At 54.3% G+C, this 56,681-nt stretch carries 57 protein-coding genes, 5 tRNA genes and 2 pseudogenes (2 of these 64 running past the window's edge); 33 read left to right on the top strand and 31 right to left on the bottom strand.

Going from position 1 to position 56,681, the window contains the following annotated elements:
* A protein-coding gene (locus AC0XWG_RS12425; RefSeq protein WP_008502508.1) for a ParB/RepB/Spo0J family partition protein crosses the window boundary here: on the top strand, positions 1-468 show its 3' portion. It extends 429 nt beyond the left edge of the window; only the last 468 of its 897 coding nucleotides appear in the window; its start codon lies beyond the left edge, outside the window; it ends in the stop codon at positions 466-468.
* Positions 465-1,361 (top strand): ParB/RepB/Spo0J family partition protein, encoded by an 897-nt coding sequence (locus AC0XWG_RS12420; RefSeq protein ID WP_008502509.1) that lies wholly within the window; start codon positions 465-467, stop codon positions 1,359-1,361. The genes AC0XWG_RS12425 and AC0XWG_RS12420 overlap by 4 nt, the downstream gene beginning before the upstream one ends.
* Positions 1,362-1,434: 73 nt before the next feature.
* Here the strand turns inward: AC0XWG_RS12420 and AC0XWG_RS12415 are convergent.
* Positions 1,435-1,546: pseudogene (locus AC0XWG_RS12415) on the bottom strand (IS3 family transposase); the annotation flags it as partial.
* An 827-nt stretch (positions 1,547-2,373) separates the two neighbouring features.
* Here AC0XWG_RS12415 and AC0XWG_RS12410 point away from each other — a divergent pair.
* From AC0XWG_RS12410 to AC0XWG_RS12390, 5 genes are all read left to right on the top strand, one after another.
* Positions 2,374-3,342, top strand: a complete 969-nt coding sequence (locus tag AC0XWG_RS12410) for an IS5 family transposase (RefSeq protein WP_000654811.1) — start codon at positions 2,374-2,376, stop codon at positions 3,340-3,342.
* On the top strand, positions 3,335-3,994 hold the full coding sequence (locus AC0XWG_RS12405; protein WP_475680620.1) for a LysR substrate-binding domain-containing protein: 660 nt from the start codon (positions 3,335-3,337) through the stop codon (positions 3,992-3,994). The genes AC0XWG_RS12410 and AC0XWG_RS12405 overlap by 8 nt, the downstream gene beginning before the upstream one ends.
* Positions 3,995-4,031: 37 nt before the next feature.
* Entirely contained in the window at positions 4,032-4,331 is a 300-nt protein-coding gene (locus AC0XWG_RS12400; RefSeq protein WP_108091004.1) for an ArsR/SmtB family transcription factor, read from the top strand.
* A gap of 9 nt (positions 4,332-4,340) precedes the next feature.
* Entirely contained in the window at positions 4,341-4,862 is a 522-nt protein-coding gene (locus AC0XWG_RS12395; protein ID WP_108091005.1) for a rhodanese family protein, read from the top strand.
* A 79-nt stretch (positions 4,863-4,941) separates the two neighbouring features.
* Complete coding sequence (locus AC0XWG_RS12390; RefSeq protein WP_028016789.1) at positions 4,942-5,121, top strand: YodC family protein; 180 nt, start codon at positions 4,942-4,944, stop codon at positions 5,119-5,121.
* A gap of 38 nt (positions 5,122-5,159) precedes the next feature.
* Here the strand turns inward: AC0XWG_RS12390 and stpA are convergent, their stop codons facing one another.
* Positions 5,160-5,564, bottom strand: a complete 405-nt coding sequence (gene stpA, locus AC0XWG_RS12385; protein WP_028016790.1) for a DNA-binding protein StpA — start codon at positions 5,562-5,564, stop codon at positions 5,160-5,162.
* A 472-nt stretch (positions 5,565-6,036) separates the two neighbouring features.
* On the opposite strand from stpA, the gene alaE reads away from it, so the two are divergent.
* Positions 6,037-6,486, top strand: a complete 450-nt coding sequence (gene alaE / locus AC0XWG_RS12380) for an L-alanine exporter AlaE (protein ID WP_028016791.1) — start codon at positions 6,037-6,039, stop codon at positions 6,484-6,486.
* A 32-nt stretch (positions 6,487-6,518) separates the two neighbouring features.
* Here alaE and AC0XWG_RS12375 read toward each other — a convergent pair whose 3' ends face one another.
* Positions 6,519-6,863: a DUF2002 family protein gene (locus tag AC0XWG_RS12375; protein WP_006811693.1), complete on the bottom strand. Its 345-nt coding sequence runs from the start codon at positions 6,861-6,863 to the stop codon at positions 6,519-6,521.
* A 160-nt stretch (positions 6,864-7,023) separates the two neighbouring features.
* Here AC0XWG_RS12375 and AC0XWG_RS12370 point away from each other — a divergent pair, with 160 nt between their 5' ends.
* The 13 genes from AC0XWG_RS12370 (at position 7,024) to leuA (ending at position 21,652) form a co-directional block, all read left to right on the top strand.
* A complete protein-coding gene (locus tag AC0XWG_RS12370) occupies positions 7,024-7,350 on the top strand; it encodes an ElaB/YgaM/YqjD family protein (RefSeq protein ID WP_028016792.1) in 327 nt (108 codons plus the stop codon).
* 190 nt (positions 7,351-7,540) lie between these two features.
* On the top strand, positions 7,541-7,780 hold the full coding sequence (gene nrdH, locus AC0XWG_RS12365; protein WP_475680619.1) for a glutaredoxin-like protein NrdH: 240 nt from the start codon (positions 7,541-7,543) through the stop codon (positions 7,778-7,780).
* Positions 7,777-8,187, top strand: a complete 411-nt coding sequence (gene nrdI, locus AC0XWG_RS12360) for a class Ib ribonucleoside-diphosphate reductase assembly flavoprotein NrdI (RefSeq protein ID WP_128347353.1) — start codon at positions 7,777-7,779, stop codon at positions 8,185-8,187. Before nrdH ends, nrdI begins: the two co-directional genes overlap by 4 nt.
* Entirely contained in the window at positions 8,160-10,304 is a 2,145-nt protein-coding gene (gene nrdE / locus AC0XWG_RS12355; RefSeq protein WP_128347352.1) for a class 1b ribonucleoside-diphosphate reductase subunit alpha, read from the top strand. The genes nrdI and nrdE overlap by 28 nt, the downstream gene beginning before the upstream one ends.
* A gap of 9 nt (positions 10,305-10,313) precedes the next feature.
* Positions 10,314-11,273 carry a class 1b ribonucleoside-diphosphate reductase subunit beta gene (gene nrdF / locus AC0XWG_RS12350; protein ID WP_028016796.1) on the top strand — a complete coding sequence of 320 codons (960 nt, stop codon included), beginning with the start codon at positions 10,314-10,316 and terminating at the stop codon, positions 11,271-11,273.
* A 330-nt stretch (positions 11,274-11,603) separates the two neighbouring features.
* On the top strand, positions 11,604-12,806 hold the full coding sequence (gene proV / locus AC0XWG_RS12345) for a glycine betaine/L-proline ABC transporter ATP-binding protein ProV (protein WP_028016797.1): 1,203 nt from the start codon (positions 11,604-11,606) through the stop codon (positions 12,804-12,806).
* On the top strand, positions 12,799-13,863 hold the full coding sequence (proW, locus tag AC0XWG_RS12340; protein ID WP_028016798.1) for a glycine betaine/L-proline ABC transporter permease ProW: 1,065 nt from the start codon (positions 12,799-12,801) through the stop codon (positions 13,861-13,863). The genes proV and proW overlap by 8 nt, the downstream gene beginning before the upstream one ends.
* 9 nt (positions 13,864-13,872) lie before the next feature.
* On the top strand, positions 13,873-14,868 hold the full coding sequence (gene proX / locus AC0XWG_RS12335; RefSeq protein ID WP_128347351.1) for a glycine betaine/L-proline ABC transporter substrate-binding protein ProX: 996 nt from the start codon (positions 13,873-13,875) through the stop codon (positions 14,866-14,868).
* Between the two features lie 137 nt (positions 14,869-15,005).
* Positions 15,006-16,190, top strand: coding sequence for an MFS transporter (locus tag AC0XWG_RS12330; protein ID WP_028016800.1), 1,185 nt, complete (start codon positions 15,006-15,008; stop codon positions 16,188-16,190).
* A gap of 314 nt (positions 16,191-16,504) precedes the next feature.
* Entirely contained in the window at positions 16,505-17,035 is a 531-nt protein-coding gene (gene mprA, locus AC0XWG_RS12325; RefSeq protein ID WP_475680618.1) for a transcriptional repressor MprA, read from the top strand.
* Between the two features lie 128 nt (positions 17,036-17,163).
* Positions 17,164-18,336 (top strand): multidrug efflux MFS transporter periplasmic adaptor subunit EmrA, encoded by a 1,173-nt coding sequence (gene emrA, locus AC0XWG_RS12320; protein ID WP_028016802.1) that lies wholly within the window; start codon positions 17,164-17,166, stop codon positions 18,334-18,336.
* Between the two features lie 16 nt (positions 18,337-18,352).
* Positions 18,353-19,900, top strand: coding sequence for a multidrug efflux MFS transporter permease subunit EmrB (gene emrB, locus AC0XWG_RS12315; protein WP_128347350.1), 1,548 nt, complete (start codon positions 18,353-18,355; stop codon positions 19,898-19,900).
* 96 nt (positions 19,901-19,996) lie between these two features.
* Positions 19,997-21,652 carry a 2-isopropylmalate synthase gene (gene leuA, locus AC0XWG_RS12310; RefSeq protein WP_257247484.1) on the top strand — a complete coding sequence of 552 codons (1,656 nt, stop codon included), beginning with the start codon at positions 19,997-19,999 and terminating at the stop codon, positions 21,650-21,652.
* On the opposite strand, the gene AC0XWG_RS12305 is transcribed toward leuA, so the two are convergent.
* The 19 genes and pseudogenes from AC0XWG_RS12305 to mltB all read right to left on the bottom strand — a co-directional run bounded on the left by AC0XWG_RS12305 (position 21,639) and on the right by mltB (position 36,028).
* On the bottom strand, positions 21,639-22,403 hold the full coding sequence (locus AC0XWG_RS12305; RefSeq protein ID WP_108091010.1) for an AraC family transcriptional regulator: 765 nt from the start codon (positions 22,401-22,403) through the stop codon (positions 21,639-21,641). The genes leuA and AC0XWG_RS12305 overlap by 14 nt on opposite strands.
* 55 nt (positions 22,404-22,458) lie before the next feature.
* Positions 22,459-22,974 (bottom strand): S-ribosylhomocysteine lyase, encoded by a 516-nt coding sequence (gene luxS / locus AC0XWG_RS12300; protein WP_008499539.1) that lies wholly within the window; start codon positions 22,972-22,974, stop codon positions 22,459-22,461.
* A 153-nt stretch (positions 22,975-23,127) separates the two neighbouring features.
* Entirely contained in the window at positions 23,128-24,672 is a 1,545-nt protein-coding gene (gshA, locus tag AC0XWG_RS12295; RefSeq protein WP_475680617.1) for a glutamate--cysteine ligase, read from the bottom strand.
* Positions 24,673-24,755: 83 nt separating this feature from the next.
* On the bottom strand, positions 24,756-25,184 hold the full coding sequence (locus AC0XWG_RS12290; RefSeq protein ID WP_008499541.1) for a YqaA family protein: 429 nt from the start codon (positions 25,182-25,184) through the stop codon (positions 24,756-24,758).
* Positions 25,181-25,747, bottom strand: a complete 567-nt coding sequence (gene yqaB, locus AC0XWG_RS12285) for a fructose-1-phosphate/6-phosphogluconate phosphatase (protein ID WP_128347348.1) — start codon at positions 25,745-25,747, stop codon at positions 25,181-25,183. The genes AC0XWG_RS12290 and yqaB overlap by 4 nt, the downstream gene beginning before the upstream one ends.
* Positions 25,748-25,864: 117 nt before the next feature.
* Positions 25,865-25,941 (bottom strand) — tRNA-Arg (locus tag AC0XWG_RS12280).
* A gap of 29 nt (positions 25,942-25,970) precedes the next feature.
* Positions 25,971-26,047: transfer RNA gene (locus tag AC0XWG_RS12275), tRNA-Arg, on the bottom strand.
* Between the two features lie 29 nt (positions 26,048-26,076).
* A tRNA-Arg gene (locus AC0XWG_RS12270) sits at positions 26,077-26,153 on the bottom strand.
* 64 nt (positions 26,154-26,217) lie between these two features.
* Positions 26,218-26,294 (bottom strand) — tRNA-Arg (locus tag AC0XWG_RS12265).
* Between the two features lie 4 nt (positions 26,295-26,298).
* Positions 26,299-26,391 (bottom strand) — tRNA-Ser (locus tag AC0XWG_RS12260).
* Positions 26,392-26,733: 342 nt separating this feature from the next.
* The gene (gene csrA / locus AC0XWG_RS12255) at positions 26,734-26,919 is read right to left on the bottom strand and encodes a carbon storage regulator CsrA (RefSeq protein ID WP_000906486.1); all 186 of its coding nucleotides are present in this window, start codon (positions 26,917-26,919) and stop codon (positions 26,734-26,736) included.
* A gap of 241 nt (positions 26,920-27,160) precedes the next feature.
* Positions 27,161-29,788 carry an alanine--tRNA ligase gene (gene alaS / locus AC0XWG_RS12250; RefSeq protein WP_028016808.1) on the bottom strand — a complete coding sequence of 876 codons (2,628 nt, stop codon included), beginning with the start codon at positions 29,786-29,788 and terminating at the stop codon, positions 27,161-27,163.
* Positions 29,789-29,919: 131 nt separating this feature from the next.
* A complete protein-coding gene (gene recX, locus AC0XWG_RS12245) occupies positions 29,920-30,420 on the bottom strand; it encodes a recombination regulator RecX (protein ID WP_028016809.1) in 501 nt (166 codons plus the stop codon).
* A 67-nt stretch (positions 30,421-30,487) separates the two neighbouring features.
* Positions 30,488-31,546, bottom strand: a complete 1,059-nt coding sequence (gene recA / locus AC0XWG_RS12240) for a recombinase RecA (protein ID WP_028016810.1) — start codon at positions 31,544-31,546, stop codon at positions 30,488-30,490.
* A gap of 89 nt (positions 31,547-31,635) precedes the next feature.
* Complete coding sequence (gene pncC, locus AC0XWG_RS12235) at positions 31,636-32,133, bottom strand: nicotinamide-nucleotide amidase (RefSeq protein WP_049006085.1); 498 nt, start codon at positions 32,131-32,133, stop codon at positions 31,636-31,638.
* A gap of 131 nt (positions 32,134-32,264) precedes the next feature.
* Positions 32,265-33,143: pseudogene (locus AC0XWG_RS12230) on the bottom strand (metal ABC transporter substrate-binding protein).
* A 14-nt stretch (positions 33,144-33,157) separates the two neighbouring features.
* On the bottom strand, positions 33,158-34,018 hold the full coding sequence (locus AC0XWG_RS12225) for a metal ABC transporter permease (protein WP_028016813.1): 861 nt from the start codon (positions 34,016-34,018) through the stop codon (positions 33,158-33,160).
* Positions 34,015-34,668: a metal ABC transporter ATP-binding protein gene (locus AC0XWG_RS12220; RefSeq protein ID WP_028016814.1), complete on the bottom strand. Its 654-nt coding sequence runs from the start codon at positions 34,666-34,668 to the stop codon at positions 34,015-34,017. The genes AC0XWG_RS12225 and AC0XWG_RS12220 overlap by 4 nt, the downstream gene beginning before the upstream one ends.
* A gap of 259 nt (positions 34,669-34,927) precedes the next feature.
* Positions 34,928-36,028 (bottom strand): lytic murein transglycosylase B, encoded by a 1,101-nt coding sequence (gene mltB, locus AC0XWG_RS12215; RefSeq protein WP_176691090.1) that lies wholly within the window; start codon positions 36,026-36,028, stop codon positions 34,928-34,930.
* Positions 36,029-36,280: 252 nt separating this feature from the next.
* Between mltB and srlA the strand changes: the two genes are divergently transcribed.
* The 10 genes from srlA to AC0XWG_RS12165 all read left to right on the top strand — a co-directional run bounded on the left by srlA (position 36,281) and on the right by AC0XWG_RS12165 (position 45,096).
* Positions 36,281-36,844, top strand: coding sequence for a PTS glucitol/sorbitol transporter subunit IIC (gene srlA, locus AC0XWG_RS12210; RefSeq protein WP_028016816.1), 564 nt, complete (start codon positions 36,281-36,283; stop codon positions 36,842-36,844).
* Entirely contained in the window at positions 36,841-37,800 is a 960-nt protein-coding gene (srlE, locus tag AC0XWG_RS12205; RefSeq protein WP_028016817.1) for a PTS glucitol/sorbitol transporter subunit IIB, read from the top strand. The genes srlA and srlE overlap by 4 nt, the downstream gene beginning before the upstream one ends.
* Positions 37,801-37,812: 12 nt before the next feature.
* Entirely contained in the window at positions 37,813-38,175 is a 363-nt protein-coding gene (srlB, locus tag AC0XWG_RS12200; protein WP_028016818.1) for a PTS glucitol/sorbitol transporter subunit IIA, read from the top strand.
* A 14-nt stretch (positions 38,176-38,189) separates the two neighbouring features.
* A complete protein-coding gene (gene srlD / locus AC0XWG_RS12195; RefSeq protein WP_023294411.1) occupies positions 38,190-38,969 on the top strand; it encodes a sorbitol-6-phosphate dehydrogenase in 780 nt (259 codons plus the stop codon).
* A 67-nt stretch (positions 38,970-39,036) separates the two neighbouring features.
* The gene (gene gutM, locus AC0XWG_RS12190) at positions 39,037-39,396 is read left to right on the top strand and encodes a transcriptional regulator GutM (protein ID WP_028016819.1); all 360 of its coding nucleotides are present in this window, start codon (positions 39,037-39,039) and stop codon (positions 39,394-39,396) included.
* Between the two features lie 63 nt (positions 39,397-39,459).
* Positions 39,460-40,233 (top strand): glucitol operon DNA-binding transcriptional repressor SrlR, encoded by a 774-nt coding sequence (gene srlR / locus AC0XWG_RS12185; RefSeq protein WP_028016820.1) that lies wholly within the window; start codon positions 39,460-39,462, stop codon positions 40,231-40,233.
* Complete coding sequence (gene gutQ, locus AC0XWG_RS12180) at positions 40,226-41,191, top strand: arabinose-5-phosphate isomerase GutQ (RefSeq protein ID WP_128347345.1); 966 nt, start codon at positions 40,226-40,228, stop codon at positions 41,189-41,191. The genes srlR and gutQ overlap by 8 nt, the downstream gene beginning before the upstream one ends.
* Before the next feature lie 238 nt (positions 41,192-41,429).
* Complete coding sequence (locus tag AC0XWG_RS12175) at positions 41,430-41,588, top strand: hypothetical protein (protein WP_164881322.1); 159 nt, start codon at positions 41,430-41,432, stop codon at positions 41,586-41,588.
* Positions 41,589-41,809: 221 nt separating this feature from the next.
* The gene (gene nagE, locus AC0XWG_RS12170) at positions 41,810-43,300 is read left to right on the top strand and encodes an N-acetylglucosamine-specific PTS transporter subunit IIBC (protein WP_475680616.1); all 1,491 of its coding nucleotides are present in this window, start codon (positions 41,810-41,812) and stop codon (positions 43,298-43,300) included.
* Positions 43,301-43,431: 131 nt separating this feature from the next.
* Positions 43,432-45,096, top strand: coding sequence for an SgrR family transcriptional regulator (locus AC0XWG_RS12165; protein ID WP_475680615.1), 1,665 nt, complete (start codon positions 43,432-43,434; stop codon positions 45,094-45,096).
* Here AC0XWG_RS12165 and AC0XWG_RS12160 read toward each other — a convergent pair.
* From AC0XWG_RS12160 to AC0XWG_RS12145, 4 genes are all read right to left on the bottom strand, one after another.
* Complete coding sequence (locus tag AC0XWG_RS12160; protein ID WP_108091020.1) at positions 45,069-46,091, bottom strand: HoxN/HupN/NixA family nickel/cobalt transporter; 1,023 nt, start codon at positions 46,089-46,091, stop codon at positions 45,069-45,071. The genes AC0XWG_RS12165 and AC0XWG_RS12160 overlap by 28 nt on opposite strands.
* A 1-nt stretch (position 46,092) precedes the next feature.
* Complete coding sequence (gene hypF / locus AC0XWG_RS12155; protein WP_475680614.1) at positions 46,093-48,309, bottom strand: carbamoyltransferase HypF; 2,217 nt, start codon at positions 48,307-48,309, stop codon at positions 46,093-46,095.
* Between the two features lie 6 nt (positions 48,310-48,315).
* Positions 48,316-48,861 (bottom strand): electron transport protein HydN, encoded by a 546-nt coding sequence (gene hydN / locus AC0XWG_RS12150; protein ID WP_049006101.1) that lies wholly within the window; start codon positions 48,859-48,861, stop codon positions 48,316-48,318.
* 134 nt (positions 48,862-48,995) lie between these two features.
* A complete protein-coding gene (locus AC0XWG_RS12145) occupies positions 48,996-50,009 on the bottom strand; it encodes a LacI family DNA-binding transcriptional regulator (protein ID WP_134707857.1) in 1,014 nt (337 codons plus the stop codon).
* Positions 50,010-50,223: 214 nt separating this feature from the next.
* Between AC0XWG_RS12145 and ascF the strand changes: the two genes are divergently transcribed.
* Positions 50,224-51,675, top strand: a complete 1,452-nt coding sequence (ascF, locus tag AC0XWG_RS12140) for a PTS cellobiose/arbutin/salicin transporter subunit IIBC (protein ID WP_475680613.1) — start codon at positions 50,224-50,226, stop codon at positions 51,673-51,675.
* A gap of 18 nt (positions 51,676-51,693) precedes the next feature.
* Entirely contained in the window at positions 51,694-53,118 is a 1,425-nt protein-coding gene (locus tag AC0XWG_RS12135; RefSeq protein ID WP_475680612.1) for a 6-phospho-beta-glucosidase, read from the top strand.
* Positions 53,119-53,199: 81 nt separating this feature from the next.
* On the opposite strand, the gene hycI is transcribed toward AC0XWG_RS12135, so the two are convergent.
* The 5 genes in view from hycI to hycE are tightly spaced (at most 9 nt apart) and all read right to left on the bottom strand, a layout consistent with a single transcriptional unit that may run on beyond the window.
* Positions 53,200-53,655: a hydrogenase maturation peptidase HycI gene (gene hycI, locus AC0XWG_RS12130; protein WP_028016830.1), complete on the bottom strand. Its 456-nt coding sequence runs from the start codon at positions 53,653-53,655 to the stop codon at positions 53,200-53,202.
* On the bottom strand, positions 53,648-54,058 hold the full coding sequence (locus AC0XWG_RS12125; RefSeq protein ID WP_049006110.1) for a formate hydrogenlyase maturation HycH family protein: 411 nt from the start codon (positions 54,056-54,058) through the stop codon (positions 53,648-53,650). The genes hycI and AC0XWG_RS12125 overlap by 8 nt, the downstream gene beginning before the upstream one ends.
* The gene (locus AC0XWG_RS12120; RefSeq protein WP_475680611.1) at positions 54,055-54,822 is read right to left on the bottom strand and encodes an NADH-quinone oxidoreductase subunit B family protein; all 768 of its coding nucleotides are present in this window, start codon (positions 54,820-54,822) and stop codon (positions 54,055-54,057) included. The genes AC0XWG_RS12125 and AC0XWG_RS12120 overlap by 4 nt, the downstream gene beginning before the upstream one ends.
* Positions 54,822-55,364: a formate hydrogenlyase complex iron-sulfur subunit gene (locus AC0XWG_RS12115; RefSeq protein ID WP_049006115.1), complete on the bottom strand. Its 543-nt coding sequence runs from the start codon at positions 55,362-55,364 to the stop codon at positions 54,822-54,824. The genes AC0XWG_RS12120 and AC0XWG_RS12115 overlap by 1 nt, the downstream gene beginning before the upstream one ends.
* A 9-nt stretch (positions 55,365-55,373) precedes the next feature.
* On the bottom strand, positions 55,374-56,681 hold the 3' portion of the coding sequence (gene hycE / locus AC0XWG_RS12110; protein ID WP_028016834.1) for a formate hydrogenlyase subunit HycE. Its footprint extends 402 nt past the window's final position; only the last 1,308 of its 1,710 coding nucleotides appear in the window; the start codon falls outside the window, past its right edge; its stop codon occupies positions 55,374-55,376.

Raw genomic sequence — 56,681 nt, 5'->3', positions numbered from 1 at the left:
CTTCTTGATAAGGGAGAGCATAAACTTCTCTCAGCAGTCGAACGGGGTAATTTGCCTCTGTATCTCGCAGTGCAATTTGCAAGATGTGAAACTGAGGAAGCACAAGATATTCTTACCGAAGCATATGATAAAAAATTAATAAAAAGTCGGGACATTATAAAGATAAAATACATTCTAAATCAAAGAACAGTTGGGAATAAAGGTGCAAAAGCAGCCGGATTTTATTATCACAAACCATCAAAAAGGATGACTGCAGAGGAGTTGATTGAGCTTTATGAAAATAGTATCGCTGAACATAAATCTGTTTATAACAACTCGAAATTTATAAAAACCAATCTACTAATAGTAAATGAGATTTTTAACATCATAATGATGAATAAAAGCTTTCAAAATATACTTGAACAAGAGAATCTTTCAGAACTACCATCTCAGATATTAAACCCAGTAAACAAAGAGGTATCAAAATGATTCAGATACGTTTTGGTGAAAATTTTATTTACCTGGAAACTAATAAGTTAATTCCATCTAAGGAATTATTAGAAAACGTAAAGCGAAGCCATAAATATCATCAAATAGTTACCTCTATCGAAAGCTTGGGTATTATTGAACCAATAATAGTATTCTATGACAAAGATAAAGATGTCACTAAGATACTTGATGGCCATTTAAGGGTTGAGGCTTTAAAAGACTTAGGTATAGAAAAAGCTCCATGTATACTTTCGAGCATAGATGATGCTTTCACTCCTAACAAACAAGTGAATCATATAAATGTAGTTGAAGAACATAGAATGATAATTAAGTCTCTGGCAAAAGTATCAATTGAAAAACTTAGTGCTGCTTTGGGCATATCTGTTGATGCCATAAAAGATAAAGCTAATGTGATGAACGGCATAGATCCAAGTGTAATTGCGAAACTTTCTGATAAACCTATACCTAAGGCTACATTTGACGTTTTGAGGAAAATGAAGCCAATTCGTCAAATTGAAGCAGTCGGTACAATGATTAATTTTGATAATTATAGTAAAAAATTTGCAATGAGCATCTTGGATGCAACACCGTCATCGATGATAGTAAATAAAGGGAAAAACACTCCCTATAAAAAGGACATAAAAAAAACCATACTTCGTCTGGAACAAGAAATGGCAACAACTTCGGAAGAAACAAAAAAACTTCAAACCGAGTATGGTTCAGATATGTTGAAATTCGTTATAATCCAGTCATATATTAATAAATTACTTGGCAACTCTAAAGTTCTTCATTGGTTCTTAGAAAACGAGGTTGATTATCTTAATGAGTTAAAAAGAATTTCTAGAATAAATTCTTTGGATGATAAGACTCTTACTGAAAACAGCCAGTCATAGTCATGGTTTTATATAGCCTAAATAAACCAAGAAGTATACTTACACAACGACCTTCACGCCGAAGAAGCTGTCAGATACGCCAGCAACCAAAGCATTACGTTTAAGAGTCAGTCATTGATGCGAAGGGATAACTGCGTATCAGCAGCCGGATATTGAGTCGAATAAAGGCTGGTAGAGAGGGACAGTTCTGTGTCACCGGGAGATTAGTCAGAAACATCAGCGGCAGAACAGATGAACCAGCAATTAGTAGTGTACAGAAAACTCTCCAGTATTTAATTATTCAACTTAACACTAAAAAAAATCACATAGTTAATATCATAATTTTTCTTTGGTCTACTTATGCGAGAGATATTGTGGCTTTAACCTGGTATTAGGAGTCGTTTCAGATAAAAGATGTTCTTCGATTCGACTGGACTTGGTAATAGCAATAAGTAATCGTGAATATTGAAGGACGAAAGGCTACTTCAAAACAAAGTAACCTTTCCAATATTCCCATATATGGGACAAGTGGCACATTAACTGCACATAGTGCAGGATACCTATGACATAAAACTTTTTATTTATGGCATACATTAAAAATAACTTTTATTTTACGAATGTCAATAGGTTCTTGCTTAATACTTTTAAAATAATTAATTGATTTTTTATTATAGCTTCGCTTGTACAAGCGAAGATCCTATTGTTCTTGAATGAATAATGCCAATTATAAAAGAAGCAAGGGCTAACCCTGCGAAGCCGCTGCGCTTGCTTCTCCGGATTGCCCTTGCTTTTCTTCCCTTCGGTCAGAAAAGAAAAGCAGGCCCCGGTGCCTCATGCCTGTAATGCTGTTCATTCTGCTGATACGTTAATACTGTGCACGTTCCACTGCAGACTATATGGGATCAGCATCTAAGCTGATCCCACATTATTACATATTTCAAACCACCGTCTGAGACGCATGCCAAATCATAATCGATTCGAATACCAAACAGCTATCGATTGGCTTTGTTGAATAAATCGAACTTTTGCTGAGTTGAAGGATCAGATCACGCATCCTCCCGACAACACAGACCATTCCGTGGCAAAGCAAAAGTTCAGAATCACCAACTGGTCCACCTACAACAAAGCTCTCATCAACCGTGGCTCCCTCACTTTCTGGCTGGATGATGAGGCGATTCAGGCCTGGTATGAGTCGGCAACGCCTTCATCACGAGGAAGGCCCCAGCGCTATTCTGATCTCGCCATCACCACCGTTCTGGTGATTAAACGCGTATTCCGGCTGACCCTGCGGGCTGCGCAGGGTTTTATTGATTCCATTTTTGCCCTGATGAACGTTCCGTTGCGCTGCCCGGATTACACCAGTGTCAGTAAGCGGGCAAAGTCGGTTAATGTCAGTTTCAAAACGTCCACCCGGGGTGAAATCGCACACCTGGTGATTGATTCCACCGGGCTGAAGGTCTTTGGTGAAGGCGAATGGAAAGTCAGAAAGCACGGCAAAGAGCGCCGTCGTATCTGGCGAAAGTTGCATCTTGCTGTTGACAGCAACACACATGAAGTTGTCTGTGCAGACCTGTCGCTGAATAACGTCACGGACTCAGAAGCCTTCCCGGGCCTTATCCGGCAGACTCACAGAAAAATCAGGGCAGCCGCGGCAGACGGGGCTTACGATACCCGGCTCTGTCACGATGAACTGCGCCGCAAAAAAATCAGCGCGCTTATTCCTCCCCGAAAAGGAGCAGGTTACTGGCCCGGTGAGTACGCAGACCGCAACCGTGCCGTTGCTAATCAGCGGCTGAGCGGAAGCAATGCACGGTGGAAATGGACAACGGAATATAACCGTCGCTCGATAGCGGAAACGGCAATGTACAGAATGAAGCAGTTGTTGGGAGATTCACTGACGCTGCGTGACTACGATGGTCAGGTAGCGGAAGCTATGGCCATGGTGCGTGCGTTGAACAGGATGACAAAGGCTGGGATGCCAGAAAGCGTGCGTATTGCCTGAAAATCCAGCCAGCTACAGGGTCGTTCGCACGAAATCTTATTTATTCAACAAAGCCCTGCAGGTGTTGAAAAAGCAGTTTCCCACCTGCCAGATAACCGTGACGACCGAGGTGTATAACGGCGTCTGGGACTCCATCATCAACAACCAGGCCAATATTGCCATTGGCGCGCCGGACACGCTGCTCGACGGCGGTGGCATTGATTACACAGAGATTGGCGCTATCCGCTGGGTATTCGCCATCGCGCCGGAACATCCGCTGGCCTTCGTCCCGGAACCAATAGCAGAGAGCCAGCTACGCCTGTACCCCAACATCATGGTGGAAGATACCGCCCATACCATTAACAAAAAGGTCGGCTGGTTGCTGCACGGGCAGGAGGCGATTCTGGTGCCGGATTTCAACACCAAATGTCAGTGTCAGATCCTGGGGGAAGGGATCGGGTTCTTGCCCGAATATATGGCCCGTGAGGCGGTGGAAGAAGGGTTGTTGGTCACCCGACGCATTAATAATCCACGTCAGGACTCACGCATGCTGCTCGCCACGCAGCATGCGGCGACAGGCCAGGTCACACGCTGGATCAAACAACAATTTGGCCCTGCGGGGGTGCTGACCCACATCTATAGCGATCTCTTGTGGCGCGAAGCAATAAATTAGTTTAGCATTTGCTTAATTAAGTAAACTCTAAACTATAATGACCGAACTCGAACAACTTCAGGCCAGCGCTGAGCAGGCCGCAGGACTCTTAAAAGCGATGAGCAACCCGCGTCGGCTGCTGATCCTCTGCACGCTGTGCGGTGCACCCGGCACCAGCGCGGGGGAGCTGGCTCGCGCAACGGGACTTAGCCCCTCCGCCACGTCGCAGCATCTGGCGCGTATGCGTGAAGAAGGGCTTATCGACAGCAGCCGCGAAGCGCAGCGCATTCTCTATTTCATTAAAAACGATGCCGTGTATCAGCTTATCAGTACCCTGAAAACCCTTTATTGCCCGTAAGGAGCCGCCATGTCACTTCCTCTTCTATCACCGCAGCAGGCCAATGCGCGCGTTGCCGAAGGTGCAAAACTGATTGATATTCGTGATGCCGATGAGTATGCCCGCGAGCATATTCCGGCGGCACAGTCCATACCGCTGGACACCTTACCCGGCGGGCTTACCACACGGGCGGGTGAAACCGTAATTTTTCACTGTCAGTCCGGCGCCCGGACGTCCGGAAATGCTGACCGCCTTGCACAGGCTGCTGCCCCCGCTCAGGCATTTGTCGTCGAAGGTGGCATTCAGGGCTGGAAGCAGGCTGGACTGCTGACTGTCGAGGACAAATCGCAGCCGCTCCCGCTGATGCGTCAGGTGCAAATTGCCGCCGGGCTGTTGATTCTCTGTGGCGTGGTGCTGGGCTATAGCGTCTCAAGCAGCTTTTTCCTGCTCAGCGGTTTTGTGGGGGCCGGGCTGCTGTTCGCAGGTCTGACAGGTTTTTGCGGTATGGCACGACTGCTGAAAGTGATGCCATGGAACCGGCGTACCTCATAAGCAGTAATCCGTGAATTACACTGTACCCGGCAGCGCGCGTGGGCTAAGGTGAAGTTCACTAAAACGATGAGGAGGTAATATGTTTTCTGTCGGTGATTATGTGCAACCGCGTAAAGGCGGTCCGAAACTGAAAGTCATTGAAGTTGAGGGTGACAGCGTTGTAGCGGTACAGGCCAGCAATGAACAAGGCGAGAAATATACCCTGAAAGCCAGCGATCTGGCTCTGTATACCGAAGACGGTGATTTCGGCGTCTGCTGAACAGACAACCGGACGGAGTGATCCGTCCGGCTCACGGATTAGATCAGAAAATCATCCAGTGATTTACCGTTTGCCAGCGCACTGGCAATTGGCTTCGGCGTACGTCCCTGGCCAGTCCACGTTTTTTCTTCACCGTTCTGGTCAATAAAACGATATTTTGCTTCACGCGCTTTACGTTTTTTCGCCGTCTTTCCTGCCTGCGCCAGATCTGAACCCAACAGGTCAGTCGGTGAAATACCATCGGCTTTCATCCGTTCCAGCAGAGCGTTAATTTTTTCCTGCTGCTCAGTACGCTGCTGCTCTAATTCCGCCAGTTCACTACGTTTCTCTTCAGCAACGACCCTGACCTTTTCCAGCATTTCCTCAAGAACGTCCAGGGATAATTCACGCGCCATGGCGCGCAGAGTTCGGATATTATTAAGATTCTGTAACGTCAAAGACATATTATTTGGAAACCTTTTCTTTGGGGTAAATAGATAAATCACAGTCAGAATAATTCATTTCTGTCTAAATATCTACCCACAGGACTTTCCTGACAATAGTGTAAATATCTTTAAATATCGACAATAATAATATTCGCGCACAACCCCAGCACCGACAGAAATGGTCAACGTTAAGCCAAATTACAGCATACTGTTCCAAAAAAAGCCCCTCCTGGCACCACCCTTCAGACCAACAGAATCAACCATCTGATTTTTATAAAAAAACACCCCGAAAAGACACAATATAACGAACCGAACAAAAAACAATCAATTTTAGAGAATTTTGTGGACAAAACGCGACTAAATAAAAATTATTCACTAGTTGTTAGTTTAAACGCAGAGATATACGCTATACACGTCAAACAAACCAACCTAAAGCACTAATCGCTGCGGGAAAATCGTTTTTATTGTGTTCTTCTCAAGGAGTTCAGACATGTTCTCACCGCAATCACGCCTTCGCCATGCGGTAGCGGATACTTTCGCGATGGTTGTCTACTGTTCTGTCGTGAACATGCTGATTGAAATATTCCTCTCCGGAATGACCTTCGAGCAGTCACTTTCTTCTCGTCTGGTGGCAATCCCGGTCAACATTATTATTGCCTGGCCTTATGGATTATACCGTGATGCGGTCATGCGCCTCGCACGCCGTATCAGCCCCGCTGGCTGGGTCAAAAACCTGGCCGACGTTCTGGCGTATGTGACATTCCAGTCCCCGGTTTACGTAGCTATTCTGCTGACAGTCGGCGCAGACTGGCACCAGATCGTCGCGGCGGTCAGTTCGAATATTGTGATTTCAATGCTGATGGGTGCGGTGTACGGCTATTTTCTCGACTACTGTCGCCGCCTGTTCAAGGTCAGCCAGTACAATCAGGCCAAAGCGTAATGTGAGGCGACTGGCGCACGCCAGTCGCTGATTTACTGTACGTCGCCAAACAGTCCTTTCAAAAACCGCTCCAGTGCCATACGTGAACTGAAGCCATGCGGAATACCATAATGTTCATGCGTCTCGCCGCCTAAATAGAGCGGAAATTGCTGATAATGATCGCAGGTTTTAATATCCGAGGCTGGCTCAGCAAATGACAAACTTCTGTCTTTCAGTGTCGGGTGAATAATGAGCGCGGTACGTCCCATTCTGGCTTCACGATTAACGTAAACATAATTCTCACCACGGCGATATCCATACGCTTTTGATGTCACCTCATCCATGGTGAATCCCTCTTTTTCAAGAACGCGCGCCACCTCATCAGGTCGTAAATACATATCTTTTCCTCGTTATCTTTTCCTGCCCGGCAACCTTACAGTATTCAGCATTAGCAGGGCTTTCAGAATATTCCATAAACTGCCGGATAACGCGTGATGCACTTCAGATATTACATTTCTGAACTAAACTAAGCGGGAACACAAAATTACGGAGGATCGTATGTTTAACAGAACGAACCGAAACGATATTAACGACGACGCTCAGGATATTCGTAATGATGTCAGCCAATTAGCTGACTCACTGGAAGAGGTATTGAAATCCTGGGGAACTGACGCGAAGGACGAAGCGGATGCCGCAAAACGTAAGGCTCAGTCTCTGCTCCGTGAAACCCGTGCGCGGATGAACGGCCGTTCACGTACGACTCAGGCAGCCTGTGATGCCGTCAGCTGTGCAAGCACCTTTGTTCGCGAAAGACCGCTCTGTACGCTGGGCACAGTAGCCGCCGTCGGTATCTTTGTGGGTGCCCTGCTTAACTTGCGTAAGTAACCCGCCTGAAAAACCCGCACAGCCCACCCTGCCCCGTTGTGCTCATCATCGGGGCAAAATCAATCTAAATTTCCCATATCTTGTATGGTTGAAACTTAAAATAACTACATATAGTATCTCCTTTAGCAAGACACACAAATCTGACGCGTACATTCGCGCCGTGCTCTCATTTTAAATGGAAATACGAATCATGAGCATTATTATTTACGCACGTAACGATTGCGTTCAGTGCCATGCGACTAAACGTGCGATGGAAAGCCGCGGGGTGGCATTTGAGATGGTGAATATCGACCAGCAGCCAGAAGCAGCCGATATCCTGCGCGCGCAGGGTTTTCGCCAGCTCCCGGTGGTGGTTGCCGGGGAAACCAGTTGGTCAGGTTTCCGTCCGGATATGATCAACCGCCTCGCCGCTCAGGCCGCCAGGGCATGAGCGGACTGGTTTTCTTCTCCAGCAGCTCGGAAAACACGCTCCGCTTTATCGAGCGCCTCGGGCTGCCTGCGACCCGCATTCCGCTGAACGAGCGAGAGCGGATCCAGGTAGAGGAACCTTACATACTGGTGGTGCCCAGCTATGGCGGCGGCGGTACGGCGGGGTCAGTTCCCCGCCAGGTGATCCGCTTTCTTAACGATCCCCATAACCGACAGCGTATTCGCGGCGTGATCGCGGCGGGTAATCGCAATTTCGGTGACGCCTTTGGTCGCGCCGGGGATGTTATCTCTCAAAAATGCGGCGTGCCGTATCTCTATCGTTTCGAACTGATGGGGACACAGCAGGACGTAGAGAACGTGCGTAAAGGAGTGAAGGAATTTTGGCAACGACAACCGCAGAACGGGTAATTCAGGCAACACCGGATTACCACGCATTAAACGCGATGCTTAACCTCTATGACCGCGAGGGGCACATCCAGTTTGGCAAAGACCACGAGGCAGTGGACGCCTTTTTCACCGCCCATGTCCGCCCCAATAGCGTAACGTTTGAAAGCCAGAATGCGCGGCTCGACTATCTGGTCAATGAAGGCTATTACGAAGAACGCATCCTCACCCGTTATGATCGCGCCTTCGTGGTGAGGTTGTTCGAACGCGCACACGCCAGCGGTTTTCGTTTCCAGACCTTCCTCGGCGCGTGGAAGTATTACACCAGCTACACGCTGAAAACGTTCGAGGGTAAACGCTACCTCGAAAGTTTTGAAGACCGCGTGGTGATGGTGGCGCTGACGCTGGCCCAGGGTGATGAAGCACTGGCTGAACGGCTGATGGCGGAGATCCTCTCCGGCCGCTTCCAGCCCGCCACACCGACCTTCCTTAATTGTGGCAAAGCCCAGCGCGGCGAGCTGGTTTCCTGCTTCCTGCTGCGTATCGAAGACAATATGGAGTCGATTGGTCGAGCGGTGAATTCAGCGCTGCAACTTTCCAAACGCGGTGGCGGCGTGGCGTTTTTGCTCTCTAACCTGCGTGAAGCCGGAGCGCCAATTAAGCGCATCGAAAACCAGTCCTCCGGCGTGATCCCGGTGATGAAAATGCTGGAAGATGCCTTCTCCTATGCCAATCAGCTTGGCGCACGCCAGGGCGCAGGCGCGGTGTATCTGCACGCGCACCATCCGGATATTCTGCGTTTTCTCGACACCAAACGCGAAAACGCCGATGAAAAAATCCGCATCAAAACGCTGTCGCTCGGCGTGGTGATCCCGGATATCACCTTTGCCCTCGCCAAAGAGAATGCCGACATGGCGCTGTTCTCGCCTTACGATATTGAGCGTATCTACGGGAAAGCGTTCGGGGATGTCGCTATCAGTGCGCTGTACGACGACCTGGTAGCCGACGAGCGCATTCGTAAAACCTACATCAACGCCCGCGATTTCTTCCAGACGCTTGCCGAAATTCAGTTTGAGTCCGGCTATCCATACATCATGTATGAAGATACGGTGAATCGCGCCAACCCGATTGCCGGCCGCATTAACATGAGCAACCTGTGCTCGGAGATTTTGCAGGTCAACAGCGCGTCGACCTATGATGAAAACCTGGACTACGCGGACATCGGCAAAGATATCTCCTGCAACCTCGGGTCGCTGAATATTGCCCACACCATGGATTCCCCGGATTTTGGCCGCACGGTTGAAACCGCCATTCGCGGCCTGACGGCGGTGTCAGACATGAGCCACATCCGCAGCGTGCCTTCTGTTGAAGCGGGAAATACCGCGTCGCACGCCATCGGTCTTGGGCAGATGAACCTGCACGGTTATCTGGCGAGGGAAGGTATCGCCTACGGCAGCCCGGAAGGGCTGGATTTCACCAACCTCTATTTTTACACCATCACCTGGCATGCGCTGCATACCTCAATGATGCTGGCGCGCGAGCGCAACCAGCGCTTCGCCGGTTTTGAACAGTCGCGCTACGCCAGTGGCGAATATTTTAGCCAGTATCTGGAAGGCGACTGGCAGCCAAAAACCGGGAAAGTACGCCAGCTGTTTGATCGTTCCGGTATCATCCTGCCCACGCGCGCGATGTGGCAACAGCTGCGTGATGACGTAATGCGGCACGGCATTTACAACCAGAACCTGCAGGCGGTGCCACCGACCGGCTCGATCTCTTACATCAACCATGCCACGTCGAGTATTCATCCGATTGTGTCGAAAATAGAGATCCGCAAGGAAGGCAAAACCGGGCGCGTTTATTACCCTGCTCCGTTTATGACCAACGACAATCTGGCGCTGTATCAGGACGCCTATGAAATCGGGCCGGAAAAGATTATCGACACCTACGCCGAGGCAACAAAACACGTGGACCAGGGACTGTCGCTGACGCTCTTCTTCCCGGATACCGCCACCACCCGCGATATCAACAGGGCGCAGATTTATGCCTGGAAGAAAGGCATCAAGACGCTGTACTACATTCGCCTGCGTCAGCTTGCGCTGGAAGGCACCGAAATCGAAGGCTGCGTATCCTGCGCGCTGTAAGGAGAAAGGATGAAACTATCACGCGTGAGTGCCGTTAACTGGAATAAAATTCAGGACGATAAAGATCTGGAGGTGTGGAACCGGCTCACCAGCAACTTCTGGCTGCCGGAAAAGGTGCCGCTTTCAAACGATATCCCGGCCTGGCAAACGCTGAACCACGCCGAACAACAGCTGACAATCCGCGTCTTTACCGGACTCACGTTGCTGGACACCATCCAGAACACCGTGGGTGCGCCTGCCCTGATGACCGACGCGTTGACGCCACATGAAGAGGCGGTGATGTCAAACATCAGCTTTATGGAGGCGGTGCATGCTCGCTCCTACAGTTCGATTTTCTCCACACTGTGCCAGACCAAAGACGTGGATGCGGCATACACCTGGAGCGAAGAGAGCGAGTCATTACAGCGCAAGGCGAATCTGGTGCTGGCGCATTATCAGGCTGATGAGCCGCTGAAGAAGAAAATCGCCAGTGTGTTTCTGGAATCTTTTCTTTTCTATTCCGGCTTCTGGCTGCCGATGTACTGGTCCAGCCGGGGCAAATTGACCAACACTGCTGATTTGATTCGCCTGATCATTCGCGATGAGGCGGTGCATGGGTACTACATTGGCTATAAGTATCAGAAAGGACTGGAGAAAGTCAGCGAGCAAAAGCGCGAGGAACTCAAAGGCTTCGCGCTCGATTTACTGATGGATTTGTACGATAACGAGCTGAGCTATACCGAGGAACTGTATGCCGGAACCGGCTGGGAGGAAGACGTGAAGGCGTTCCTCTGCTACAACGCCAACAAAGCGCTGATGAATCTCGGTTACGACGCGTTATTCCCACCAGAGATGGCGGAAGTGAACCCGGCGATCCTGGCGGCGCTGTCACCCAACGCTGACGAGAACCACGATTTCTTTTCCGGATCGGGCTCCTCGTATGTAATGGGTAAAGCAGTAGAGACAGAAGATGAGGACTGGGATTTTTAATCACCACTAACGTTCGTTAATTTAATATAAATAGATATTTTTCTCGTCACTATTTGCATAGCAACTACACTGTAATGTCCATGCCATATTCGCCTGAATTGCTCCATTTCAGGCGAAATTCCCCGATACCGCAACAAAAAATTGAGAAAAATTCAAATCACGCTCAGCCCTTTGCTCATGGGAAATTCAGCCGTTTCGCTTATGGCAAAATTCATGCCATAAGCAAACCCAGGGTTGTCTCAGATTCTCAGTATGTTAGGGTTATGCCCGTTAACAATTTACCATGGTAATCATATCGGCATAAACAAATAACAGGACACTCTCTATTGCATGGCAATTAAATTAGAAGTGAAAAATCTTTATAAAGTATTTGGCGAGCACCCGCAGCGCGCATTCAAATATATTGAGAAAGGCCTTACGAAAGAGCAAATTCTGGAAAAAACCGGGCTATCGCTTGGCGTTAAAGACGCCAGTCTGGCCATTGAAGAAGGCGAGATTTTTGTCATCATGGGATTATCCGGTTCGGGTAAATCCACTATGGTTCGCCTTCTCAATCGCCTGATTGAACCCACCCGCGGACAGGTACTGATTGACGGCGTGGATATAGCCAGAATATCAGACGCCGAGCTTCGCGAGGTGCGCAGAAAGAAGATTGCAATGGTGTTCCAGTCATTCGCGCTGATGCCGCACATGACGGTGCTGGATAATACCGCTTTCGGCATGGAATTAGCCGGCACGCCGGCTCAGGAACGCCAGGAAAAAGCCCTTGATGCACTGCGTCAGGTAGGGCTGGAAAATTATGCTCATGCCTACCCGGATGAACTCTCCGGCGGTATGCGTCAGCGTGTGGGATTAGCCCGAGCATTAGCCATTAATCCAGACATATTATTAATGGATGAAGCCTTCTCAGCGCTCGATCCTTTAATTCGCACCGAGATGCAGGATGAGCTGGTAAAATTACAGGCCAAACATCAACGTACGATTGTCTTTATTTCCCACGATCTCGATGAAGCGATGCGTATTGGCGATCGTATTGCCATTATGCAAAATGGCGAAGTCGTACAGGTCGGTACGCCGGATGAAATTCTCAATAATCCGGCGAATGATTATGTGCGAACCTTCTTCCGCGGCGTGGATATTAGCCAGGTCTTTAGCGCCAAAGATATTGCCCGCCGTACACCGAACGGCATTATCCGTAAAACGCCTGGATTTGGCCCACGCTCCGCACTGAAGCTGTTGCAGGATGAAGACCGGGAATACGGTTATCTGGTTGAACGCGGCAATAAATTTGTCGGCGTGGTTTCCATCGACTCCCTGAAAACCGCCCTGAGCGAAAACCAGGGAATTGATGCGGCGGTAATCGACACTCCGCTTGCCGTCGATGCCGAAACGCCGCTCAGCGAGTTGCTCTCTCACGTGGGTCAGGCGCCGTGCGCCGTACCCGTCGTCAGTGAAGAACACCAGTACGTCGGCATCATCTCAAAACGCATGTTGCTGCAGGCTTTAGATCGCGAGGGGGCAAACAATGGCTGATCAATCAAACCCATGGGGCACCACTGAGGCCGCAGACAGCGCGGCACAATCTGCCGATGCGTGGGGTTCCACGCCAGCACCTGCCGATGGCGGCGGCGCGGCAGACTGGCTTAATAGCGCACCGGCACCGGCGCCAGAACACTTCAACATCATGGACCCGTTCCACAAGACGCTGATCCCGCTGGACAGCTGGGTGACGGAAGGGATCGACTGGGTAGTCACCCATTTCCGTCCGGTATTCCAGGGGATCCGCGTCCCGGTAGATTACATTCTCAACGGCTTCCAGCAGCTGATGCTGGGCATGCCCGCGCCGGTGGCGATTGTGCTGTTTTCCCTGATCGCCTGGCAGTTTGGTAGCGCTGGTATGGGGATCGCCACGCTGATCTCGTTGATTGCGATTGGAGCCATTGGCGCGTGGTCGCAGGCGATGATCACCCTGGCACTGGTGCTGACCGCCCTGCTCTTCTGCATTGTCATCGGTTTGCCGATGGGGATCTGGCTGGCACGCAGCCCACGGGCGGCGAAGATCATTCGTCCATTGCTGGATGCGATGCAGACGACACCTGCATTCGTCTACCTGGTGCCTATCGTGATGCTGTTCGGCATCGGTAACGTGCCGGGCGTGGTGGTGACAATTATCTTCGCCCTGCCGCCGATTATTCGTCTGACCATTCTGGGGATTAACCAGGTCCCTGCCGACCTTATCGAAGCGTCACGCTCTTTCGGCGCCAGCCCGCGCCAGATGCTGTTTAAGGTTCAGCTTCCGCTGGCGATGCCGACCATCATGGCAGGGGTCAACCAGACGCTGATGCTGGCCCTGTCAATGGTGGTGATCGCCTCGATGATCGCCGTTGGCGGTCTGGGGCAGATGGTCCTGCGCGGTATTGGCCGCCTCGATATGGGGCTGGCGACCGTCGGCGGTGTCGGGATTGTGATCCTCGCCATTATTCTTGACCGCCTGACTCAGGCTGTCGGTCGTGATTCACGCAGTCGCGGCAACCGTCGCTGGTATACCACCGGCCCTGTCGGGTTACTCACCCGCCCATTCATAAAATAAGGAACAACGATGCGACATAGCGTACTTTTTGCCACAGCGTTTGCCACCCTTGTCTCCACCGGCACCTATGCGGCCGACCTGCCGGGCAAAGGCATTACCGTGCAACCGGTTCAGAGCACCATTTCGGAAGAGTCCTTCCAGACCCAGATAGTCAGCCGTGCGCTGGAGAAACTGGGCTATACGGTGAATACCGCCAGCGAAGTGGATTACAACGTTGGCTACACCTCGATTGCATCCGGCGATGCCACCTTTACCGCCGTCAACTGGCAGCCACTGCATGACGATATGTATGCCGCCGCCGGGGGGGACAAGAAATTTTACCGCGAGGGCACCTTCGTGACCGGTGCGGCACAGGGTTATCTGATCGACAAGAAAACCGCCGATCAGTACCACATCACCAATATTGAACAGCTGAAAGATCCGAAGATCGCCAAACTGTTCGACACCAACGGTGACGGCAAAGCCGACATGATGGGCTGCTCACCGGGCTGGGGTTGTGAAGCGGTCATTAACCACCAGAACAAAGCCTATGATCTGGCAAAAACGGTCGATGTGAGCCACGGTAACTACTCGGCGATGATGGCCGACACCATTGCCCGTTTCAAAGAGGGCAAACCGGTTATCTACTACACCTGGACCCCGTACTGGGTCAGTGACGTGCTGAAACCGGGTAGAGACGTGGTGTGGCTGCAGGTACCGTTCTCCTCCCTGCCGGGTGAGCAGAAAGATATCGACACTAAACTGCCGAACGGTATGAACTACGGCTTCCCGGTAAACACCATGCATATCGTCGCCAACAAAGCCTGGACGGAGAAAAATCCGGCGGCAGCGAAGCTGTTCTCAGTGATGAAACTGCCGCTGGCCGACATCAACGCCCAGAATGCCATGATGCATGCAGGCAAATCGTCCGAGGCTGATATCAAAGGTCATGTGGATGGCTGGATAAAAGCCCACCAGCAGCAGTTCGACGGCTGGGTGAAAGAGGCGCTTGAGGCGCAGAAGTAATACTCCGAATTCCCTCTCCACCCGGAGAGGGAACCTAAACCGCACAATACAACACCCAACACTCCCCCAACTTTCACAATCATTGGGTATGATGGTTTCCGGAAAAATAATCACTCAACTAATGATTCCTGAAACCAATGACCAAAACAACGCAAGGGCTTAGCCCCGCACTCATCCTTTTAATGTCCGTGGCAACGGGTCTGGCTGTCGCCAGCAACTATTACGCACAACCTCTGCTTGATACCATCGCCCGCGCGTTCAATCTCTCCGCCAGTTCCGCAGGCTTTATCGTCACCGCTGCACAGCTCGGCTATGCCGCCGGGCTGCTGTTCCTGGTGCCGCTGGGGGATATGTTTGAGCGCCGAATGTTAATTGTCTCCATGACCCTGCTGGCCGCCGGCGGGATGCTGATCACTGCCAGCAGCCAGTCATTAACAATGATGATTATCGGCACCGCGCTCACAGGGCTGTTCTCTGTTGTGGCGCAAATTCTGGTCCCGCTCGCCGCCACTCTCGCCTCCCCCGAAAAGCGCGGTAAAGTGGTGGGCACCATCATGAGTGGCTTGCTGCTGGGGATTTTACTGGCTCGTACCGTTGCAGGGTTGCTGGCAAGCCTCGGTGGCTGGCGCACCGTTTACTGGGTGGCGAGCGTATTGATGGTCGTGATGGCGCTGGCCCTGTGGCGTGGCCTGCCGAAGGTGAAGCAGGAGAATCACCTGAACTATCCGCAGCTTCTGGCCTCCGTTTTCAGTCTGTTTACGCAGGATAAACTCCTGCGCACTCGTGCCCTGCTGGGGTGTTTCACCTTCGCCAATTTCAGTATTTTGTGGACGTCGATGGCTTTTCTGCTGGCCGCGCCACCGTTTAACTATTCTGAAGCGACGATTGGTCTGTTCGGTCTGGCTGGTGCCGCTGGTGCTCTGGGTGCGCGTCCCGCTGGCGGGCTTGCCGATAAGGGCAAATCCCATCTGACCACCTCCGCAGGGCTGATTTTACTTCTGCTCTCCTGGGCGGCGATTTGGTATGGGCACGTCTCGGTACTGGCGCTGATCGTCGGTATTCTGGTGCTCGACCTCACCGTGCAGGGCGTTCACATCACCAATCAGACCGTGATCTATCGCGTGAAGCCAGAGGCACGTAACCGCCTGACGGCCGGATACATGACCAGCTACTTTATTGGCGGCGCAGCGGGTTCATTAATTTCCGCCTCTGCGTGGCAGCATGCGGGTTGGTCAGGCGTATGTGGAATTGGGGCTATCGTCGCCGCACTGAACCTGCTTGTATGGTGGCGCGGTTACCATCGTCAGGATGCGATTAACTAAGTTTTACATTGCGTTGGGCCTCTTAGGGTATAAAGAGGCCCTTCAGTCTGTTAATGTAAACGTAATCATTTATCCCAGAAATTTTAATGTGGGTGACATATTTACAATCGGCATGAATAGTTCAGACCCCCGTCCTCACATCCTCTCTTCAGCGGGTTCACACCCTACGCTTTCTGTGCTCACCGGGTCACGGACTTACCCGGCGCTTTCTGATGGTGACATAAGTTTGGCGGATATAACCGCACAAATAATTCATTTACATTATTTGTCACTATCGTTACTATATCGGCTGTAATTAATGAGGTTATGCCCAAATGGATAGTTCGTTTACGCCCATTGAACAAATGCTTAAATTCCGCGCCAGTAGCCATGAGGACTTCCCGTATCAGGAAATCCTGCTGACTCGCCTGTGCATGCACATGCAGGGTAAGCTACTGGAAAACCGTAATAAAATGCTGAAAGCTCAAGGGATTAACGAGACGTTGTTTATGGCGTTGATTACGCTGGAGTCTCAGGAAAACCACAGTATTCAGCCTTCCGAACTGAGCTGCGCACTGGGCTCCTCCCGTACCAATGCGACCCGTATTGCTGATGAGCTGGAAAAACGCGGCTGGATTGAGCGCCGTGAAAGCGACAACGATCGCCGCTGCCTGCATCTGCAACTGACCGATAAAGGTCACCAGTTCCTGCAAGAGGTGCTGCCACCTCAGCACAATTGCCTGCATAAACTCTGGTCTGCCCTCAGCACCACCGAGCGTGACCAGCTTGAGCACATCACTCGCAAGCTGCTTACCCGTCTGGACCAGATGGATGAAGACGGCGCTATTCTTGAGGCGCTGCGCTAACGCGACGACACGCTCGAACATCCAGATTTAAAAAAGAAAACTGACAGGCCAGCACGTCACACTGCTGGCCTTTCTGACAACAGGTCGGCTCAGCCGATGTGAAAATAAGAAGATCGTGGAGAACAACAATGAGCGCAAATGCGGAGAGCACTACCCCGCAGCAACCGGCCAACAAGAAAGGCAAACGTAAGAGTGCCCTTCTTCTGTTGACCTTGCTCTTTATCATTATTGCCGTGGCATATGGGATCTATTGGTTTTTAGTATTGCGTCATGCTGAAGAGACAGACGACGCCTACGTGGCAGGGAACCAGGTACAGATTATGGCGCAGGTGTCGGGCAGCGTGACGAAAGTCTGGGCTGATAACACCGACTTTGTGCAAAAAGGCGATGTGTTGGTGACCCTCGATCCGACCGATGCCCAGCAGGCCTTTGAGAAAGCACAGACCGCGCTGGCCTCCAGCGTCCGTCAGACTCGCCAGCTGATGATCAACAGCAAACAGCTGCAGGCCAACATTGACGTGCAGAAAACCGCACTCGCCCAGGCGCAGAGCGACCTGAACCGCCGTGTTCCGCTCGGTACCGCCAACTTGATTGGCCGTGAAGAGCTGCAACATGCGCGCGATGCCGTTGCCAGTGCTCAGGCCCAGCTGGATGTGGCTATTCAACAGTACAACGCCAACCAGGCGATGGTGCTGGGTACCAGCCTGGAAAACCAGCCTGCCGTGCAACAGGCGGCGACAGAAGTCCGTAACGCATGGCTTGCCCTGCAGCGTACTAAAATCGTCAGCCCGATGACCGGCTATGTCTCCCGCCGTTCCGTACAGCCTGGAGCGCAGATTAGCCCGACCACACCGCTGATGGCCGTTGTTCCGGCAGACAATCTGTGGGTCGATGCTAACTTTAAAGAGACGCAGCTTGCCCATATGCGTATCGGCCAGGCGGCGACGGTTATCAGCGACATTTACGGCGATGACGTCAAGTACACCGGGAAAGTGGTGGGTCTGGATATGGGGACCGGCAGTGCCTTCTCCCTGCTGCCAGCACAGAATGCCACCGGTAACTGGATCAAAGTGGTTCAGCGCTTGCCTGTACGTATTGAGCTGGATCCAAAACAGCTCGCAGATCACCCGCTGCGTATCGGCCTCTCAACGCTGGTTACTGTGGATACCGCCAACCGCGAAGGTCAAATCCTGGCAAGCCAGGTGCGTAGCAGCCCGGCTTATGAAAGTAACGCCCGTGAAATTAGCCTCGATCCGGTCAACAAGCTGATCGATGACATCGTGAAGGCAAACGCTGGTTAATCCGAAGGTGAGCGTTATGCAACAGCAAAAGCCGCAAAAACCGTTGGAAGGCGCGCACCTGGTCATTATGACCATCGCGCTGTCGCTGGCGACATTCATGCAGGTGCTGGACTCCACCATCGCAAACGTGGCGATCCCGACCATCGCCGGTAACCTTGGCTCGTCACTGAGCCAGGGGACCTGGGTAATTACCTCGTTTGGGGTGGCAAACGCCATCTCAATCCCTATTACCGGCTGGCTGGCGAAGCGCGTCGGTGAAGTGAAGCTGTTCCTGTGGTCGACAATCGCCTTTGTTCTCGCCTCCTGGGCGTGCGGCATGTCCACCAGCCTGACGATGCTGATTTTCTTCCGCGTCATTCAGGGGATTGTGGCCGGGCCGTTGATTCCCCTGTCACAGAGTTTACTGCTGAACAACTACCCACCCGCCAAACGCTCTATCGCGCTGGCGCTGTGGTCGATGACGGTGATCGTCGCGCCGATTTGTGGGCCTATCTTAGGCGGCTATATCAGCGATAACTATCACTGGGGCTGGATCTTCTTTATCAACGTACCGATTGGCGCCGTGGTGGTCATGATGACGTTGCAGTCGCTACGCGGCAGAGAAACCCGGACGGAACAGCGCCGTATCGACGCCATTGGTCTGGCATTGCTGGTTGTCGGCATCGGTAGCCTGCAGGTCATGCTCGACCAGGGCAAAGAGCTGGACTGGTTCAACTCCCGGGAGATCATCATCCTGACGATTGTCGCGGTGGTGTCGCTGAGCTTCCTGATTGTCTGGGAGTTAACCGACGATAACCCGATAGTCGACTTGTCGCTGTTTAAGTCGCGAAACTTCACCATAGGCTGCCTGTGTATTAGCCTCGCCTACATGCTCTACTTCGGCGCTATTGTTCTGCTGCCGCAATTATTGCAGGAGGTATATGGCTATACCGCAACCTGGGCGGGTCTTGCCTCTGCGCCAGTGGGATTGATTCCGGTCCTGTTGTCGCCGATCATCGGCCGTTTCGCCCACAAGCTCGACATGCGCAGGCTGGTGACATTCAGCTTTATCATGTACGCCGTGTGCTTCTACTGGCGCGCGTATACGTTCGAACCGGGAATGGACTTTGGCGCCTCTGCGTGGCCGCAGTTTATTCAGGGCTTTGCGGTGGCGTGCTTCTTTATGCCACTGACCACCATCACGCTTTCTGGCTTACCGCCTGAGCGCATGGCGGCGGCATCGAGCCTGTCGAACTTTACGCGTACGCTGGCAGGCTCCATCGGGACGTCGATCACCACGACGCTGTGGACCAACCGTGAGTCGATGCACCACGCTCAGCTCACTGAAGCGGTAAATCCGTTCAACCCTAATTCTCAGCAGATGTATGCCCAGCTTCAGGGAATGGGAATGACGGAACAGCAGGCTTCCGGCTGGATCGCCCAGCAGATCACCAACCAGGGGCTGATTATCTCCGCAAACGAGATTTTCTGGGTGTCGGCTGGGATCTTCCTCGTTCTGCTGGGTCTGGTGTGGTTTGCCCGTCCACCGTTTGGTGCCGGTGGTGGAGGCGGTGGCGCGCACTAAAGCGCGTTGTCCAAAACGCGACAGTTATTGTCAGTTTCGATAAAGCAGCGCTCCTGAAATCCATTCACGATAGTGAAAAGACAACAGGAGCGCATCATGCTGAACACACCCGCCGACAAATACCAGCCTTACCCCCCCCTTTCACTGCCCGACCGCCGCTGGCCGGAGCAACGCATCACCCGCGCGCCGCGCTGGCTCTCCACCGATTTACGTGACGGCAACCAGGCCCTGGCCGAGCCCATGGACAGCACGCGCAAGCTGCAGTTCTGGGAATTGCTGCTGAACTGCGGATTTAAAGAGATTGAAGTCGCCTTTCCTTCCGCCTCACAGACGGATTTCAACTTTGTTCGCCAGTTAATTGAAGAGAACCGCATCCCGGATGACGTCACCATTCAGGTGTTAACCCAGGCGCGGGAAGACCTGATCATCCGCACCTTTGAATCGTTACGCGGCGCGAAACGGGCCACCGTCCATCTGTATAACGCCACCGCCCCGCTGTTCCGCCGCCTGGTGTTTGGCATGGAGAAAGCGCAAATCGTTGAGCTGGCAACACGCTCCACGCGGCTTATCCGCAAGCTCTGCGAAGAGAACCCGGAAACCCGCTGGCAGTACGAATACTCCCCGGAAACCTTCTGCTTTACCGAGCCGGAGTTTGCGCTGGAGATTTGTGAAGCCGTGGCAGAGATCTGGCAGCCCTGCAATGAGCGACCAATGGTGATCAACTTACCCGCGACTGTCGAAGTCAGCACGCCGAACGTCTATGCCGATCAGATTGAGTATTTCTGTCGCCACTTCAGCCGCCGTAACGATGTCTGCATCAGCGTCCATCCGCATAACGACCGCGGTACGGGCGTCGCCAGCGCCGAGCTGGCCGTGATGGCCGGCGCCGACCGGGTAGAAGGGTGTCTGTTTGGCAACGGGGAACGTACGGGGAACGTCTGTCTGGTGACGCTGGCGATGAATCTCTACAGTCAGGGCGTTAGCCCGAATCTCGACTTTAGCGAGATGAATCGGGTGGTGGAAGTGGTCGAAACCTGCAACCAGATTCCGGTGCATCCGCGCCATCCATGGGCAGGACGGCTGGCCTATACCGCCTTCTCCGGCTCGCATCAGGACGCGATCAAAAAAGGCTTTGATGCCCGCAAGCCTGGCGAACGCTGGGAGATGCCTTACCTGCCAGTGGACCCGCAGGATATCGGCTGCACCTACGAAGCGGTGATCCGCGTGAACAGCCAGTCCGGGAAAAGCGGCAGCGCGTGGCTTATTGAACAGAACCACGGCCTGAAATTACCCCGCGCGCTGCAGCAGGATTTCAGCCAGCACGTACAGCAGGAAACGGATCGCCACGGAAAAGAGATGACGCAAAATGCACTGTGGCTACTGTTCCGTACCCGTTACGGCCTGGTGGCAACGCCACAATTTGCCCTGCAATCGTACCGCAGCGACAGCCAGCAGGACGGGCAGTTGCGCTTAACGGCAAGCATCGCCACGCAGGGGGGAACACGCCAGCTGGAAGGTCAGGGTATTGGTTTGCTGTCCGCCGCTGCCAGCGGCCTGAGTCGCTGGGTCAACACGCCGTTTGTGATTAAGGATTACCACGAACATACCCTGGGTGAACGCAGTGACAGCCGCTCAGTGGCCTATATTCGCTGTTTGTTCCAGGACGGTTGCAGCCGCTGGGGCGTGGGTATCGACAGTGACGTCGCGCGCGCCTCTCTTCAGGCGCTCTTTAACGCCGTCAGTCGTTTTTAAAGTAATCGCTGGGAGAGACACCCATCACCCGACGAAACATCGCCGTAAAGGCACTGTGACTGCCGTAACCCAGTTCCAGTGCCACGCGTAGCACCGGCTGGCCCTGTGCCAGCCGCACTAACGCCTCCAGCAAGCGAGCCCTTCTCAGCCACTCAACGTAACGTAATCCTGTCTGCTGCTGAAAATGCCGGTTCATCGTGCGCTCGCTCATTCCAAGCGAACTCGCGGCCTGAAGGCTGTTCCAGCGATCTCCTGGTGACTGACGGATCTGCTGGCACAGGTGGCGTAACGGGGCGCTCTCCGGCTCAGGCAGATGAAATGGCAGCACAGGCATGATGCGAATTTCATCCAGAATGAGTTCATACACGCGCTCATCTCGACTCCCCGGCGAGTAAGATTCAGGCAGTGAGAGAGAAGCGAGGATCAGTTCGCGCAACAGTGGGGAGATCTGCACGATCTGGCACGCTGCGGGGAGATCGGCACGCGCCAGCGGATCGATAAACAGCGTGCGCGCCGCAACGTTCCCGGTGATACGAAGCGAATGACGCGTCCCCGCTGGCAGCCAGACGCCGCGGCCAGGAGGAACCACCCAACAGCCGGATGCGGTATCAACCCGCACCACCCCGCTCAAAGTATGCAGCAGTTGCGCGCAGTCATGCTCATGCCAGGGTTCGCTGTCGCCATGAACATAATCATGGGCAAAAGGAACGAGTGGACGATGGGTAAAGGTGAACGTTGAGGTTGTGGTCATGGGGTTAAACAACCCTCGCTCTCCCCTCTCCCGTATGGGAGAGGGAAAAGGTGCACTAGATGTGCAGTTCCTGCAGTTTTTCTTTCGGCAGAGCCAGCTCTTCATTGCTGTTCACGCGAACATCACGCTCAATGATGTGACGCGCAATTTCCTGTGCTTCTTCCAGGGAGTGCATCTGGTAAGTACCACACTGGTAAACGTTCAGCTCAGGGATTTGGTTCTGCTCTTTCACCTTCAGCACGTCTTCCATGGCTGCTTTCCAGGCATCTGCGACGCGTTTCTCTTCCGGCTGACCAATCAGGCTCATGTAAAAACCAGTACGGCAGCCCATCGGAGAGATATCAATGATCTCAACGCCGTTGCCGTTCAGGTGGTCACGCATAAAACCAGCGAACAGATGCTCCAGAGTGTGAATACCTTTCTCTGGCATCACTTCTTTATTTGGCACGCAGAAACGCAGATCGAAGACGGTGATCGTGTCGCCGTGCGGGGTGTGCATGGTCTTCGCCACGCGAACTGCAGGTGCTTCCATACGGGTATGGTCGACAGTAAAGCTATCTAATAACGGCATACGTCACCTCCGATAGTGATTTTTTTTAAAATAAACTGAACTCTTCTACAGAATGCGCGTCTGAGTATATGAAAGACGCGCATTTGTTATCATCATCCCTGAATTCAGAGATGTATATTTTGGCCACAGCGATGTGGCCTTTTTCTTTTCTGCTTAAGCCTGCTTCGCCAGAAACGCCTCAAACGACTCGGTATCCGCCGCTTCAACCTCTTTCTGACGCACAATAGATGCATCGCGTTCTGCTACAAAATCCGCTTCGCTCAGCACTTCTAACGGCTCCTGCATCAGCATCTCACGGTATTCTGCTCCGAGTGAACGCCCCGTGCCACCAATACCTTGATCAATCATTGAACGCAGAATGCGTGCTGAGAACGTCAGTTCCGGATTATCAAAACATTCCACCAGCTGGTCGCAGATATGTTGATATGCGTCGCCACCGTCGATGCTGTCCATTGTCCGGGCAACACGTTTAAGATCACGGAACAGATCTTTACCGACTTTCGTCAGCGGGAACTGTGCTGTTTCGCAGCCAATGCCCAGCGTCAGACCCGGTTTACGGCCTTCCAGAATTACGCGGTTCCAGTTTGTACGGGTACAAAGCAGCTCGTCTGAACTCATTTCAGGCGCATCCGCCAGAACGCACCAGACCATAAACAGATCCAGGAAGCGAATCTGCTGCTCATCAACACCAATCGGTGAGAACGGGTTGATATCCAGCGAGCGCACTTCAATGTATTCGATCCCGCCGCGCTGCAGCGCGTCCGACGGTGTTTCACCGCTGCGCGTCACGCGCTTAGGACGAATTGGCGCGTACAGTTCATTCTCAATCTGCAGCACATTGCTGTTGATTTGCAGACGCTTGCCGTCTTTCTCAAGGCCGATTTTCTCGTACTCTTCCGACGGGGTTTTGATCGCCCGCTTCAATCCTGCCACATATTCGTGCAATTCGTTAAACGTAATACCGAGATTGCTTTGCGATTTATTGGTATAACCAAGATCGCTCAGGCGCAAGGAAGTCGCGTACGGCAGATAGTACATCCCGCACTCGGTTTTCTCGAACGGCAGCGTAGTCGGTTTCCCCTGCAGGAACGATGAGCAAATGGCAGGCGACGCACCAAACAGGTACGGAATCACCCAGCCGAAACGATAATAGTTGCGGATCAGGCGGAAGTAGCCCGCAGAGATCGCGTCCTTAACCGTTTCATCACATTTCGCCTGCCAGAACGCCATGGGCAAAGAGAAGTTGTAATGCACACCAGAGATGGTCTGCATTAACGCGCCATAGCGGTTTTTCAGTCCCTCACGATAGAGCGTTTTGAGCCGGCCAATATTTGATGTGCCATATTGAGCCAGCTCGATCTCCTGACCTTGCTCGATATAACACGGCATGCTGAGGGGCCACATACGCTCATCGCCCAGATTGCGCGCGGTATAGCGATGAATGTCGCGCAAGATCGTCAGCATATGATCAATATCACCCTCTACCGGAGTGATGAACTCCAGCAGCGCTTCAGCGAAATCGGTTGTGATCCATTTATGTGTCAGCGCCGAGCCTAACGCCTTCGGGTGACCCGTCGTCGCTAAACTGCCGTCCGCGTTTACGCGTAGCGTTTCACGCTCAAGACCACGCTGAATACCCTTCAATGCCTGAGGGTGGTTTTCCAGCCAGGCCAGCGCCTGAGATACGTCCGGGATCAAATTGACCTCCCGCCTGTCAAAGTAATGTTACTCAGCATAATTGTAATGGTTGACGATTGAAGGTCGCGTATTCATTCCACCAATTAGTGCCACCACGTCATACCCTGCAGAGTTGCCCATGCCACGAGAACATATCGCAACGCCTTGCCAAGGCACAAAAAAAAGAGCACCGGTCCCCAGGAGATGCGCATCCATCCCGCCAGCAGACACAGTAAATCACCTATTACAGGCATCCAGCTTAATAACAGCGTGGCAGCGCCATAGCGTTTTAGCCAGCCGACTGCCTTTTCCTGCCAGCGCGATTTTTCGCGCAGCGGAAAGAAACGCCCAAGAATAACGTTAGTCAGCCCTCCAAGGCTATTACCCATTGTTGCTATTAACACAAGCAACCAGGGCTGACTCACGCCGGACAACAGCATCGCCACCAGCACCACTTCCGAATTGCCCGGTAAGAGCGTGGCGCTTAAAAAACTGCTGGCGAATAATGAAGCAAGCGACAGCGCGTCACTCACAGTAAGCGCACATCCACCGCGGCCATGCCAGCATCACGTGCGGCCTGAATACCGAAATCAGCATCTTCAAACACGACGCATTTTGCCGCCGGTACACCCATTAATTCTGCGCAGAGCAGGAAGGTATCTGGTGCGGGCTTGTGATTTTTAACATGATCGGCGGCAACCACGGCAGAAAAATAGTGGCGCAGGCCAAGATGATTGAGCAAAGCCTCTGCAATAGCGCTTTCGCTGCCCGTCCCCACCGACATCGGGCGACGTCCGTGCCACGCTTTCACGACATCAATCAGCGGCAGCGGGCGTACGGTATCTAAAAGCATGGCTTTTACTGCATCGGTTTTTTCACGGGCGAGCACGTGCGGGTCGAGATCGGCCTGATTCATTTCAATCACGGCCTGTGCAATACGCCAGGTTGGGGATCCGTTAAGGGCAATCATCGCCTGAAGGTCGAAACGCATACCGTAGCGGCCCAGGACGTCAGTCCACGCTTGACGATGCGTAGGCTCGGTATCAAGGAGGGTGCCATCCATATCGAAGATCAGACCGTCATACTGTGCGTACATCGTGCTCTCGCTAAACGATTAACAAAGCATTACTTTATCGTAAAAGGTGATTTTTGTCGCTGACTGAGAGTGTGATTGCTGACGGAACGTCGAAGGAATAAACAAAGAAGGAGAATATGGTGCATCCGGGAGGATTCGAACCTCCGACCGCTCGGTTCGTAGCCGAGTACTCTATCCAGCTGAGCTACGGATGCATCGGGAAATGCTTTCAGAAACAGTAAAATGGTGCATCCGGGAGGATTCGAACCTCCGACCGCTCGGTTCGTAGCCGAGTACTCTATCCAGCTGAGCTACGGATGCATCAGGGTACTGCTTTCAGAAATAGTAAATGGTGCATCCGGGAGGATTCGAACCTCCGACCGCTCGGTTCGTAGCCGAGTACTCTATCCAGCTGAGCTACGGATGCATCGGGATTTACTATTGTACTACTCGATATTCATATCACTTCGAAAGCAATATGAAGTAATAGATGGTGCATCCGGGAGGATTCGAACCTCCGACCGCTCGGTTCGTAGCCGAGTACTCTATCCAGCTGAGCTACGGATGCAAAATGGCGGTGAGGCGGGGATTCGAACCCCGGATGCAGCTTTTGACCGCATACTCCCTTAGCAGGGGAGCGCCTTCAGCCTCTCGGCCACCTCACCACACAACGCCTCTTTCGAGTGCTTCGAGTAACTCGTTAAGAGCTTCTCGTCGCTGCGTGGCGCATATATTACTTTCTGGGATTTATAAGTCAAACAATTTTCCAAAAGCTTTTATCGTTTGCACAAATCACACGCAATTCGCATGTAAAAGCCGCAAAGAGGGTGTTTTATAAGCGGATTTTGCAGGCATCTTCACAGAAAACCTATGCAGAAATGGTGGCGTCAGGACGAGTTAAGAGTAACTGAGTGGTTAAAAAGAGAGCAACTGAAATTAAACGGTAACTTTGGGCAGGAAAAATGACAGGAGGGTTGCGTCTCGCCCGACAGCGAGACGCGACAATATCAGTAACTGGACTGCTGGGATTTTTCAGCCTGGATACGCTGGTAGATCTCTTCACGGTGGACAGATACTTCTTTAGGAGCGTTAACACCAATACGTACCTGGTTACCCTTTACCCCTAAAACTGTCACGGTGACCTCATCCCCAATCATGAGGGTCTCACCAACTCGACGAGTCAGAATCAGCATTCTTTGCTCCTTGAAAGATTAAAAGAGTCGGGTCTCTTGTATCCCGGCATTATCCATCATATAACGCCAAAAAGTAAGCGATGACAAACACGTAAAGTGTAAGCAGTCACGGCATCACATTCTGTTAAACGTAAGTTTAGCCGATATACACAAACTCAACCTGACTTTATCGTTATCGATAGCACAGTGAACAAGACGCCATAACGTTACCGCTATGGCGTCTGCTTGTGCTTTGTAATTATTACAGTTTCGCGCTTACCCAGCTTTCAACGCTGGCCAAAGCTTGAGGAAGTGCCGCCGCATCCGTACCACCGGCTTGCGCCATGTCTGGACGACCACCACCCTTGCCGCCCACCTGCTGGGCAACCATACCAATCAGTTCCCCTGCTTTTACGCGGTCAGTCACATCCTTAGAGACCCCCGCAATCAGAGAAACCTTACCTTCTGCCACTGTCGCCAGCACGATAACGGTAGAACCAAGCTGGTTCTTGAGATCGTCGACCATAGTACGCAGCATCTTAGGCTCAACGCCCGCCAGATCGCTGACCAGCAGTTTGACGCCCTTAATGTCTACAGCTTTGCTGGAGAGGTTTGCACTCTCCTGCGCCGCAGCCTGCTCTTTTAGCTGCTGCAGCTCTTTTTCCAGCTGACGCGTGCGATCCAGCGCAACGCGCACTTTCTCGCCCAGGTTCTGGCTATCGCCTTTCAGCAGCTGTGCGATGTCGTGCAGCTGATCGCTCTGCGCATGCAGGCTGGCAATAGCACCTTCACCTGTCACCGCTTCGATACGACGCACGCCTGCCGCCGTACCCGACTCGGAAACAATGCGGAACAGGCCGATGTCACCAGTGCGCGATGCGTGAGTACCACCGCACAGTTCAGTCGAGAAGTCGCCCATGCTCAGCACGCGAACACGCTCGTCATATTTCTCACCAAACAGCGCCATCGCACCTTTTTTCTTCGCGTCCTCGAGATCCATGATGTGGGTCTCGATTGGCAGGTTACGACGGATCTGCGCGTTCACCAGATCTTCCACCGCGCGGATTTCAGACGGTTTCATCGCTTCAAAATGCGAGAAGTCGAAACGCAGCACTTTGTCGTTAACCAGAGAACCTTTCTGTGCAACGTGGGTACCGAGTACGTCGCGCAGGGCAGCATGCATCAGGTGAGTTGCAGAGTGGTTCAGACGAATGCGCGCGCGGCGAGCTTCATCCACATTAGCCTGTACGCCCTCACCCACTTTCAGAGAACCGGAAACCAGTTTGCCCTGATGACCAATCGCCTGGCCGTATTTCTGGGTGTCGCTTACGCTGAAGCTGAAACCATTGCCTTTCAGTTCGCCTTTATCGCCAACCTGACCACCAGATTCCGCATAGAACGGTGTTTTGTCCAGAATGACAACCGCATCCTGACCTGCGCTGATGCTGTCTACGGCTTTACCGTCAACAAACAGGGCGGTCACTTTGCCGGTCAGTTCCAGCGCTTCATAACCTTTGAATTCAGACGCGCTGTCAACGCGGATCATCGCGTTGTAGTCTGCACCGAAACCGCTGGACTCACGCGCACGACGACGCTGCTCTTCCATCGCGGCTTCGAAGCCCGCTTCGTCAACTTTGATGTTGCGCTCGCGACAAACGTCCGCCGTCAGGTCAACCGGGAAACCGTAGGTGTCGTACAGGCGGAAAGCGGTTTCGCCGTCCAGCGTGTCACCCTTAAGGTTTGCCAGTTCTTCGTCCAGCAGCGCCAGACCGCGCTCCAGCGTACGGGCAAACTGCTCTTCTTCGGTTTTCAGAACCTGCTCTACCTGCGCCTGCTGGCGTTTCAGCTCATCACCGGCAGCACCCATCACGCCAATCAGTGGCCCAACGAGCTTATAGAAGAAGGTGTCCTTCGCGCCCAGCATGTTGCCGTGACGGATAGCACGACGAATGATACGACGCAGCACGTAGCCACGGTTTTCATTCGACGGGATAACGCCGTCGGCAATCAGGAACGCACAGGAACGAATATGGTCCGCGATAACGCGCAGGGATTTGTTGTTCAGGTCGGTCGCGCCGGTCACTTCCGCAACGGCTTTGATCAGGGTGCTGAACAGGTCAATCTCGTAGTTGGAGTTAACGTGCTGCAGAACCGCAGCAATACGCTCCAGACCCATACCGGTATCAACGGAAGGCTTCGGCAGCGGCTCCATTGTACCGTCAGCCTGACGGTTGAACTGCATAAAGACGATGTTCCAGATCTCAATGTAGCGATCGCCATCTTCTTCCGGACTGCCTGGAGGGCCACCCCAGATGTGGTCGCCATGATCGTAGAAGATCTCGGTGCACGGACCGCAAGGACCGGTGTCACCCATCTGCCAGAAGTTGTCAGACGCGTAAGGTGCGCCTTTGTTATCACCGATGCGAATAATACGTTCGCGCGGGATACCGACTTCTTTTTCCCAGATTTCGTAGGCTTCGTCATCGGTTTCATAGACGGTAACCCACAGACGCTCTTTCGGCAGGTTGAACCAGTTTTCACCGGTCAGCAGTTCCCACGCATATTGAATGGCATCGTGTTTGAAATAGTCGCCGAAGCTGAAGTTGCCCAGCATTTCGAAGAAGGTGTGGTGACGCGCGGTGTAACCGACGTTTTCCAGGTCGTTGTGTTTACCGCCCGCACGTACGCAACGCTGTGACGTTGTAGCACGGGAATAATTACGCTTGTCGAGACCAAGGAACACATCCTTGAACTGGTTCATCCCGGCGTTGGTAAACAGTAAAGTCGGGTCGTTATTTGGTACCAGGGAGCTGCTGGCAACAACCTGGTGTCCCTTACTATGGAAAAAATCGAGAAACGCCTGACGGATCTCAGCGGTGCTCTTGCTCATAATTATCCTGAAATCAAGCTAACGAAATGTCGTAGCAAGCCTGTATCTGTAAACAGTTGGACAGACCAGCTACTGGAAAAAGTGGGAATAAGATAAGTTTTCTTTAGTGGGAAGTAAAATCCCGCATGCGTTCAATCGGCAAAATTACGCCAGATATCCTGAATATCTTCCATCAGGAAGCCACGGTAGAGCAAAAAGCGTTGGATTTTCACTTTTTCTGAAAAATCACGCGGCAGGGGTTCACCGTATTTCCGAATCGCCTGTTCTTTTGCCAGCTCGCACCAGTCGGTATCGCATTCTCGCATGGCTTTTTCAATGGACTCGCGGGCTACTCCTTTCTGGTTCAGCTCCTGACGTATGCGCGCGGGGCCGTATCCTTTCCGACCACGGCTGGCGAGAAACCGGGAAGCGAAGCGCTCATCATCCAGATAGTGATGCTCGTAGCACCAGGCAATCACGCGTTCGTAATCTTCCGCCGTGGCATCAATCTCTTCCGGGCCATTTTTGCTCATTACGGGAGCCGACAGTTTTCGCCGCAACTCTTGCTCACTGTGATCACGAACAGCAAGGATACGTACTGCCCGGTCCAGTAAGCGCGCGTACGCGGGTCGACGTGGGGTAGGTTCACTCATAAAAAACCTGCTGGTTCAGAAATGCAAAAAGGGCCGCATCAGCAGCCCTTCGTCTTTATACGAAGCATTAAAAATCTTCGTTGGTTTCTTCAGCATCCACGCTATCAACTGCGAAGTCGGGTGTGGAGTCCTGATTGTTCAGCAGAAGCTCACGCACTTTCTTCTCAATTTCTTTCGCCGCAGCCGGGTTCTCTTTCAGCCAGGAGATCGCATTTGCTTTGCCCTGACCAATTTTGTCACCGTTATAGCTATACCAGGCGCCCGCTTTTTCAATCAGCTTCTCTTTCACGCCCAGGTCAACCAGCTCACCGAAGAAGTTAATCCCTTCGCCGTAGAGAATCTGGAATTCAGCCTGTTTAAACGGCGCGGCAATTTTGTTCTTCACAACCTTCACGCGGGTTTCGCTTCCGACGACGTTCTCACCCTCTTTTACCGCACCGATACGGCGGATATCAAGACGGACAGACGCGTAGAATTTCAGCGCGTTACCACCGGTGGTGGTTTCCGGGTTACCGAACATTACACCAATTTTCATACGGATCTGGTTAATGAAGATCAGCAGCGTATTGGACTGTTTCAGGTTACCGGCCAGCTTACGCATTGCCTGGCTCATCATACGTGCCGCGAGGCCCATGTGAGAGTCACCGATTTCGCCTTCGATTTCGGCTTTTGGCGTCAGTGCGGCAACGGAGTCGACCACGATAACGTCAACAGCACCAGAACGCGCCAGCGCGTCACAAATTTCCAGCGCCTGTTCACCGGTGTCCGGCTGAGAACAGAGCAGGTTGTCGATATCAACGCCCAGTTTGCGAGCATAAACAGGGTCCAGCGCGTGCTCGGCATCGATAAATGCACAGGTTTTACCTTCACGCTGTGCCGCAGCGATAACCTGCAGCGTCAGCGTCGTTTTACCTGAGGACTCTGGTCCGTAGATTTCTACGATACGGCCCATCGGCAGACCGCCAGCGCCCAGTGCGATATCCAGAGAAAGCGAACCGGTGGAGATGGTTTCCACGTCCATGGAACGGTCTTCACCCAGGCGCATGATGGAGCCTTTACCGAATTGCTTTTCGATCTGGCCCAGTGCTGCCGCCAACGCTTTCTGTTTGTTTTCGTCGATAGCCATTATTACTCCTGTCATGCCGGGAGAAGCGACTGTGCTTCACCGTGGATTTCTGTTCTGTTGGTGCAATTATACTGTATAGTCATACAGTATCAAGTATTTTGTAGAAATTGTTGCCAGAGCGTTTTTAACGCATATTCCGTTGCCTGACGGCGCACGCTTTCGCGATCGCCGCTAAAACACTCCCGGCGGGTGATCCCTTCACCTTTGGACGTGGCAAAACCAAACCAGACTGTGCCAACAGGCTTCACGTCGCTGCCGCCATCCGGGCCTGCAATGCCGCTGATTGAAATGGCGTAATCCGCACGCGCCTCTTTGAGCGCACCAATTGCCATCTCAATCACCACCGGTTCGCTGACCGCGCCATGCTGTTCCAGCGTAGATTCACGCACGCCAATCATTTGCGCTTTAGCCTCGTTACTGTAGGTCACAAAGCCACGTTCAAACCAGGCGGAACTGCCGGCGATATCAGTAATCACTTTCGCCACCCAGCCGCCAGTACAGGACTCTGCAGTGGTGATTGTCGCACCACGTTGCTTAAGCGCCAGCCCGACTATCTCACTAAGCTGCATCAATTCATGGTCAGTCATTCTCGCTCCAGGCATCAGAAAAACGTGCAGCACAAGATAGCACTTTCTCGTCAGATATGGGGATGCGCTTCAGGTTTTACGAGGGGGCTTCAGAAAAAAGCCGATGCGGGCGCACCGGCCATTAGAGAATGTTATTTCATGCTGTCGGCGAGGGTATTCACATTGTGACGAAACGCCTTCACGTAGGTGTCTGCCACTCCGCCTTTTGCCGACAGGGCTTCCGGATAAAGTTCACCACCCGGCTGAGCGCCCGTGGCTGACGCAATCTGTTTAACCAGACGCGGGTCGAGCTGGTTTTCCATAAACCAGGTTTTCACGCCGTCCGCTTTAATCTGATTAATAATCTCAGCAACCTGCGCCGCACTGGCTTCGCTCTCTGACGACAGCCCCTGTGGCGCCATAAACGTGACGCCATAGGCCCGGCTGAAATAACAGAAAGCGTCATGACTGGTCAGTACGTTACGCTTCGCCTGTGGGATCTGACTAAAGCGGGTTTTGGCCCAGCTATCCAGTTGAGTCAGTTGCGCGATATACGGCTTCCCTGAGGCCTCCAGTGCTGCTTTGTCTTCTGGATCGGCTTTTACCAGCCCGTTCAAAATATTTTGCGCATACAGCGCCCCGTTCGCCGCACTGTTCCACGCGTGAGGATCGGTCACGGTCTTTCCATCTTCCTCAAGCGTGTGGGTTTTCACCCCGGTTGAAGCGACGACCAGTTGGCCTTTAAATCCGGAGGCTTTCACCAGACGATCAAGCCAGCCCTCCAGCCCCAGGCCGTTCACCACCACCACATCGGCCTTGCTCAGCGCCGCGCTGTCTTTCGGCGACGGCTCGAAGGTATGCGGATCGCCGTCCGGCCCCACCAGCGTCGTCACCTTCACATGGTCACCGCCCACCTCCTAGGTAATGTCCCCCAGTATCGAAAAGCTGGTGACCACATTCAGCGTTTTTGCCATCACGCCGTGCGACATCATCCCCAGCGCGAGCGCCACTGCTAATCCTGTACGTTTCATCGTTTCCCCTTGCGTTAAAAAAACGCACGCAGGCTGCCAGCGAGCTGGCTTCGCGTGCCAAATAAAATAGAAATAAAGAAAAGTGCGCTGGCGGTGAGCACAATAGACGGCCCCGCAGGCAGGCTCACAGCCCAGGAAAGGCTTAACCCGAACCATGCACAGAAAATACCGCTCATCCCTGCCATCAGAAGTAATCCAGGTAGGGTGCGTACCCAGCATCGCGCGGCCACGGCGGGTAACATCATCAACCCGACGGCCATCAGCGTGCCAAGCACCTGAAAGCCCGCCACCAGGTTAAGCACCAGCAGCGCCAGAAACAGGCCATGCAACAGACCGGGTAACCAACGGGCATTCACCTGCAGCCACGCCGTATCAAACGCCTCTGTCACCAGCCCGCGATAAAAAACAGCCAGTACGATTAACGTGAAGATACAAACCCCAGCCACAAACAGTGCGGCATCGTTGTCCACGGCGAGAATAGAACCAAACAGCAAATGCAGCAGATCGACATTCGACCCACGCAGCGACACCAGCGTGACGCCTAATGCCAGCGATCCCAAATAGAACCCGGCAAAGCTGGCATCTTCTTTTAGCGGCGTGCGTCGGCTAACCAACCCGGCCACCAGCGCAACGGCAATCCCGGCGATAAAACCGCCGATACTCATCGCCAGCAATGACATGCCGCTGAGCAAATATCCCACTGCGACACCCGGCAAAATGGCATGAGAAAGGGCATCCCCCATCAGGCTCATCCTGCGTAGCTGAAGAAAAACCCCGAGCGCCGTGGTGCTGACCGACAGCGCCAGGCAAACCACCAGTGCACGCCGCATAAAGCCGTACTCGATAAACGGCTGGAAAAAGAGCTGCCAAATCATGCCACCCTCACCCGCTCGGTTTTCCATTGGGGAACGTCAGCATCCAGCCGTAATGTCTGCGGGAAATGGCGCGAGACGCGTTCACTGTCGTGGAGTACCGCTAACAAGGTTTGTCCCTGCATATACATCTCCAGCATCAAATCCATCAGCACGTTGCAGGTGGCTTCATCGACGCCGGTAAAGGGCTCGTCAAGCATCACCAGCGGCGCCTGCTGCACCAGGACACGGGCAAAAAGCATGCGCTGAAACTGGCCGCCGGAGAGCTCATCGATGGTGGATAGCGCCATGGATTCCAGCCCTACACGCTCAATCGCACCGGCAATCCGCAAGCGTGTTTCACGACGAAAGCCGGATAAAAGCGAAATGCCCGGCCAGCACCCCATACTGACGACGTCCTGCACGGTCAACGGAAATTGCGCCTCCAGCGCGTGGCGTTGTGCCAGCCAGCCAATCACCGGGCGCTTTTCCTGCCAGCGCATACTCCCGCCCACGGGAGCGATAAACCCTGCGAGCGTTTTCAGGAGCGTCGATTTCCCGCAGCCGTTAGCGCCCACGATTGCGGTCATACTCCCGCGTTCAATGACGCCGGATAACGGCCGCGTGACGGGCTGACGTTCATAACCTGCGGTCAGTTCATTCATTACGATCATGGCAGCGCTACCGCCCAGCTCACCGCCAGGCTGAGAAACACAATAATGGCCAGCGCCAGCAGAAGGCGAACTGGCGCAGAGAGCGAAAAAAGGGAAATTGACATCTCGACACCCGAAATAATGTTATAACATAACAATAATGAAAGGTATTGACGTTGTAAATGGTGTGTTTGAAAAGGGAGTGTGGCGAAATGTTTCAGCGAAAAATAGGGGACCATCTTCAGCCCTCTCCACCAGGGAGAGGGCTGAATAAGACGAGTTACTGACTAAACGGCGACGCTGCAGGCACACGCGCCTGCGATACCGCCAGCCCCAGCTGCCACACGGCCATCGCATAGTGGGTGCTGTGGTTATAGCGGGTGATGGTGTAGAAATTTGGCAGACCGTACCAGTACTGATAACCGGTACCGATATCCAGACGCAGCAGGCTTGCCTGCTGCGCATTGCCCAGCGGTTGCGTTGGCGTCAGGCCAGCGGCTGCCAGCTGCGAAATGCTGTAGTTGGTTTTGAAGCCGTTTTCCAGCCCCGGCGCCTGGCCGTTAGCCTGCACCGCCACCTGGCCGCCCGGCACCCAGCCGTGCGCTTTGAAGTAATTTGCCACGCTGCCAATGGCATCCACCGGATCCCACAGGTTGATGTGACCATCGCCGTTAAAGTCGACGGCGTATTGTTTATAGGAGGACGGCATAAACTGGCCATAACCCATCGCACCGGCAAACGAACCTTTCAGATCGAGCGGATCATCTTGCTCATTACGCGCCATCAGCAGGAAGGTTTCCAGCTCGGAAGAGAAATATTCGGCACGGCGCGGGTAGTTAAAGGACAGTGTCGCCAGCGCATCCAGGATGCGGGTTTTGCCCATCACGCGACCCCAGCGGGTTTCCACGCCGATAATCCCGACGATAATTTCCGGCGGCACGCCGTAGACCTGCCACGCACGGTTCAGCGCATCCTCATACTGATTCCAGAACACGACGCCATTCTGCACGTTGTCCGGGGTAATAAACTGTTTGCGATAGCGCAACCATGCGCCATTTGGCCCGCTCGGCGCCTGGGCCGTCGGTGCCTGTCTGTCCATCAGGCGCAACACGTAATCAAGACGCTTCGCCTGAGATAAAATTTCGTGCAGTTGTTGCCTGTCAAAGCCGTGTTTGCTCACCATTTTATCAATGAACTGCTCGGCCGCCGGGTTATTCGCGAAGTCGCCGCCCATCTGCATCATATTGTGCTGCGGCTCCAGCAGGAATCCTCCGGAAGGCGCGCCTGCCGTTTGCTGAACGGTTTCGGTCTTAGGTTTGCTACTACAGGCAGACAGCAGAATAAGCGCAGGTAACAACGCTGCATAACGACGCTTGAACATGAGACATCCATTTAACGGGTTCGATAAGAGCTCAGTATGGTAAAGCATCCGCAACACCTCAAGGAAGCAGTACGCACCTCCCCCACGCAAATCCTCGCTTTTTTCCACCGAAAATCATTGACCTCATCAATAAACTTTCAAAATAATCCATTTTTCTTTCATTGTGAGATCTAACTAACACTTTAAAACCTTTCAAAGTGATTATTATTAACCCAGTCAGACAAAAACAAAAAAGCCCCACAGGAGAGAAGAATGATAGAAACCATCACCCACGGCGCCGAGTGGTTCATCGGGCTGTTTCAGAAAGGCGGAGAAGTGTTCACCGGCATGGTGACCGGGATCCTGCCCCTGCTGATCAGCCTGCTGGTGATCATGAACGCGCTGATCAACTTTATCGGCCAGCAGCGCATTGAACGCTTCGCTCAGCGTTGCGCGGGTAACCCACTGTCCCGCTACCTGGTATTACCCTGTATCGGTACCTTCGTTTTCTGCAACCCGATGACCTTAAGCCTCGGGCGTTTTATGCCAGAAAAGTACAAACCAAGTTACTACGCAGCGGCCTCCTACAGCTGCCATTCGATGAACGGTCTGTTCCCGCACATCAACCCCGGCGAGCTGTTTGTCTATCTCGGGATCGCCAGCGGCCTTACCACCCTTGGTCTGCCACTCGGACCACTGGCAGTGAGCTATCTGCTGGTTGGCCTCGTCACCAACTTCTTCCGCGGCTGGGTGACGGACCTCACCACCGCCATTTTCGAGAAAAAAATGGGCATCCAGCTTGAACAGAAAGTCCATCTTTCAGGAGCCACAGCATGAACCGGATCCGCATTGAGAAAGGCACGGGCGGCTGGGGCGGCCCGCTGGAGTTCGACGCCACAGAAGGCAAAAAGATTGTCTACATCACCGCAGGCACACGCCCGGCGATCGTTGACAAACTACGCGAGCTGACCGGCTGGGAAGCGGTTGACGGCTTTAAAGAGGGCGAGCCACCGGAAGCGGAAATCGGCGTGGCAGTGATCGACTGCGGCGGCACGCTGCGCTGCGGCATCTATCCTAAGCGTCGCATTCCGACGGTGAATATTCACTCCACCGGCAAGTCAGGCCCGCTGGCGCAGTACATCCTGGAAGACATTTATGTGTCGGGCGTGAAAGAGGACAACATCACTCTGGTGAATGGCTCCCCTGCCCCACAAAAAGCCACACCGCGTGATTACGACACCAGCAAAAAAATCACCGAACAGAGCGATGGTCTGTTGGCAAAAGTCGGCATGGGCATGGGGTCCGCCGTGGCGGTGCTGTTCCAGTCCGGGCGCGACACCATCGACACGGTGCTGAAAACCATCCTGCCGTTTATGGCGTTCGTCTCGGCGCTGATCGGCATCATCATGGCCTCCGGTCTGGGTGACTGGATTGCCCACGGTCTCGCCCCGCTCGCCAGCCATCCGCTTGGGCTGGTCACACTGGCGCTGATCTGCTCCTTCCCGCTGCTGTCGCCGTTTCTCGGCCCTGGGGCGGTGATTGCTCAGGTCATCGGCGTGCTGATTGGTGTGCAAATTGGCCTGGGTAATATTCCCCCGCACCTTGCTCTGCCCGCCCTGTTTGCCATTAACGCCCAGGCGGCGTGCGACTTCATTCCCGTTGGTTTGTCACTGGCCGAAGCGCGCCAGGACACCGTGCGCGTGGGCGTGCCGTCCGTGCTGGTAAGCCGCTTCCTGACGGGCGCGCCGACGGTGCTGATTGCCTGGTTTGTCTCTGGCTTTATTTATCAATAAGAGGTTCCTGTTATGACCGTGATTTACCAAACCACCATTACCCGCATCGGCCAGAGCGCGGCGGAGGCACTGAGCGACCAGATGCTGATCACCTTCCGCGAAGGTGCCCCGGCGGATATCGAAGAGTTTTGCTTTATCCACTGCCATGGCGTGCTGAGCGGTGAACTCAAGCCCGGCAGCCAGCTGGAGCTGGGTGAAACGCGTTATGCCGTGACCGCCGTCGGTGAGGTAGCCGAACAAAACCTGCGCGAGCTGGGCCATATCACCCTGCGTTTTGACGGCCAGCCGCAGGCGGAATACCCCGGCACGGTTCACGTCGATGGCCCGGTTCCGCAGGCTGTCACCCCAGGCTGTACATTAAAATTTGTTGCGTAATTAAGGAGAATCACATGAGTCAGGTTGCCGTTGTCATTGGTGGGGGACAAACGTTAGGTGAGTTCCTCTGCCGTGGGCTTGCCGCAGAGGGTTACCGCGTGGCGGTAGTGGATATTCAGAGTGAAAAAGCCGCCCGCGTGGCGGATACCATCAACACCGAGTTTGGCGAAGGAATGGCATACGGGTTTGGCGCCGATGCCACCAGCGAGCAGAGCGTAATGGCGCTTGCCCGCGGTGTGGACGAGATTTTTGGCCGTACCGACCTGCTGGTTTACAGCGCCGGGATTGCAAAAGCGGCCTTTATCAGCGATTTCGAACTGGGGGATTTTGACCGCTCGCTGCAGGTGAACCTGGTGGGTTATTTCCTCTGCGCCCGCGAGTTTTCCCGCCTGATGATCCGCGACGGCATTCAGGGGCGCATTATTCAGATTAACTCGAAATCCGGCAAAGTGGGCAGCAAGCACAACTCCGGTTATAGCGCGGCGAAATTTGGAGGCGTCGGGCTAACGCAGTCTCTGGCGCTGGATCTGGCTGAATATGGCATTACCGTTCACTCGCTGATGCTGGGCAACCTGCTGAAATCGCCGATGTTCCAGTCCCTGCTGCCGCAGTATGCCACCAAGCTCGGCATCAAAGCTGAAGAAGTGGAACAATATTACATTGATAAAGTGCCGCTCAAGCGCGGATGCGACTATCAGGACGTGCTGAATATGCTGCTGTTTTACGCCAGCCCGAAAGCCTCGTACTGCACCGGGCAGTCAATTAACGTCACCGGTGGGCAGGTGATGTTCTGATCGGGCAGGCTGATGCCCTCACCCTAACCCTCTCCCTGTGGGAGAGGGAACACAACAAGGAGCCGATATGGTCACAGCACTCATCACCGTCGCCGCCCTCGCCTGGTTCTGCCAGATGGCTTTCGGCGGCTGGCAGATCCATCAGTTTAACCGCGCCTTTGATGCGCTGTGTCAGAAAGGCCGCGTGGGCGTCGGGCGTTCTGGTGGACGTTTCAAACCACGCGTGGTGGTTGCCGTTGCGCTGGACGAGGATGACAAGGTCTGCGATTCCCTCATCATGCGCGGCATGACCGTTTTCGCCCGCCCGGTGAAAATCCAGGCGATTAACGGACTGTCGTTGCAGGAATTGCAGCCTGATGTGATCTTTCCCCATGATCCACTCTGTCAGAATGCACTATCATTAGCGCTTAATCTGAAACATGGATAATTTCGTTGTGAAAGCTATAGACTTGCGAAATTATCATTTCGCAACCTAAGGAACGAAGCGCCTATGAAACCTCGTCAGCGGCAGGCGGCCATTCTCGAGCATCTGCAGAAGCAGGGAAAATGCTCGGTCGACGATCTGGCCCACTACTTTGACACCACCGGCACAACAATACGCAAAGACCTGGTATTGCTCGAAAACTCTGGCGCCGTCATTCGGACTTACGGCGGTGTGGTGCTCAATAAGGATGAAGCCGACCCGCCTATCGATCACAAAACGCTGATCAACACCCACCAGAAGGCGCTGATTGCTGAAGCGGCGGTGAAATTTATCCACGATGGCGATTCCATCATTCTTGACGCAGGCAGTACCGTGTTGCAAATGATCCCGCTGCTCAGTCGCTTTAACAACATCACGGTGATGACCAACAGCCTGCATATCGTCAACGCCCTCTCTGAATTCGATAGCGAGCAAACCATTCTGATGCCGGGTGGCACCTTCCGTAAGAAATCAGCGTCATTCCACGGCCAACTGGCAGAGAACGCCTTCGACCACTTCAGCTTTGATAAACTCTTTATGGGCACCGACGGCATCGACCTGAACGCGGGCGTGACCACCTTCAACGAGGTGTTCAGCGTCAGCAAAGCCATGTGCAATGCCGCGCGGGAAGTGATTCTGATGGCAGATTCATCGAAGTTTGGCCGTAAAAGCCCCAATATCGTTTGCAGCCTGGAAAGCGTCGACAAACTGATTACCGACGCAGGTATCGACCCGGCGTTCAAAAAAGCGCTGGAAGAGAAAGGCATCGACGTGATCGTAACCGGAGAGAAAGATGAGTGATTTTCTGTTAAACGCTGGCCGCCAGACCCTGATGCTTGAGCTACAGGAAGCCAGCCGCCTGCCCGAACGGTTGGGCGAGGATTTTGTTCGCGCGGCCAACACCATTATTCAGTGCGAAGGTAAGGTGATTGTCTCCGGGATCGGCAAGTCGGGTCACATCGGTAAGAAAATTGCGGCGACGCTTGCCAGCACCGGTACTCCGGCCTTTTTTGTTCATCCGGCAGAAGCACTGCACGGCGATCTGGGAATGATCGAAAGCCGCGATGTGATGCTGTTTATTTCCTACTCCGGTTCGGCCAAAGAGCTGGATCTCATCATTCCGCGCCTGCAGGAAAAATCGGTCGCTCTGCTGGCGATGACCGGCAAATCCCGTTCGCCGCTGGCGCTGGCAGCCAAGGCCACGCTGGATATTTCCGTTGAGCGTGAAGCCTGTCCGATGCACCTCGCCCCCACATCCAGCACCGTTAATACGCTGATGATGGGCGACGCGCTGGCGATGGCGGTGATGCAGGCGCGCGGCTTTAACGAAGAAGATTTCGCCCGTTCGCATCCGGCCGGAGCGCTTGGGGCACGCCTGCTCAATAAGGTTCACAACCTGATGCGAACTGACGATGCCATTCCGCAGGTCAAACTCGATACCAGCGTGATGGACGCGATGCTGGAACTGAGCCGTACCGGGCTGGGATTGGTCGCCGTGTGTGACAGCGACAGCTTTGTTAAAGGTGTATTTACCGACGGCGATCTGCGTCGCTGGCTGGTCGGCGGCGGCAAGCTGGAATCGCCGGTTTCTGAAGCGATGACCCAGGGCGGGCTGACGTTGAACGCCGACAGCCGCGCCATTGAGGCCAAAGAGGTTCTGATGAAACGTAAAATCACCGCCGCGCCGGTGGTGGATGACAGCGGCAAGCTGTGCGGCGCCATCAACCTGCAGGATTTCTATCAGGCTGGAATTATCTAATCTTTGAGCCCAGGACACTTCGCCAGCCGGTGCAGGTTGGTGAAGTTCAAAAGTCTAAACGCTTTTTTTTACGCAATTTATTCATAAAATAAATACAAATAAGATAAATCATCGCTATCAATCCTTTATTTATTATTCCCATCAATACTTAAAACCGGAACACCTGAAAAACATTGCCCTGTTTTATTCCCTAATAACAATCTACCCTGATCACACATTAACGCGAAAGGGGTATTTCATGGCACATTTCACCGAAGAGCTTAACTATCTCGCTCACTATTTTAAGCAGGTCAGAAAAGCAGAGCACATTTTATTTCGCTGGCTATGGTTGAGTCCTGAAGCTCGTATCGAGCGCCTGCGGGAGCTGATGATTCCGGTAAGCAAACGTGATAACTGAAGGTCTGGCGGCGCTTCTCCTTCAGTAAATGTGTGAAGCGCCACCAGCAAAAACCGGAACAAATAATAGAATGCATCATTGTTTATTTCAGGAATGACTCACCTGAGGAATATAATAAAAATTAATTTATATCGCATCACATTTTTATCTCCCCTGCTTCCACATTAAAATAAAAGCTGTTATTTTCCGATGTGAATTAAGTCTTTTTGGAATCCTCTCTCATGAATGCATTTAGTTATCTTCAACGTCTGGGTAAAGCCCTGATGTTGCCTATCGCCACCTTACCGGTTGCAGCCATATTATTACGCCTCGGCCAGCCTGACGTATTTAATATTCCGTTTATTGCCAGTGCCGGTGGCGGGATCTTCGACAGCCTGCCGCTGTTGTTTGCTCTGGGTATCGCCATTGGTCTGGCAAAAGACAATGCTGGTGCTGCAGCCCTCGCGGGTGCTGTCGGCTTTCTGGTCCTCACCAAAGCCACAGCGGTGATTAACGCCTCCATTAACATGTCCTTCTTTGCCGGGATTATTGCGGGTGTGGTGGCCGGTCACTGCTATAACCGCTTCTCCAATACTAAACTGCCGGATTTCCTTGCGTTCTTTGCTGGTAAACGTCTGGTGCCCATCATGACCGGGTTAATTTGTCTGTTCATCGCATGGATTTGCGGCTACGTCTGGCCTTCCGTGCAGCACGGTATTGATACCTTCAGTTTGCTGGTGTCCCGTAGCGGTGAGCCCGGCTGGTTTATTTACGGTGTCCTTAACCGCGCGTTAATTCCTTTCGGCCTGCACTACATACTGCATTCCGTGTTCTGGTTCAGCCTCGGTGACTGTCTGAAAGTGACTTACGATGCTGCCAGCGCGGTACATAACATCTGTCTCGCGCCGGACGTGGTGAAAGGTCTGGTCGTTGGCAGCGCGGTGCCAGGTATTGACGGATCCAGCATCACGCAGATTGCCACCGACTTAACCCGGGGCGATCTTAACCGCTTCTTCGCCGGTGACCCGCATGCGGGTGTCTACATGGCCTGGGCATATCCGATCTTTATGGGCGGTCTTCCGGGTGCGGCACTGGCGATGTATTTCGCCGCGCCAAAAGCACGTCGCTCAGCCGTCGGCGGGATGCTGCTCTCTGTCGCCCTGACCGCCTTCCTGACGGGCATTACCGAGCCAATTGAGTTCTCCTTCCTGTTCCTCGCTCCAGCCCTGTATGCCCTGCATGCGGTACTTGCTGGTGTGAGTATGGTGATCGCCAACAGCCTCGGCGTGCTGCATGGCTTTGGTTTTTCCGCCGGGCTTATCGACTTCGTCCTGAACTGGGGTCTTGCCACGAAGCCGTGGCTCCTGATCCCTCTGATTGCTCTGTTCTTCGCGATCTACTTTGTGGTATTCACGTTCGCGATTCGCTTCTTCAAGCTGAAAACGCCGGGTCGCGAAGACGACGACACGGTAACGGGTGATTCTGACGATCAAAGCGAGGCGATTGCCCAATACATCGCAGCATTGGGTGGCAAAGATAACCTGAAGATTGTCGATGCCTGTATAACTCGCCTGCGCTTAACGCTTACAGATAACAGCGTGCTGGATGAACAGGCGCTGAAATCACTGGGGGCGAAAGGCATTCTGAAAATGGGTACGCAGAACGCGCAGGTGATTCTGGGCCCACAGGCCGAAAGCATCGCGCTGAAGATCCGGGCGCAGATCGAAGCCTGACGTTGCACAATCCTGTTCCCTCTCTCACCGGAGAGGGAATAAAACCGGAACACTTTATATATCCCACCCTTATTTATTCCGCAAAACCCCCTACACTCTCACCATTCTCCTTTTGTTACCGGTACGCCGTCATGCGCCAGCTTCAGAAAATCCGACAGTATCAACGGCTTTATCAGCACTACGGCACAGAGCCAAAGCCCACGACCATCGCGGAAGTGGCCGGTGTCGCGTTATGCAGTGAGCGCCATGCACGCACATTGCTGCGCCAGCTTACGCAAAGCGGATGGTTAAGCTGGCAGGCGCAACCAGGACGTGGGCATCGTGCCATCCTGCATTGCCTGACAACCACCAGCGAACTGAGCGCACCGCTGATGCATGCCTGCCTGGAAAAAGGGGACTACCAGAGCGCGTTGCAGCTGGCCGATGGCGACCCGGCTAGCCTGCATCACATCATTACTCCGTTTTTAGGGGGTAAATGGCTTAAACACCAGCCGACGCTCCGTATTCCGTGGTATCGCCCGCTCACCTTGCTTCATCCCGCTTTCCAGCGTCGCCGTGCCGAACAGCATATTATCTGCGCGGTTCACGCTGGGTTGACGCGTTACGTCCCCGGCCACCCGCAACCGGTGGCCGATTTAGCCCATCACTGGGAGAGTAGTGACGACAAACTTCGCTGGAGCTTTTACCTGCGTAGCGGTGCGCACTGGCATAACGGACAAGCGATCAGCGATGAAGATATTCTCGGCGCGCTGCACCAGTTGTTGGCCGATCCCGCACGTAATACAGGGCTAACTCACGTGAGTAAAGTGATGCTTATCGCACCGTGGTGTCTGGAAATCACGCTTAACGCGCCAGACGCCATGCTGGCGCATCGTCTCGCGCATCATGTTTGCCGTTTGCCACATCCGCAACAACCGAATGTGGGTGCAGGCCCCTTTGCAATTGCTCATCATCACTCGCACTATCTGCGCCTTGAGCGTCAGCCGTGGTACTTTGCGACACATCCCCTGCTGCATGCAATTGAGTTCTGGCGAACCCGCGCCGGAACAGAAAAACCGGCATGGATAACCGTTGGTAAAGGAGAAAACGCCCAGGAGTCCATCACCACCACCAGCGGTGGGTTTTCCTGGCTGATGGTGAATGCCCGGTTACCAAAACCGCTGGCCGCCTGGTTACGCCAGGAAATCCAGCATCTTAACCAGCAGTTCATCCGCCGGGATGATGTTGAAACCCGTACGGAAATACTGCCCGGGATCACGACACCCGCGTATCCTGAAACGCCTGACGTGACGCTTCCACCAGCCCTTTCACTGGTCTGCTATCACACGCCGGTGCTGTGCGATCTCGCCGGCATGCTGCAAACTCGCCTGAAAAAGCGTGGCTGCGACGTCACGATTCACTGGAAAGATCGCGAAGAGTGGCATGCGCCTGACGCGCTGGCGCAAGCGGATATCTTACTGGGGGATTATCTTGCCGGTGAAGTACCGGTCTTTGCGCTGGCAGAGTGGTTTACTGAAGAACCCGCGTGGATCGCCGCGCTGGGTGAGAGCGCATGGCAAAACGCAAAGCAGACGCTGATGGCGTATTGCGAAAGCGAGGAAACGCTAAGAGCACACTTGCCCGCCTTCTTTCATCGCCTGCTTGAAAGCGGCGCCTGTACGCCGCTTTTCCACTACCGCTATCGCATCAACACGATGGAAAATGTGCAGAACATTGTGCTGACTGCCAGCGGCTGGCTTGATTTCACCCGCGCCTGGCTACCGCCGGCTCAGGAGCGCACGACCAGCGCATCGTAGCCGCGCCAGCGGTAGTTGACCATGGAGATCAGCCAGCAGGCGACAAACAGCCCGACCACCACAAATCCGGCGTTGCCCAGGTTGTCGTTTACCGCGCCAATCACATCCCAGACGCCACCGCTGAGGGCGAATTTATCCATCAGCAGACCCAGCGCTTCCAGCCCGCCAATAAACAGCGCCACCACCACAGATGTCCCGGTAATGGTCATGTTGTAGTAGAGCTTACGTTGCGGTTTGTTAAACGCCCATCCGTAAGCACCGACCATCAACAAATTGTCGAGGGTATCGACCAGCGCCATACCGCTGGCGAAGAGCGCCGGGAAGATCATGATTGACCACACCGACATCCCGTGAGAGGCGCTGGCGGCAGAAATGCCCAACACGCCAATTTCGGTGGCAGTGTCAAACCCCAGACCAAACAGGAATCCGACCAGGTACATCTGCCAGCTTTTGTTGACCAGCCGGAAGGTTGCGCCAAATAACCAGTTCATGACGCCGCCCTGTGCAGGTAACTCTACTTCACTGCTTGTCGCGCGCCCCTTTTTCAGCGCCTGAAAACTGCGCCAGACGCCGCGTAAAATCACCATATTGACCAGCGCCATCGCCAGCAGGAAAGTCGCGGAAACGGCTGTTCCAATCAGACTCCCTGTCTCGTGAAACCATGCCATATTTTTCTGAAACGCCGTAGCGGTGGCAGCAATGGCAATGGAGGCCAGCACCACGATGGTGGAATGACCCAGCGAGAACCAGGCCCCTACGCCGGATGGGCGTTTGCCCTGCTGCATCATCTTACGCGTGACGGTATCAATAGCCGCAATGTGGTCGGCATCCACCGCATGGCGAAGTCCGTAACACCAGGCAAGCAGGCTTGCCGCCATCAACGCCGTGCTGCCGCTGAAGGTTTGCCATGCCCATCCCCAGGCCAGCAGGTTTGCCATTACCAGAGCCAGCAGCAGAAGCGCGGCACGAGGTTCATTGCGTAAGAGTCGTAACATTTTAAGTCCTTTGTGAACATGACCGGGCGGCGGCGACCACCGCCTGCCCGAAGGAGATCGCTCCGTCACCTGCGGGCAGGCGCGAAGGAAAAAGAAGCGTAAAGTCAGAAAGATAATGACGCAGACGCGCACGCAGCAGGCGGTTGTGTAACACCCCACCGCTGAAGCACACCGTGGAAAGTGATAAACGCATGGCATGCAATTTGACTAATTGCGCCAACCCTTTTGCCAGCGCATCGTGAAACGCCCATGCGCGTTCGCAGGGCTCCGCCTGCCAGTTCAGCCATTGCTGCCAGAAGAGGGAGAGATTATCCACCGAAAGCGTGACCGGGTGCGCGACACCGGCGCACTGTGAAGCCAGTGCTTCCAGCCGGCAAGCCGCTTCACTTTCGTAGCGTTGCGTTTCTATGCCCAGCGCGCAGGCGATTGCATCGAAAAGCCTTCCGCATGACGAGGCCAGCGGCGCATTGACGCCACGCCCGATTGCTGTCGCCAGCAGCGGCCAGTTTTGGCGCTGTACCGCACGCGTTTCCTGGTAGTGCTGCCAGTCAGGCACAAACGCCAGGCAATGTGCGAGTAAATTGCGCCACGGCTGAACGGCCGCCAGATCCCCACCAGGCAACGCCACGGCAGGTAATCCACCGAGATGCTCACAGTCGCAGTAGTTTACCCGCAGACATTCCCCACCCCACAGCGCACCGTTCTCGCCCATGCCGATCCCGTCCAGCGTCAATGCGATAACATCGCCACCGTCGAGCGGCCAGCCGTTTTCAGCCAGGCACGCCGCCGCGTGTGCGTGATGGTGCAACACGGTGTCGACCGGCAACGCCTGCTCGTGTGCCCATTGTCGGGAGTGGTAACCCGGATGGGCATCGCACACCACACGCTCCGGTTGAAAGGTGTAGATCTGCTGCATCACCGCCAGTGCCGAACGCCACTGGGCTTCGACACCCTCATCACTGAGATCGCCAAAATGCTGGCTTAGCACTGCCTGGTTCCCGCGCACCAGGCAGAAAGTATTTTTCATCTCGCTACCTGTACATAGCATGGCGGGGATATTGCTAAAACCTGCAGGCAACGTGATGGCATCCGGCACAAACCCGCGCGCACGGCGCAGCATTGTCCCGTCCTGAAGCAGGACCGAATCATCCATCCTCTGCACAATGTCGCGGTTGTGGAGCAGAAAACCGTCTGCAATCTCCCCAAGCTCGTCCAGCGCCTGCTGATTACTGATGGCGGGCGGTTTGCCGCTGAGATTACCGGAGGTCATCACCAGCGGACGCTGACAGTCGAGCATGAGCAAATGTTGCAGCGGGTTTGCGGGCAGCATGATGCCTACCGAGTCCAGGCCCGGAGCTATCTCGTCGGGCAACGCGGGCAACCACACCTTTGGCGTGAGCACAATGGGGGCTGCAGGTGAGCATAACAGCGTCTGAATCGCCGTCGGCAGCGCTTCCGCCTGCGGGATCATCACGGCCAGCGGCTTCGAGGGACGCTGTTTGCGCGTTCGAAGTCGCGCGACCGCCTGCGGAATGAGCGCATCACAGGCGAGGTGAAAACCCCCAACTCCTTTGATGGCAACAATGCCACCGTTTTTCAGCATCTCTACCGCTGCGCTTAACGCAGACTCGCGGGTAGTAATGATGTCCCCCGCACGCCATTCCAGCTCCGGCCCGCAGTCCGGGCAGGCGACGGGTTGCGCATGAAAACGACGGTCTGCGGGGTTGCGATACTCCGTTTCACACGGTTCGCACAGCGGGAATGTCGCCATCGACGTGGCCGGGCGGTCATAAGGCATGGCGCAGATAATGGTAAAACGCGGACCACAGTGGGTGCAGTTGATAAACGGATAGCGATAACGACGTTCACGGGGATCGCGCATCTCAGCCAGGCATGCCGGACAGGTAGCGGCATCCGGTACAATCTGGGTGTCCATCGCCCCGCCCGCGCTGTGACGGATGGTAAAGTCCTCCGGCACACGCCTCCAGGTGAAGGGCTGCAAGTCGATCGCGTCAATACGCGCCAGCGGTGGGCAGTCCTGGCGCAGCCTCGCGGTAAAGGCCCCCCCATTACCCGCGAGCCGCACCAGCACGCCCTCTCCGTCATTGCAGACGTCGCCGGTTAACTGAAGCGACTGCGCCAGTTGCCAGACGAAGGGACGAAACCCGACGCCCTGCACTTTGCCGCGCACGCGCAGCTGTACGCCGTTACTGCACATGGCGGATCAGAACAGCAGAGATGAAGAGGTATCGAACACTGCACGACGGCGTTTTTCCGCACTCATCTGTTCGAGCTTATCGCGATCAACACACACCAGGGCGTGCGTCGGGCAGGCTTCCATGCAGGCCGGGCCCGCTTCACGGTGGTAGCAGAGGTCACACTTGTTGGCTTCGGCTTTGTCCGTGCGCACATTCAGGCCCATGCCGCTGTTACGCACAACCGGACGGACAACCACTTCCATCGCGCCATACGGGCAGGCAACCACGCAGGTTTTACAGCCGATGCAGCGCTCCTGCATCACGTGCACAAACCCTTTTTCGCGTTTAATCGCCCCGTTCGGGCAGACATTCGCGCACGGTGCGTCTTCGCACTGACGACAGATGGCGGCGGTGGAAATATTCACGCCTTTAATGACATGGATGCGGGGCAAAAAAGTATCAGGGGTAAGCGACGCGCAATCCTGCTCCGCCTGATGGGAAACCACGCACGCCACTTCACAGGTACGGCAACCAATGCACTTACTGGCATCGGCCATAATAAAACGGTTCATCTGCTTCTCCAGCATTACTGTTATGCGCGGAGATATTCATAAACCGTGCCAATTATTAAGATATTGATTTTAAATAAATTTAAAAATGACGCTGGCACTGTCATCGTCACTTCTGACGATGACAGCTGTCGACATCAACGATGAGGGCCGTCAATGACGGAATCGCGCAGGACAAGCTCGCCGGAGAACGTTTGCTGATATTTAAACTCCCCGCCGTCGAGCATAAAGATCAGTCGGCTGATGGTTTCTTTGATCATCTCCGTCACCGGAATGCGAACGCTGGAAAGCGACGGCACGATATAAGGTGCGATGGCCACGTCGTCAAAACCGATCACCGATACCGCGTCCGGGGTGGCCACGCCGCTGTCGTACAGCTGCTTCATAGCACCGATTGCCATATCGTCGTTACTCGCCACCAGCGCCGTAAAGGTTGCCCCCCGAGCCAACAGCTCGGAAACCGCCGCGGCACCACTGGCCGGGTTCCACTTTCCCTGCGAAATCAGCTCAGGGCGTAGCGGGATCTGGTGCTGTGCCAGTGCGTCCTTGTAGCCGGAGAGACGTTCAACCCCGGTGGGTGAATCCAGCGAACCCGTGATAAATGCGATCTCTCTGTGCCCTTTCTCAATCAGCTGCGACACCGCCTCCTGACAGGAAGCTTTATGATCGGACCAGACGCTGTGGCTGCTGTTTTTCCGCAAGCGGCGGTTAAGCACCATAATCGGTTGCTCACACTTCTCGACGATCTCATCCATCTCATCCACGCTCAGGAAACGCGGGTAGATAATCACCGCATCGCAACGCATATCGAGTAAATACTGGATCGCCTCACGCTCTTCATCGGCGCTGTGCTTGCCGTCAGCAAGGATCAGCTGCCGCCCTTTTTCTTCTGTCATCCGCGCGGCGTTAAACAGCAGTTCGCTAAAGTAGACGCCGTGATACAGGGTGTTTGTCACTACCAGCCCCAGCGTCTGGGTGCGTTTGGTCGCCAGGTTGCGCGCCAGTAAATTCGGGCGATAGCCGCTCTCTTCAATGGCCTGAAACACCCGGTCTTTGGTCTCCTGGCTGACATAGCCATTTCCCGACAGCACCCGGGATACCGTTGCTTTCGAAACGCCTGCCCGCTTCGCCACTTCAAGCATCGTGGTCATCTTGTTATTCCGTCTGAAACTGATGGAGCGCAGTGTACTGCACTGCAGAAAAATTGTCGCAGCGATGAAATCACGCTTTTTGCACCGCCTGGTGATCATCATCACGAAATGAAAAAATGGTCGAAATGTGATCTTGTTTCATTCAAATAAACTCATGATGATTATGTGGAACCGGTTTCCTACATTTCTCACAACGATAACAGGATCTCATCCGATGGCCAAAAATTACGCTGCGCTGGCGAATGATGTCGTCAGCGCGCTGGGCGGCAAAGAGAACATCGTCGCCGTCACCCACTGCATGACGCGTCTGCGCTTCGTCCTGAAAGACGAAAGCCTCACCGACGCTGCGCGTCTGAAAAGCATTAGCGGCGTGCTCGGCGTAGTGCGCAACGACAACCAGTGCCAGGTGATCATTGGCAACACCGTTTCTCAGGCCTACCGCGAGGTAGTCAGCCTGCTGCCAGCCGACCTGCAGCCTGCATCACCGGAAGGTCCACAGAAATTGACATTGCGCCGCATTGGCGCCGGGATCCTGGATGCGCTCATCGGCACCATGTCGCCGCTGATCCCGGCGATCATCGGTGGCTCGATGGTTAAACTGCTGGCGATGATCCTTGAGATGACCGGCGTGCTGCCTAAAGGCGCGCCGACGCTCACCATCCTCACCGTGATTGGCGACGGTGCCTTCTTCTTCCTGCCGCTGATGGTGGCGGCCTCGGCAGCGGTGAAATTCAAAACCAACATGTCGCTGGCGATCGCCATTGCAGGGGTTTTGGTTCATCCGAGCTTTATCGAGTTGATGGCGAAAGCCGCGCAGGGCGAGCATATTGAGTTCGCCTTCATTCCAGTAACGGCGGTGAAATACACCTACACCGTGATCCCGGCGCTGGTGATGACCTGGTGCCTGTCGTACATCGAACGCTGGGTCGATCGCATTACCCCGGCGGTCACCAAAAACTTCCTCAAACCGATGCTGATCGTGCTGATTGCCGCCCCGCTCGCCATTGTGCTGATTGGGCCGCTGGGGATCTGGATCGGTAGCGCCATCTCCGCGCTGGTTTACACCATTCACGGCTATCTGGGCTGGCTCTCCGTGGCGATCATGGGAGCACTCTGGCCGCTGCTGGTGATGACCGGGATGCACCGCGTCTTTACGCCAACCATCATCCAGACCATTGCCGAAACGGGCAAAGAAGGGATGGTCATGCCGTCGGAAATCGGCGCCAACCTCTCCCTTGGCGGTTCGTCTCTGGCGGTAGCCTGGAAAACCAAAAACCCGGAGCTGCGCCAGACGGCGTTAGCGGCGGCAGCCTCTGCCATCATGGCGGGGATCTCTGAACCCGCGCTGTACGGTGTAGCGGTACGGCTGAAACGTCCACTGATTGCGAGCCTGATCAGCGGTTTTATCTGCGGTGCGGTGGCCGGCATTGCCGGACTTGCCAGCCATTCGATGGCCGCACCAGGGTTGTTTACCAGCGTGCAGTTCTTCGACCCGGCGAACCCGATGACCATCGTCTGGGTGTTCGGTGTCATGGCGCTGGCGGTGGTGCTGTCGTTCGTTCTAACCCTGATATTAGGTTTTGAAGATATCCCGGTCGAAGACAATGCTGAAAAAGCGCGCGCCCTCCAGAGTGCCCCGGTACAGAGCAAAGCAGCAAAAGCATAAATTGAGAGTGAGGTAAGAATGTCTGTTTTTCCAAAAGGATTTTTATGGGGCGGCGCGCTTGCCGCCAACCAGAGTGAAGGCGCTTATCGCGAAGGCGGCAAAGGGCTCACAACGGTCGATATGATCCCCCACGGCGCGAATCGCCTGGCGGTGAAAATCGGGAAGGAAAAGCGGTTTTCGTTGCGTGACGACGAGTTTTACCCAAGCCATGAAGCGATTGATTTTTATCATCGCTACAAAGAAGACATCGCCCTGATGGCGGAGATGGGGTTTACGGTGTTCCGCACCTCAATTGCCTGGAGCCGCCTCTATCCAAATGGCGATGAGCCGCTGCCCAATAAAGAAGGTATTGCCTTCTACCGCGCGGTGTTTGAAGAGTGCAAAAAGTACAACATCGAGCCGCTGGTGACCCTCTGCCACTTCGACGTGCCGATGCACCTGGTGACGGAGTACGGTTCCTGGCGCAACCGCAAGATGGTCGATTTCTTCGCCCGTTACGCCCGCACCTGCTTCGAGGAATTTAATGGTCTGGTGAAATACTGGCTGACCTTCAATGAAATCAACATCATGTTGCACAGCCCGTTCTCTGGCGCGGGCCTGGTATTTGAAGAAGGCGAAAACGAAGATCAGGTGAAATATCAGGCCGCACACCACGAGCTGGTGGCGAGCGCGCTGGCGACCAAAATCGCCCACGAGGTAAACCCGGAAAACCAGGTCGGCTGCATGCTGGCGGGCGGGAATTTCTACCCGTACTCCTGCAAGCCAGAAGACGTGTGGATGGCGCTGGAGAAAGATCGCGAGAACCTGTTCTTTATCGACGTGCAGGCGCGCGGCAGCTATCCGGCCTACTCCGCCCGCGTGTTCCGCGAGAAAGGCGTGGTGATTGTGAAAGATCCTGGCGACGACGAACTGCTGAAAAACACCGTCGATTTTGTCTCGTTCAGCTATTACGCCTCACGCTGCGCGTCGGCGGATATGAACGCGGGCAACACCAGCGCGGCAAATATCGTTAAATCCCTGCGCAACCCGAATATTCAGGTGAGCGAATGGGGTTGGGGTATCGACCCGCTCGGCCTGCGCATCACCATGAACATGATGTACGACCGCTACCAGAAGCCGCTGTTCCTGGTGGAAAACGGTCTCGGGGCGAAAGACGTTATTGATGAAAACGGCGAGATTAACGACGACTACCGCATCAGCTATCTGCGCGAGCATATTCGCGCGATGGGTGACGCGATTGAGGACGGCGTGCCGCTGATGGGCTACACCACCTGGGGCTGCATCGACCTGGTGGCCGCCTCAACGGGCGAGATGAGCAAGCGCTACGGGTTTGTGTACGTTGACCGCGACGACGCCGGAAACGGCACGCTGGACAGGAAACGCAAGAAATCGTTCTGGTGGTATAAGAAGGTGATTGCAAGTAACGGGGCGGATCTGGAGTAGACTGTTTTGCCGGGTGGCGGCTTCGCCTTACCCGGCCTACAAAAGCGTAGGCCCGGTAAGCGTAGCGCCACCGGGCGCTGTTCAGAGCCGGGAAAATCCCCCGTCCCCACACCATCCGGCAAGCCGTGAATAGACCACTTCGACCGCCGCTTTCACCGGCGGCGTCATCGGGTAATAAAACCCAACAATGTCCGGCTGAATCCCCAAAAACAGCACCTCGCCCACGTCGTCTTTAATCTGATCGACCAGGTAGTTCAGCGGCATATTGTGGGTGGTCATCATAAACATCTCGGCGATGTCATCCGGGTCAATCAGGCGGATCTCGCCGGGGTTGAGCCCCATATCCGTGGCATCAACGATCAGCAGCCTGTCCGGGTGCAGCTCACGAATAGCAACCACGTCGTTTTCCGGCGCGCTGCCACCGTCGATGACCACCCAGTTACCCTGAGAATTTGCCGCGCACATTTCTGCCAACAATGGGCCTGCACCGTCATCGCCCATCATGCTGTTGCCAACACACAGTAAAACGTCAGTCACGTAATCTCCTCACCATCAGGTAGATGGCGCTCTCCTGATGAATATCGTGCAGCATGCTAAGCAGCGTTTTGCTCCAAGCCTGCTGCTCAGGGGTTTGCCTGTTCAGCGCCGCGTCAAACGCGTTCGCCAACATCGCAATGTGGTTGGCGTCGATGACGATCTCGCCGTACTTCGGCACGCCTTCCATCTTGCGCCGCGCCGTGCTGCCCTCCTCCAGCGTGGCGATCCACGCCAGATACTCGGGCCACGGGCAGCTTAACGCCGTTTCCAGGCAGTCAATCACCCCGAGGTGATGCCCAATCGCCAGGCTGTAATAGACCACCTGCTGCGCCGCATCCGGCGTGGCATCGTTCTCATCAATAAACTTACGGCTCAGCTGACTGAACACCACCGTTTCACTCATCGGATACGCGCCTCTTCCACGATGTTGTTCAGGTTTGCCACAATCTCATTCAAACGCGGATCGTTCTCCGCCTCCAGCCAGCGTGCCACCTGATGCTCACCCTGGCTCAGCAGACGCAGGTAATCGTCGGCAATCTGGCGACCATAGCGGTAGCCCGCCAGTTTGCGCGCCGTGCGATCGACCTTCACCCGCAGTGGCTGCACCATGTCCGGGTGCAGGATAGTCGCAGGCTGGTTATCAAGCTCCCCAGGTTCACGAGCATGAATTTTCTGCTCCAGCAGGCCAAGCGCCATGGCAAAACCGTACAGCGTTGCGGCAGGTGTCGGCGGGCAGCCCGGAATGTAAACATCCACCGGCACGATTTTGTCGGTGCCACCCCAGACGCAATACAGATCGTGGAAAATGCCGCCGCTGTTGCCACAGGCTCCGTACGAGATACAGATTTTCGGGTTAGGCGCAGATTGCCAGGCGCGCAGCGCAGGCGAGCGCATGGCGCGGGTGACGGCGCCGGTAAACAGCAAAATGTCGGCATGGCGCGGAGACGGTACAACTTTGATGCCGAAACGCTCGGCGTCAAACAACGGCGACAGGGTGGCGAAGATCTCAATCTCGCAGCCGTTGCAGCCGCCGCAGTCCACGCGGTAGACATAGGCCGAGCGTTTGATTTTTTTCAGCAGCGACGCCTTCATGCTGGCGATGGATTCATCCACCGTCATCGGCACCGGAATGCCGTTATCGTCGCGCGGGCCCAGTAGGTTTTCCATCAGCTGGCCTCTCTCATATGGCGAGTAATATCAATGCGGTCGGACGGCAGCAGGCACTTCTGGCGCTTACACTCCGGGCAGGTTTCAAAGCTTTCACGATGATGTTCTGCGCGAGCGTCTCCGTTGTGCTGCAACAGCGCGATGGCATAGTCGATCTCTTTTTGCACGGCGAATGGACGCTTGCAGACGCGACAGTTACACAGTTCAAAGCGCGACTGCTGCAGGAAATCTTCTTTCTTCCATACCGCCAGCTCATATTCCTGTGACAAGCGGATTGCGACAGTCGGGCAGACCTCTTCGCAGCGGCCACAGAAGATGCAGCGCCCGAGGTTAAACTGCCAGGCCAGTTCACCGGTTTTGAGGTCCGTTTCCACCGTCAGGGCATTCGACGGACAGGCGTTTACACAGGCCGCGCAGCCGATGCACTGCTGCGGATTGTGCTCCGGCTTGCCGCGAAAGTTTTTATTCACCGGCATCGGCTCCAGTGGATAACTGCTGGTTACCGCGCCGGTTTTGATGACTTTTTTAATAAAGGTAAACATGACGAGTCCTTATTTCAGCGGCGAGTTCTTACGCTCAATGCTGTAGCGCTCAAGTTCTTTGTACGGCACCACCTGGCTTTTCTTCTTGCGCACATCCACCACCGTCATACGGTCGGTACAGGAGTAGCACGGATCAAGGCTGCCGATGATCAGCGGCGCGTCGGAAACCGTGTTTCCACGCAGCATATAGCGCAGGGTTGGCCAGTTGGCGTAGGTTGCCGCGCGGCAGCGCCAGCGGTAGAGCTTCTGGTTGTCGCCGGTCATGCTCCAGTGGATGTCGTCTCCACGTGGCGCTTCGGCGAACCCCAGCGCGAAGCGGTTGGGAATGTAGGTGAAACCTTCAACCATCAGCGGGCCGCCCGGCAGGTTATCCAGACCGAAGTCGATCATGTTCAGGGCGGTGAACACCTCATTGATGCGCACTTTGAGGCGAGAGATAACGTCGCAGCCCTGCTCGCTGTGCACGGTCATCGGCAGCAGGCCATAGCCGACGAACGGGTGATCGGCGCGGGTATCGCGGGCGTGGCCACTGGCGCGCACCATCGGACCCACGTTGCTGAAATCGCGGGCAATTTCCGGGTCAAGACGACCAATCCCGACGGTACGCTGCTCGATGTTTGGCGTGCTGAGCAGCATATCCACCAGCTCCTGCACATCGCGACGCATCTGCTGCGCCAGCTGGCGGGTCTGGATCATGTCGTCTTTCAGCAGGTCACGGCGGATCCCGCCGATCAGGTTCAGACCGTAGGTTTTACGTGCGCCGGTGAGGATCTCCGCCATCTTCATCGACGCTTCACGCACGCGGAAGAACTGCATAAACCCGGAGTCAAAACCGACGAAGTGGCAGGCCAGGCCGAGGTTCAGCAGATGCGAGTGCAGGCGCTCCACCTCCAGCAGGATGGCGCGGATCATCTGCGCGCGCTCTGGCACCACAATTCCCATGCCATTCTCCACCGAGGTGGTGTAGGCGGTGCTGTGGGCAAAGCCGCAGATGCCGCACACGCGGTCAGAGAGGAACGTGACTTCGTTGTAGCCCATGCGGGTCTCCGCCAGCTTCTCCATGCCGCGGTGGACGTAGAACAGGCGGTAGTCGGCGTCGATAATGTTCTCGCCGTCGACAAACAGGCGGAAGTGGCCTGGTTCATCGGAAGTCACGTGCAGCGGACCAATCGGCACCACGTTGTTCTTTTTACTGCCCAGCTCGTTGATGAACTCGTAGGTTTCGCTGTCGGTGGTCGGGGCCGGACGCTGGCGGTAGTCCATGCTGTCCTTGCGCAGCGGATAGAGTTCATCCGGCCAGTCGTCCGGCAGCACCAG

The sequence above is a fragment of the Enterobacter sp. DVT3837 genome, assembly GCF_056238685.1.
Note: the sequence above shows the minus strand (reverse complement) of the source record. Positions and strands in the feature narration are given on the sequence as shown.

Coding starts and splice junctions, on each gene's coding strand:
- AC0XWG_RS12420 (WP_008502509.1), top strand. CDS start 465: ATGATTCAGATACGTTTTGGTGAAAATTTTATTTACCTGGAAACTAAT.
- AC0XWG_RS12400 (WP_108091004.1), top strand. CDS start 4,032: ATGACCGAACTCGAACAACTTCAGGCCAGCGCTGAGCAGGCCGCAGGA.
- AC0XWG_RS12395 (WP_108091005.1), top strand. CDS start 4,341: ATGTCACTTCCTCTTCTATCACCGCAGCAGGCCAATGCGCGCGTTGCC.
- AC0XWG_RS12390 (WP_028016789.1), top strand. CDS start 4,942: ATGTTTTCTGTCGGTGATTATGTGCAACCGCGTAAAGGCGGTCCGAAA.
- stpA (WP_028016790.1), bottom strand. CDS start 5,564: ATGTCTTTGACGTTACAGAATCTTAATAATATCCGAACTCTGCGCGCC.
- alaE (WP_028016791.1), top strand. CDS start 6,037: ATGTTCTCACCGCAATCACGCCTTCGCCATGCGGTAGCGGATACTTTC.
- AC0XWG_RS12375 (WP_006811693.1), bottom strand. CDS start 6,863: ATGTATTTACGACCTGATGAGGTGGCGCGCGTTCTTGAAAAAGAGGGA.
- AC0XWG_RS12370 (WP_028016792.1), top strand. CDS start 7,024: ATGTTTAACAGAACGAACCGAAACGATATTAACGACGACGCTCAGGAT.
- nrdH (WP_475680619.1), top strand. CDS start 7,541: ATGAGCATTATTATTTACGCACGTAACGATTGCGTTCAGTGCCATGCG.
- nrdI (WP_128347353.1), top strand. CDS start 7,777: ATGAGCGGACTGGTTTTCTTCTCCAGCAGCTCGGAAAACACGCTCCGC.
- nrdF (WP_028016796.1), top strand. CDS start 10,314: ATGAAACTATCACGCGTGAGTGCCGTTAACTGGAATAAAATTCAGGAC.
- proV (WP_028016797.1), top strand. CDS start 11,604: ATGGCAATTAAATTAGAAGTGAAAAATCTTTATAAAGTATTTGGCGAG.
- proW (WP_028016798.1), top strand. CDS start 12,799: ATGGCTGATCAATCAAACCCATGGGGCACCACTGAGGCCGCAGACAGC.
- proX (WP_128347351.1), top strand. CDS start 13,873: ATGCGACATAGCGTACTTTTTGCCACAGCGTTTGCCACCCTTGTCTCC.
- AC0XWG_RS12330 (WP_028016800.1), top strand. CDS start 15,006: ATGACCAAAACAACGCAAGGGCTTAGCCCCGCACTCATCCTTTTAATG.
- mprA (WP_475680618.1), top strand. CDS start 16,505: ATGGATAGTTCGTTTACGCCCATTGAACAAATGCTTAAATTCCGCGCC.
- emrA (WP_028016802.1), top strand. CDS start 17,164: ATGAGCGCAAATGCGGAGAGCACTACCCCGCAGCAACCGGCCAACAAG.
- emrB (WP_128347350.1), top strand. CDS start 18,353: ATGCAACAGCAAAAGCCGCAAAAACCGTTGGAAGGCGCGCACCTGGTC.
- leuA (WP_257247484.1), top strand. CDS start 19,997: ATGCTGAACACACCCGCCGACAAATACCAGCCTTACCCCCCCCTTTCA.
- AC0XWG_RS12305 (WP_108091010.1), bottom strand. CDS start 22,403: ATGACCACAACCTCAACGTTCACCTTTACCCATCGTCCACTCGTTCCT.
- luxS (WP_008499539.1), bottom strand. CDS start 22,974: ATGCCGTTATTAGATAGCTTTACTGTCGACCATACCCGTATGGAAGCA.
- yqaB (WP_128347348.1), bottom strand. CDS start 25,747: ATGTACGCACAGTATGACGGTCTGATCTTCGATATGGATGGCACCCTC.
- csrA (WP_000906486.1), bottom strand. CDS start 26,919: ATGCTGATTCTGACTCGTCGAGTTGGTGAGACCCTCATGATTGGGGAT.
- alaS (WP_028016808.1), bottom strand. CDS start 29,788: ATGAGCAAGAGCACCGCTGAGATCCGTCAGGCGTTTCTCGATTTTTTC.
- recX (WP_028016809.1), bottom strand. CDS start 30,420: ATGAGTGAACCTACCCCACGTCGACCCGCGTACGCGCGCTTACTGGAC.
- recA (WP_028016810.1), bottom strand. CDS start 31,546: ATGGCTATCGACGAAAACAAACAGAAAGCGTTGGCGGCAGCACTGGGC.
- pncC (WP_049006085.1), bottom strand. CDS start 32,133: ATGACTGACCATGAATTGATGCAGCTTAGTGAGATAGTCGGGCTGGCG.
- AC0XWG_RS12225 (WP_028016813.1), bottom strand. CDS start 34,018: ATGATTTGGCAGCTCTTTTTCCAGCCGTTTATCGAGTACGGCTTTATG.
- AC0XWG_RS12220 (WP_028016814.1), bottom strand. CDS start 34,668: ATGATCGTAATGAATGAACTGACCGCAGGTTATGAACGTCAGCCCGTC.
- mltB (WP_176691090.1), bottom strand. CDS start 36,028: ATGTTCAAGCGTCGTTATGCAGCGTTGTTACCTGCGCTTATTCTGCTG.
- srlA (WP_028016816.1), top strand. CDS start 36,281: ATGATAGAAACCATCACCCACGGCGCCGAGTGGTTCATCGGGCTGTTT.
- srlE (WP_028016817.1), top strand. CDS start 36,841: ATGAACCGGATCCGCATTGAGAAAGGCACGGGCGGCTGGGGCGGCCCG.
- srlB (WP_028016818.1), top strand. CDS start 37,813: ATGACCGTGATTTACCAAACCACCATTACCCGCATCGGCCAGAGCGCG.
- srlD (WP_023294411.1), top strand. CDS start 38,190: ATGAGTCAGGTTGCCGTTGTCATTGGTGGGGGACAAACGTTAGGTGAG.
- gutM (WP_028016819.1), top strand. CDS start 39,037: ATGGTCACAGCACTCATCACCGTCGCCGCCCTCGCCTGGTTCTGCCAG.
- srlR (WP_028016820.1), top strand. CDS start 39,460: ATGAAACCTCGTCAGCGGCAGGCGGCCATTCTCGAGCATCTGCAGAAG.
- gutQ (WP_128347345.1), top strand. CDS start 40,226: ATGAGTGATTTTCTGTTAAACGCTGGCCGCCAGACCCTGATGCTTGAG.
- AC0XWG_RS12175 (WP_164881322.1), top strand. CDS start 41,430: ATGGCACATTTCACCGAAGAGCTTAACTATCTCGCTCACTATTTTAAG.
- nagE (WP_475680616.1), top strand. CDS start 41,810: ATGAATGCATTTAGTTATCTTCAACGTCTGGGTAAAGCCCTGATGTTG.
- AC0XWG_RS12165 (WP_475680615.1), top strand. CDS start 43,432: ATGCGCCAGCTTCAGAAAATCCGACAGTATCAACGGCTTTATCAGCAC.
- AC0XWG_RS12160 (WP_108091020.1), bottom strand. CDS start 46,091: ATGTTACGACTCTTACGCAATGAACCTCGTGCCGCGCTTCTGCTGCTG.
- hypF (WP_475680614.1), bottom strand. CDS start 48,309: ATGTGCAGTAACGGCGTACAGCTGCGCGTGCGCGGCAAAGTGCAGGGC.
- hydN (WP_049006101.1), bottom strand. CDS start 48,861: ATGAACCGTTTTATTATGGCCGATGCCAGTAAGTGCATTGGTTGCCGT.
- AC0XWG_RS12145 (WP_134707857.1), bottom strand. CDS start 50,009: ATGACCACGATGCTTGAAGTGGCGAAGCGGGCAGGCGTTTCGAAAGCA.
- ascF (WP_475680613.1), top strand. CDS start 50,224: ATGGCCAAAAATTACGCTGCGCTGGCGAATGATGTCGTCAGCGCGCTG.
- AC0XWG_RS12135 (WP_475680612.1), top strand. CDS start 51,694: ATGTCTGTTTTTCCAAAAGGATTTTTATGGGGCGGCGCGCTTGCCGCC.
- AC0XWG_RS12125 (WP_049006110.1), bottom strand. CDS start 54,058: ATGAGTGAAACGGTGGTGTTCAGTCAGCTGAGCCGTAAGTTTATTGAT.
- AC0XWG_RS12120 (WP_475680611.1), bottom strand. CDS start 54,822: ATGGAAAACCTACTGGGCCCGCGCGACGATAACGGCATTCCGGTGCCG.
- AC0XWG_RS12115 (WP_049006115.1), bottom strand. CDS start 55,364: ATGTTTACCTTTATTAAAAAAGTCATCAAAACCGGCGCGGTAACCAGC.